The sequence below is a fragment of the Humidesulfovibrio mexicanus genome (genome assembly GCF_900188225.1).
Lineage (GTDB): Bacteria > Desulfobacterota > Desulfovibrionia > Desulfovibrionales > Desulfovibrionaceae > Humidesulfovibrio > Humidesulfovibrio mexicanus.
This window is the reverse complement of sequence record NZ_FZOC01000002.1, coordinates 55,633-112,804: the sequence shown is the minus strand read 5'-3', so window position 1 is coordinate 112,804 and position 57,172 is coordinate 55,633. Positions and strand designations below refer to the sequence as shown.

48 protein-coding genes (2 of these 48 running past the window's edge) are annotated in these 57,172 nt (G+C 66.8%); 33 read left to right on the top strand and 15 right to left on the bottom strand.

Annotated elements, in window-relative coordinates; all coding sequences use genetic code 11:
• The 7 genes from CHB73_RS04275 to CHB73_RS16390 all read right to left on the bottom strand — a co-directional run.
• Positions 1-1,405: the 5' portion of an ATP-binding cassette domain-containing protein gene (locus tag CHB73_RS04275; protein WP_089272470.1), read on the bottom strand. Its footprint begins 416 nt before the window's first position; only the first 1,405 of its 1,821 coding nucleotides appear in the window; its start codon is at positions 1,403-1,405; the stop codon falls past the left edge of the window.
• Positions 1,402-2,586, bottom strand: coding sequence for a secretion protein HlyD (hlyD, locus tag CHB73_RS04270; RefSeq protein ID WP_089272468.1), 1,185 nt, complete (start codon positions 2,584-2,586; stop codon positions 1,402-1,404). The genes CHB73_RS04275 and hlyD overlap by 4 nt, the downstream gene beginning before the upstream one ends.
• A complete protein-coding gene (locus CHB73_RS04265) occupies positions 2,583-3,290 on the bottom strand; it encodes a CerR family C-terminal domain-containing protein (protein WP_089272466.1) in 708 nt (235 codons plus the stop codon). Before CHB73_RS04265 ends, hlyD begins: the two co-directional genes overlap by 4 nt.
• Before the next feature lie 82 nt (positions 3,291-3,372).
• Complete coding sequence (locus tag CHB73_RS04260; RefSeq protein ID WP_089272464.1) at positions 3,373-4,776, bottom strand: HD-GYP domain-containing protein; 1,404 nt, start codon at positions 4,774-4,776, stop codon at positions 3,373-3,375.
• Between the two features lie 4 nt (positions 4,777-4,780).
• Positions 4,781-7,933, bottom strand: coding sequence for an efflux RND transporter permease subunit (locus CHB73_RS04255; protein ID WP_089272462.1), 3,153 nt, complete (start codon positions 7,931-7,933; stop codon positions 4,781-4,783).
• A 99-nt stretch (positions 7,934-8,032) separates the two neighbouring features.
• Positions 8,033-9,268 (bottom strand): efflux RND transporter periplasmic adaptor subunit, encoded by a 1,236-nt coding sequence (locus CHB73_RS04250; RefSeq protein ID WP_089272460.1) that lies wholly within the window; start codon positions 9,266-9,268, stop codon positions 8,033-8,035.
• 185 nt (positions 9,269-9,453) lie between these two features.
• Positions 9,454-9,723, bottom strand: a complete 270-nt coding sequence (locus tag CHB73_RS16390; protein ID WP_143337308.1) for a hypothetical protein — start codon at positions 9,721-9,723, stop codon at positions 9,454-9,456.
• Between the two features lie 61 nt (positions 9,724-9,784).
• On the opposite strand from CHB73_RS16390, the gene CHB73_RS04245 reads away from it, so the two are divergent.
• From CHB73_RS04245 to CHB73_RS04220, 6 genes are all read left to right on the top strand, one after another.
• Positions 9,785-11,800, top strand: coding sequence for a methyl-accepting chemotaxis protein (locus CHB73_RS04245; protein WP_143337307.1), 2,016 nt, complete (start codon positions 9,785-9,787; stop codon positions 11,798-11,800).
• A gap of 328 nt (positions 11,801-12,128) precedes the next feature.
• Positions 12,129-12,323 carry a hypothetical protein gene (locus tag CHB73_RS04240; protein WP_089272458.1) on the top strand — a complete coding sequence of 65 codons (195 nt, stop codon included), beginning with the start codon at positions 12,129-12,131 and terminating at the stop codon, positions 12,321-12,323.
• Positions 12,324-12,457: 134 nt separating this feature from the next.
• Positions 12,458-14,098, top strand: coding sequence for a glutamate synthase-related protein (locus tag CHB73_RS04235; protein ID WP_089272456.1), 1,641 nt, complete (start codon positions 12,458-12,460; stop codon positions 14,096-14,098).
• Between the two features lie 123 nt (positions 14,099-14,221).
• Complete coding sequence (locus CHB73_RS04230) at positions 14,222-15,427, top strand: sensor histidine kinase (protein ID WP_089272454.1); 1,206 nt, start codon at positions 14,222-14,224, stop codon at positions 15,425-15,427.
• Entirely contained in the window at positions 15,396-16,070 is a 675-nt protein-coding gene (locus tag CHB73_RS04225) for a response regulator (protein WP_089272452.1), read from the top strand. The genes CHB73_RS04230 and CHB73_RS04225 overlap by 32 nt, the downstream gene beginning before the upstream one ends.
• 116 nt (positions 16,071-16,186) lie before the next feature.
• Positions 16,187-17,821 carry a PAS domain-containing hybrid sensor histidine kinase/response regulator gene (locus CHB73_RS04220; protein WP_089272450.1) on the top strand — a complete coding sequence of 545 codons (1,635 nt, stop codon included), beginning with the start codon at positions 16,187-16,189 and terminating at the stop codon, positions 17,819-17,821.
• Here the strand turns inward: CHB73_RS04220 and CHB73_RS04215 are convergent.
• Entirely contained in the window at positions 17,818-18,960 is a 1,143-nt protein-coding gene (locus CHB73_RS04215; protein ID WP_089272448.1) for a S1C family serine protease, read from the bottom strand. The two genes, CHB73_RS04220 and CHB73_RS04215, sit on opposite strands and share 4 nt — an antisense overlap.
• Before the next feature lie 153 nt (positions 18,961-19,113).
• Between CHB73_RS04215 and CHB73_RS04210 the strand changes: the two genes are divergently transcribed.
• Together CHB73_RS04210 and CHB73_RS04205 are read left to right on the top strand one after the other, a co-directional pair.
• Positions 19,114-19,572: a MarR family winged helix-turn-helix transcriptional regulator gene (locus CHB73_RS04210; protein WP_089272446.1), complete on the top strand. Its 459-nt coding sequence runs from the start codon at positions 19,114-19,116 to the stop codon at positions 19,570-19,572.
• An 89-nt stretch (positions 19,573-19,661) separates the two neighbouring features.
• Positions 19,662-20,345, top strand: coding sequence for a DUF554 domain-containing protein (locus CHB73_RS04205; protein WP_089272444.1), 684 nt, complete (start codon positions 19,662-19,664; stop codon positions 20,343-20,345).
• Positions 20,346-20,375: 30 nt separating this feature from the next.
• On the opposite strand, the gene CHB73_RS04200 is transcribed toward CHB73_RS04205, so the two are convergent.
• Positions 20,376-21,395, bottom strand: coding sequence for an HD-GYP domain-containing protein (locus tag CHB73_RS04200; RefSeq protein ID WP_089272442.1), 1,020 nt, complete (start codon positions 21,393-21,395; stop codon positions 20,376-20,378).
• A gap of 3 nt (positions 21,396-21,398) precedes the next feature.
• Positions 21,399-22,817 (bottom strand): pyruvate kinase, encoded by a 1,419-nt coding sequence (pyk, locus tag CHB73_RS04195; RefSeq protein WP_089272440.1) that lies wholly within the window; start codon positions 22,815-22,817, stop codon positions 21,399-21,401.
• A 248-nt stretch (positions 22,818-23,065) separates the two neighbouring features.
• Between pyk and CHB73_RS04190 the strand changes: the two genes are divergently transcribed.
• The 16 genes from CHB73_RS04190 (at position 23,066) to CHB73_RS04115 (ending at position 41,794) form a co-directional block, all read left to right on the top strand.
• Positions 23,066-23,515, top strand: a complete 450-nt coding sequence (locus CHB73_RS04190; protein WP_089272438.1) for a division/cell wall cluster transcriptional repressor MraZ — start codon at positions 23,066-23,068, stop codon at positions 23,513-23,515.
• A gap of 13 nt (positions 23,516-23,528) precedes the next feature.
• The gene (gene rsmH / locus CHB73_RS04185; protein ID WP_089272436.1) at positions 23,529-24,503 is read left to right on the top strand and encodes a 16S rRNA (cytosine(1402)-N(4))-methyltransferase RsmH; all 975 of its coding nucleotides are present in this window, start codon (positions 23,529-23,531) and stop codon (positions 24,501-24,503) included.
• On the top strand, positions 24,500-24,808 hold the full coding sequence (locus CHB73_RS04180) for a hypothetical protein (RefSeq protein ID WP_089272434.1): 309 nt from the start codon (positions 24,500-24,502) through the stop codon (positions 24,806-24,808). The genes rsmH and CHB73_RS04180 overlap by 4 nt, the downstream gene beginning before the upstream one ends.
• A gap of 18 nt (positions 24,809-24,826) precedes the next feature.
• The gene (locus tag CHB73_RS04175) at positions 24,827-26,827 is read left to right on the top strand and encodes a penicillin-binding transpeptidase domain-containing protein (protein ID WP_089272432.1); all 2,001 of its coding nucleotides are present in this window, start codon (positions 24,827-24,829) and stop codon (positions 26,825-26,827) included.
• Positions 26,828-26,874: 47 nt separating this feature from the next.
• Positions 26,875-28,278, top strand: coding sequence for a UDP-N-acetylmuramoyl-L-alanyl-D-glutamate--2,6-diaminopimelate ligase (locus tag CHB73_RS04170; RefSeq protein ID WP_089273357.1), 1,404 nt, complete (start codon positions 26,875-26,877; stop codon positions 28,276-28,278).
• Positions 28,275-29,669: a UDP-N-acetylmuramoyl-tripeptide--D-alanyl-D-alanine ligase gene (locus CHB73_RS04165; RefSeq protein WP_089272430.1), complete on the top strand. Its 1,395-nt coding sequence runs from the start codon at positions 28,275-28,277 to the stop codon at positions 29,667-29,669. Before CHB73_RS04170 ends, CHB73_RS04165 begins: the two co-directional genes overlap by 4 nt.
• On the top strand, positions 29,666-30,742 hold the full coding sequence (gene mraY / locus CHB73_RS04160; protein ID WP_089272428.1) for a phospho-N-acetylmuramoyl-pentapeptide-transferase: 1,077 nt from the start codon (positions 29,666-29,668) through the stop codon (positions 30,740-30,742). The genes CHB73_RS04165 and mraY overlap by 4 nt, the downstream gene beginning before the upstream one ends.
• 9 nt (positions 30,743-30,751) lie before the next feature.
• Positions 30,752-32,092, top strand: coding sequence for a UDP-N-acetylmuramoyl-L-alanine--D-glutamate ligase (gene murD, locus CHB73_RS04155; RefSeq protein WP_089273355.1), 1,341 nt, complete (start codon positions 30,752-30,754; stop codon positions 32,090-32,092).
• On the top strand, positions 32,089-33,198 hold the full coding sequence (gene ftsW / locus CHB73_RS04150; protein WP_089272426.1) for a putative lipid II flippase FtsW: 1,110 nt from the start codon (positions 32,089-32,091) through the stop codon (positions 33,196-33,198). The genes murD and ftsW overlap by 4 nt, the downstream gene beginning before the upstream one ends.
• Positions 33,199-33,212: 14 nt before the next feature.
• Complete coding sequence (murG, locus tag CHB73_RS04145; RefSeq protein WP_179216933.1) at positions 33,213-34,283, top strand: undecaprenyldiphospho-muramoylpentapeptide beta-N-acetylglucosaminyltransferase; 1,071 nt, start codon at positions 33,213-33,215, stop codon at positions 34,281-34,283.
• A gap of 90 nt (positions 34,284-34,373) precedes the next feature.
• Positions 34,374-35,747 carry a UDP-N-acetylmuramate--L-alanine ligase gene (gene murC / locus CHB73_RS04140; RefSeq protein WP_089273353.1) on the top strand — a complete coding sequence of 458 codons (1,374 nt, stop codon included), beginning with the start codon at positions 34,374-34,376 and terminating at the stop codon, positions 35,745-35,747.
• Between the two features lie 13 nt (positions 35,748-35,760).
• Positions 35,761-36,642: a UDP-N-acetylmuramate dehydrogenase gene (gene murB, locus CHB73_RS04135; protein WP_089272422.1), complete on the top strand. Its 882-nt coding sequence runs from the start codon at positions 35,761-35,763 to the stop codon at positions 36,640-36,642.
• Positions 36,639-37,490 (top strand): cell division protein FtsQ/DivIB, encoded by an 852-nt coding sequence (locus CHB73_RS04130; RefSeq protein WP_089272420.1) that lies wholly within the window; start codon positions 36,639-36,641, stop codon positions 37,488-37,490. Before murB ends, CHB73_RS04130 begins: the two co-directional genes overlap by 4 nt.
• A 54-nt stretch (positions 37,491-37,544) precedes the next feature.
• Positions 37,545-38,786, top strand: a complete 1,242-nt coding sequence (ftsA, locus tag CHB73_RS04125) for a cell division protein FtsA (protein ID WP_089272418.1) — start codon at positions 37,545-37,547, stop codon at positions 38,784-38,786.
• 65 nt (positions 38,787-38,851) lie between these two features.
• A complete protein-coding gene (ftsZ, locus tag CHB73_RS04120; protein WP_089272416.1) occupies positions 38,852-40,084 on the top strand; it encodes a cell division protein FtsZ in 1,233 nt (410 codons plus the stop codon).
• Positions 40,085-40,198: 114 nt separating this feature from the next.
• Positions 40,199-41,794, top strand: a complete 1,596-nt coding sequence (locus CHB73_RS04115; RefSeq protein ID WP_327438366.1) for a radical SAM protein — start codon at positions 40,199-40,201, stop codon at positions 41,792-41,794.
• A 35-nt stretch (positions 41,795-41,829) separates the two neighbouring features.
• Here CHB73_RS04115 and CHB73_RS04110 read toward each other — a convergent pair whose 3' ends face one another.
• Positions 41,830-42,048 carry an FmdB family zinc ribbon protein gene (locus CHB73_RS04110; protein WP_089272414.1) on the bottom strand — a complete coding sequence of 73 codons (219 nt, stop codon included), beginning with the start codon at positions 42,046-42,048 and terminating at the stop codon, positions 41,830-41,832.
• A gap of 290 nt (positions 42,049-42,338) precedes the next feature.
• Here CHB73_RS04110 and CHB73_RS04105 point away from each other — a divergent pair, with 290 nt between their 5' ends.
• The 4 genes from CHB73_RS04105 to CHB73_RS04090 all read left to right on the top strand — a co-directional run bounded on the left by CHB73_RS04105 (position 42,339) and on the right by CHB73_RS04090 (position 46,853).
• The gene (locus CHB73_RS04105) at positions 42,339-42,833 is read left to right on the top strand and encodes a Spy/CpxP family protein refolding chaperone (protein ID WP_179216887.1); all 495 of its coding nucleotides are present in this window, start codon (positions 42,339-42,341) and stop codon (positions 42,831-42,833) included.
• Positions 42,834-43,012: 179 nt separating this feature from the next.
• Entirely contained in the window at positions 43,013-44,965 is a 1,953-nt protein-coding gene (locus CHB73_RS04100) for a two-component system sensor histidine kinase NtrB (RefSeq protein ID WP_089272410.1), read from the top strand.
• Positions 44,946-46,367 (top strand): sigma-54-dependent transcriptional regulator, encoded by a 1,422-nt coding sequence (locus tag CHB73_RS04095; protein WP_089272408.1) that lies wholly within the window; start codon positions 44,946-44,948, stop codon positions 46,365-46,367. The genes CHB73_RS04100 and CHB73_RS04095 overlap by 20 nt, the downstream gene beginning before the upstream one ends.
• A 75-nt stretch (positions 46,368-46,442) precedes the next feature.
• Positions 46,443-46,853 (top strand): surface-adhesin E family protein, encoded by a 411-nt coding sequence (locus CHB73_RS04090; protein WP_143337306.1) that lies wholly within the window; start codon positions 46,443-46,445, stop codon positions 46,851-46,853.
• Positions 46,854-46,940: 87 nt separating this feature from the next.
• On the opposite strand, the gene CHB73_RS04085 is transcribed toward CHB73_RS04090, so the two are convergent.
• Together CHB73_RS04085 and CHB73_RS04080 are read right to left on the bottom strand one after the other, a co-directional pair.
• Positions 46,941-47,345, bottom strand: a complete 405-nt coding sequence (locus CHB73_RS04085) for a hypothetical protein (RefSeq protein WP_089272404.1) — start codon at positions 47,343-47,345, stop codon at positions 46,941-46,943.
• A 1-nt stretch (position 47,346) separates the two neighbouring features.
• Positions 47,347-49,692, bottom strand: a complete 2,346-nt coding sequence (locus CHB73_RS04080; RefSeq protein WP_089272402.1) for a cysteine synthase — start codon at positions 49,690-49,692, stop codon at positions 47,347-47,349.
• Positions 49,693-49,780: 88 nt separating this feature from the next.
• Here CHB73_RS04080 and CHB73_RS04075 point away from each other — a divergent pair, with 88 nt between their 5' ends.
• The 4 genes from CHB73_RS04075 to CHB73_RS04060 all read left to right on the top strand — a co-directional run bounded on the left by CHB73_RS04075 (position 49,781) and on the right by CHB73_RS04060 (position 54,711).
• Positions 49,781-51,550 carry a motility associated factor glycosyltransferase family protein gene (locus CHB73_RS04075; protein ID WP_089272400.1) on the top strand — a complete coding sequence of 590 codons (1,770 nt, stop codon included), beginning with the start codon at positions 49,781-49,783 and terminating at the stop codon, positions 51,548-51,550.
• Positions 51,551-51,673: 123 nt separating this feature from the next.
• Positions 51,674-52,327, top strand: coding sequence for a phosphatase PAP2 family protein (locus CHB73_RS04070; protein WP_089272398.1), 654 nt, complete (start codon positions 51,674-51,676; stop codon positions 52,325-52,327).
• Positions 52,328-54,007 carry an ArnT family glycosyltransferase gene (locus CHB73_RS04065; protein WP_089272396.1) on the top strand — a complete coding sequence of 560 codons (1,680 nt, stop codon included), beginning with the start codon at positions 52,328-52,330 and terminating at the stop codon, positions 54,005-54,007.
• A gap of 101 nt (positions 54,008-54,108) precedes the next feature.
• Positions 54,109-54,711, top strand: a complete 603-nt coding sequence (locus CHB73_RS04060) for a BON domain-containing protein (protein WP_089272394.1) — start codon at positions 54,109-54,111, stop codon at positions 54,709-54,711.
• Positions 54,712-54,724: 13 nt separating this feature from the next.
• Here CHB73_RS04060 and CHB73_RS04055 read toward each other — a convergent pair whose 3' ends face one another.
• Positions 54,725-55,822 carry a tetratricopeptide repeat protein gene (locus tag CHB73_RS04055; RefSeq protein ID WP_089272392.1) on the bottom strand — a complete coding sequence of 366 codons (1,098 nt, stop codon included), beginning with the start codon at positions 55,820-55,822 and terminating at the stop codon, positions 54,725-54,727.
• Between the two features lie 199 nt (positions 55,823-56,021).
• On the bottom strand, positions 56,022-56,948 hold the full coding sequence (locus CHB73_RS04050; RefSeq protein WP_089272390.1) for a Gfo/Idh/MocA family protein: 927 nt from the start codon (positions 56,946-56,948) through the stop codon (positions 56,022-56,024).
• A 162-nt stretch (positions 56,949-57,110) separates the two neighbouring features.
• Here CHB73_RS04050 and lpxB point away from each other — a divergent pair, with 162 nt between their 5' ends.
• Positions 57,111-57,172 carry the start of a lipid-A-disaccharide synthase gene (gene lpxB, locus CHB73_RS04045; RefSeq protein ID WP_089272389.1) on the top strand. The gene runs 1,114 nt beyond the window's last position, so the window shows 62 of its 1,176 coding nt (coding positions 1-62); the start codon lies at positions 57,111-57,113; its stop codon lies beyond the right edge, outside the window.

Below are 57,172 nucleotides of genomic sequence, written 5' to 3'. Positions count from 1 at the left end.
ACAGGTGCGGCCCCAGGCCGAAAGTCTCGATCATGCCTTCGATGGCCTGTTTGCGCGCCGCGCCGTCCAGCCCGTACACGCCGGAGAAGAAGTCCAGGTTCTGGCGCACGGAAAGCGCGCCGTACAGGGAGAACTTCTGCGCCATGTAGCCGATGCGCTCGCGCGCGGCCCCCTTGCTTTTGCCCAAAAGCAGCCCGTCCACCAGGGCCTGCCCCTCGGAGGGACGCAGGAGCCCGCACATCATCTTGAAGGTGGTGGACTTGCCCGCCCCGTTGGGGCCAAGCAGGCCAAAGATCTCGCCCTGGCGGATGGCGAAAGTGACATCGCTGGCTGCGGTGAAGTCGCCAAAGCGCTTGGTGAGGCCGCGCGCCTCCACCGGGCTTGTCCCGCTGGGCGGCTTCTGGCGCATGGCCTTGGCCAGGGCCGACACCCCGCCAGGACCACCGCCCAGCACGTCCAAAAAGGCGTCCTCGAAGCGCGGCGGCGCGGGCGCGAGCACGGCGCCCTCCCCGGCGCGCATGGCCGCGAGGTCCGGCAGGGCCGCGCCCTGCGCCAGCACCAGCCGCACATGGCGGCCCTGGATCACGCCGTCGATGATGCCCGGCTGGCCCAGCGCCCGGCGCAACACGGCCCGCCGGTTCGCCCCGGCGTTGTCCGGCAGGCCGCGCACCTGGAACACGCGGCCCTGCACCCGACCGGTGAGCTCCGCAGGCCTGCCCGAAAACAACAACCGCCCCTCGGAGAGCAGCAGCACCTCGTCGCAGGCCTCGGCCTCGTCCAGGTACGAGGTGCTCCAGACCACGCCGATGCCGTCGTCGGCCAGTTCGCGCACCATGCGCCACAGCTCGCGCCGGGAAATGGGGTCCACGCCCACGCTGGGCTCGTCCAAAAGCAACAGTTCCGGCCGCCGGATCATGGCGCAGGCCAGGCCGAGCTTCTGCTTCATGCCGCCGGAGAGCCGCCCGGCCAGGCGCGCGGTGAACGGGGCCAGACCGGTGAAGGCAAGCAACCGTTCGAAGACCGCCTTGCGCTCCGCTCCGGGCAGGCCGCGCACTTCCGCATACAGGCGCAGGTTCTCGCCCACGCTGAGGTCCTCATACAGGCCGAACTTCTGCGGCATGTAGCCAATGCGTTCGTGCAGCTCGCGCGCCTGGCGCGCCGGATCAAGCCCCAGCACGGACAGCTCGCCCCCCTGGGCGTGCATAAGCCCGGCCAGCAGCCGCATGAGGCTGGTCTTGCCCGCGCCGTCCGGACCCACCAGCCCGGTGATGCGCCCGGCGGACACGCGCGCGTCCACGCCGTCCAACGCAGGCGGCGCGCCAGCCTGGGCCGTGGCGTAGCGCAGCACAAGCCCGCGCCCCGCAATGAGGGCGGACGCGCCGCCGTCATCCGGGAGCAGGCTCATTTCCCGGCCCCTGGAGCGCTGGCCGAAGGACGTGCGGGGGCGGCCGTTGGCGCGGAGGGCCTGGTGCCTGCGGCCGCGGCGGCGGCCTCGGCGGCGGCGGCATTGAAGGCGGCGGCAGGGTCCGCGGCCTTGCCCGCACCTGCGGCCCCGGCGTTTGCCGGTGCCGCTGCGGCTTCCGTCGCAACCGGCTTGTCCGGCCGCGACGGGTCGGCCGTCACGGTGACCGGCATCCCCTGGCGCAGGCCGCCGTCCGGGGCGTCCACCACGATGCGCAGCCGGTACACCAGGTCCGTGCGCAGGGCCTCGGTCTCCACGTTCTTGGGGGTGAACTCGGCCACGGGGGAGATGAAGCCCACGGTGCCGGGATAGGGCGTGTCCGGACGGCTGTCCGTGCGCACCAACACCGGCATTCCCAGGCGCACCTTGCCCAGCAGGGGCTCCGGGACATAGGCCCGCACCCACACCGGACGCTGGAGCGAGACCACCAGCACCGTGGCCCCGGCCTGGGCCATGGCCCCAGGCTCGCGCACGCGGGAGAGCACGCGCCCGTCGGCCGGGGCGATGATCTCGGTGTCGGCAAGGTCGGTCATGGCGGCGGCAACGGCGGCCTCTGCGGCGCGCAGACCCGCCGCCGCGCCCTGCACCTCCTCGGCGCGGTAGCCCGAGGACTGAAGCTGAAAGCCCTTGCGCGCGCTCTGCAACTGGGCCAGCAGCGCATCGCGCTGGGCCACGGCGTCGTCGCGCTCCTGGGCGGAGATGGCCCCGCTCTTCAAAAGCTCCTCGCGGCGGCGGGCCACGCGCACGGCGTTTTCCACCTGGGCCTCCATCTGCGACACCAGGGCGCGGGCCTGCCCCACTTCCTCGTTGCGGTAGCCCGCCCGGAACTTGGCCATGTTGGCCGCCGCCACGTCGCGGTCGCCCATGGCCTTGGCCAGGGCGTCGCGGTAGCGCTGGGCGTCCAGGGTGGCCAGCACGTCCCCGGCCTTCACGGCGTCCCCCTCGTCCACGCGCACCTCGGCCAGCCGTCCCGGCACGCGAAACGACAGCTCCACCTCGCGAATGTCCACGTTGCCGTAAAGCTTCACCTTTCCGTTGGCATCCGCGCCGTTGCGGAAAATGAACCAAGCCAGCGCGCACAGGGCGGCCGCCCCGGCGATGGCGATCAGACGCTTCCTGTTCATACGCCGTCCTCCGGGCTGGGCGCCGCACCCGGACATACCGGGGAGTAGCCCGCAACCATGGCCTCCACCTGCTGCACGCAGAGTCTGCCGATGCAGTCCAAATGCTCCCGCGACAGCCTTTCCGCGCCCACGACCTTGAGAATGCCGGTCATGCCGACGCGAAAGATGACCATCTGCCCCATGACCGACAAGGCCCGAAGCTTGAGCTCCAGGCTGTCCGGCGGCAGGCCGAAAAGCCGCCCCAGCAGCATGGCCCACATGGAATGCACGCGGGCGAAAAACCCATCGTGGCACACATCGTAGGCGTTGGTGGGGGCTATCTGCTCCTGCATCATGATCTGGCTGAAGCTCTGCGATTCCGAACTGCCGAGCATCACCTCGACCATGGTCCGCACAAGTCCGCGCAGAGCCGCAAGCAGCTCTTCCCGCGTGGAGGCGGGATTCTGGCAGGCGAACAGCACCCGGGCCATGTCGGCCCCGACCTCCTCGTGCTTCACGGCGATGACGTGCTCAAGCACGGCTCGGTACAGCCCTTCCTTGCCGCCAAAGTGGTAGACAATGGCCGAAAGGTTCACCCCGGCCTCCTGGGCCAGGGCGCGCGTGCCCGTGGCCTCGAAACCGTGCAGACCGAACAGCCTGGATCCCGCCTGGACGAGCCGTTGGCGCGTCTCCTTGTCGTTGCTCCGTGGCTCCTTCGCCTTCACCCGCAGCCCTCCCGCACTTTCATTCGTTCGACTGAACTAATACGCGGGAAAGCGTCTGTCAACCAGGCGCCCAAGGGTGGAGTCAGTTCTGGGGGCTCCTGTCGCCGTGAGCGGACGCGCGCCCGGAAACCAACTCCTCCATGCCGGACAGCATCTCCTCGATGTCTCCGATGAAGTAGGTCTCAAAAATCCGCTGCAGGCAGTCCTTGAGCCAGTTCTCGTCGGCCTGGGCCACGGTGTCGTAAAGGCCGCGCGCAATGTGCCGGAAGGCGTCGAGCACGACCGGGTCGAACTGGTTTCCGCGGCCCAGTTCCAGAATGCGCATGGATTCCTCGAAGCTGTAGGGCTCCTTGTACGGGCGGCGCGAGGTGAGGGCGTCGAACACGTCGGCCACGGCGAAGAGCCGCGCCGCCAGCGGAATGTCCACCCCGGCCAGCCCCTTGTCATAGCCGGAGCCGTCGTAGCGCTCATGGTGGCCGCTGATGACGTCCATGGCGTCGGAAAGCCAGCTGGCCTGGGACACGATATCGCGCCCGTGCTGCACGTGGGACTGCATCTCGCGGTACTCGCGATCGCTGAGGGCGCCGGGCTTCAAAAGCACCGCGTCGCGAATGCCGATCTTGCCCACATCGTGCAGCATGGCCCCCTTGACCAGGGAGCGGATGGCCCGGCCGGTGAGGTCCAGCGCCTCGGCCAGACGCACGGAATAGATGGTGACGCGGTAGTTGTGGCGGTCGGTGTCGGAATCGCGCTTGGCGATGGCGCTGCCCAGCACGCGCAGGGTTTCCAGGTTGGCCTCCTGCAGGTGCACGGAAAGGCCGGTCACCCGGCGCAACAGACGAATGATGACCGGATAGAGCAAGAGCGTGGTGGCCAGCGCCACCAGAACCACGGTCAGCACGCTGCGCAGCATCCCGGCGGCGATGTCGTCCTGCACCAGCTGCGACACGGCGTACACGCTCTCGGCGTAGGCCCGCACAACGCCCTTGCTGTTGGACAGCGACACGGCAAGGTGCAGGTGCGGCTTGCCGCCAATGCTGACCATCTCGCGGCTCTGGACCACTTGGCCGGGCTGGAAGCGGTAGCCGTGGCGGTCCAGGTAGCCTTCCACTTCCCCCGCCAACGGATAGCTGGTCACGGCGCGGCGCGCCAGCACGACGGACCGGGAGTCCAGGACGCGCACAGAGGCGGTGAAGCCAAGGGTGGGCCGCCTGGGGCCGCCGGACAGGGAGTCCAGGGCGGCCTGCACCTTGTCCGGATTCAGCGGGCCAGGGGCGTCCAGAAGCGGCAAAACAACGGTCCGGAAGTCCTCGGCCCCGCGCAGGGAATTCTCAATGACCAGATCGTCATACTGCGTGTACATGCGCAGGAACGCGCCGCCGGCCATGAGCGCGCAAATCAGCGCCGTCATGCCCAGCAGCCGCCGGATGAGCAGGCGGTGCAGCGAGGCGGCGAGCCGCCCGGTACGCGCCTTCTGCCCGGTCATGCGCTCATGCGCCCCCCTTGCCGCCCTGCGCGCCTGGCCCGCGCTTGGCGCGCAGGCGCTCCGAAAGGTTCTGGATAACGCTGTACAGCACGGGAATGAGCACCACGCCCATGGCCGCGGCGCACAGCATTCCGCCGAACACCGCCGTGCCCATGGTATTGCGCGCGGCCGCGCCCGCGCCCTTGGCCAGGGCCAGGGGCACCACGCCCAGGATGAAGGCGAAGCTGGTCATGAGGATGGGCCGGAAGCGCGCCAACGCGCCTTCCAGAGCGGCCTCGGCCGTGGGCAGGCCGGACTCGCGCCGCACCTTGGCGAACTCCACGATGAGGATGGCGTTCTTGGCCGCCAGGCCGATGAGCACAACCAGGCCGATTTGCGCGTACACGTTGTTGTCGAAGCCGCGCAGCATCTGGCCCGTCATGGCGCCGAACACGCTGGTGGGAATGGACAGGATGACCGCGAAGGGGATGGACCAGGACTCGTACTGCGCGGCCAGCACCAGGAAAACCATCAAGAGGCCCATGCCGAAGGCCACCACGGCCTGCGAACCGGACTGCTTCTCCTGAAAGGCGATGCCCGTCCACTCCATGCCGTAGCCCTGCGGCAGGTTCTTGGCCGCAGCCCGCTCCACTGCGGCGATGAGTTCACCCGTGCTGTGGCCCGGCGCCGCGCCGGAGGTGAACTCCACCGCGCGGTACAGGTTGTAGCGGCGGATGTATTCCGGCCCCTTGATGCTGGCGCCCGCGCCCAAGGTGTTCAGGGGCACCATGACCCCGGAGGAATTGCGCACAAAGAAGCGGGAGAGATCCGCCTCCGTGGCGCGGTATTGGGACTCGGCCTGGAGCATTACCCTGTATGTGCGCCCAAACTTGTTGAAGTCGTTGACGTACTTTCCGCCAAGCATGATCTGCAGGGTGTTGAACACGTCGCTCAAGGCCACGCCCTGGCTCTTCACCTTCTCCCGGTCCACGTCGAAGAAGTACTGCGGCACGTTCACGCTGAAGTCCGTAAAAGCCCCGCCAACGGCCTTGTTCGCGGCCACGGCCTTCCACAGCTCGCCCGAATTCCGGGCCAGCTCGGCCACGGATTTGCTGCCGCGGTCCTGCATCTCGAACTGGTAGCCGCCGGTACTGCCCATGCCGGGCACGGTTGGCGGCGGAATGCAGACGATGCGGGCCTCCGGCATCTGGCTGAAGGCGGCCTGGGCGCGCTTGAGCGAAGCGCCCAGGGAAAGCTGCGGCGTGGTGCGCTCGTCCCAGGGCTTGAGCACCACGAACAGGCAGGAGGTGTAGGAGCTGTAGCCGCCGGTGAGGATGTTCAGCCCGCCCAGCACGATGGTGTCGGCCACGGCGGGGTCGTTCACCAGCACGGCCTCCATCTTCTTCACCAGCGCGTCGTTGCGCTTGAGGGAGGCCGCCTCGGGCAGGTTCACGGCCACGATGTAGTAGCCCATGTCCTCGCTGGGCACAAAGCCCGTGGGCAGCACCTTGAGCACCCCGCCCGTGCCCAGCACCACGCCGCCCAGGGCCAACAAGACGATGCCCGACATGCGGATGGCCTTCTTCACCAGCTCGCCGTACCCGCGCGTCAAGGATTCGAAGCCGCGGTTGAAGGCCCCGAAGAAGCGGCCCAGCGCACCGGACTTCTCCTGGGCGGGGCGGAGCAGGATGGAGCACAGGGCCGGGGAGAGGGTCAGCGCGTTCAGGGCCGAAATACCCACGGAAACGGCCACCGTCACCGCGAACTGCTGGTACAGGCGTCCGGTGGTGCCGCTCATGAAGGCCGAGGGCAGAAACACGCTCATGAGCACCAGGGAAATGGCCACGATGGGCCCGGCCACCTCGGACATGGCCTTTTTTGTGGCCTCGATGGGCGCAAGCCCGTCGTGATCGATCTTGTGCTGCACGGCCTCCACCACCACGATGGCGTCGTCCACCACGATGCCGATGGCCAGCACCATGGCGAAGAGCGTTATGGTGTTGATGGAGAAGCCCAGAAGCGGGAACGAGGCGAACGTGCCGATGAGCGCCACCGGCACCGTGATCATGGGAATGAGGGTGGCCCGCCAGTCCTGCAGGAAGATGAACACCACCACGAGCACCAGGATCACCGCCTCGAAAAGCGTGTGCAGCACGCTTTCGATGGAGGCGCGCACAAAGCGCGTGGTGTCGAAGGGGATCTTGTACTCCATGCCCTCGGGGAAGCTCTTGGCGCGGTCGGCCATGAGCGCGCGCAGCTTGTTGGACAGGTCGATGGCGTTGGCGCCGGGCAGCTGGTAGATGCAGATGGTGGAGGTGGGCTGGGTGTTGAGCCTGGAGTAGCCGCGGTAGCTCTCGCTGCCCAGTTCCACGCGGCCCACGTCCTTTACGCGGACGATGTTGCCGGCCGTGCCCGCCCGCAGAATGATGTTCTCGAACTCCGAGGGTTCGCTGAGCCGCCCCTTCACCTGCACGGTGATCTGGTTGGCGACGATTTCCGGTGCTGGCTGCTGGCCGAACTGACCCGCCGGAGCCTGCACGTTCTGTTCGGAAATGGCGTTGGCCACATCCACGGCGGTCAGGCCCAGCTCGGTCATCTTGTTCGGATCGAGCCAGACGCGCATTCCATAGGTGAGGTTGGCCGCCAGGGTCACGTTGCCCACGCCGGGAATGCGGCTGATGGCGTCCACGAGATTGATGCGCGCGTAGTTCTCCAGAAACAGCGAGTCGTAGATGCCCTTGGGCGAAGTGAGGTTCACCACCAGCACCATGTCCGGCGACTGCTTCATCACCGAAACGCCCGCGCGGGTCACGTCCGCAGGCAGGCTTGGCGTGGCCAGCTGCACGCGGTTCTGCACGTCCACCGTGGCCAGCTCCAGATCGCGATTGGCGTCAAACGAGACGTTCAGCACCATGCGGCCGTCGTTGGAGCTCACGGAGTTCATGTAGAGCATTCCGTCCGCGCCGTTCACCTGCTGCTCGATGGGCGCGGCCACGGTCTCCTCCACCACCTGGGCGCTGGCGCCGCTGTAGCTGGCCACCACCTGCACGGTGGAGGGCGCGATGCGGCTGGGAAACTGGGAGACGGGCAGAACGGCGATGCACAGGCCGCCGACAATGGTGATGATGATGGAGATGACGGCCGAGAAAATAGGGCGGTGAATGAAGAAATTGACCATCCAGAGGCTCCCTTGTGCTGGCGCGGACGCGCCGAATCGGATGGAGGAAGCGAAAACGCGCTGTTCCGTCCGGGGAGGGCGCGCCCTCCCCGGCATTCGTTACGATCCGGACTGGCCGCCCTGACCTGCCGCGGGCGCGGCCTGCTGCGCCGCAGGCTGCCCTGCGGGGGCGGCTGGCGGGACGGGCGCGGCAACCACGGGAGTGCCGCTGCGCACCTTCTGCCAACCGTCGACGATGATGGTCTCGCCGGGGGCCAGCCCCTTTTCCGCAAGGAAGGCGGCCTCCACCCGGCGGCCGAACGTCACCGGGCGGCTCTGGGCCTTGCCGTCCTTGTCCACCACGAAGACGATCTTGTTGCCCTGCACGTCGCTGATGGCCTGTTCGGGCACGAGCAGAGCGTTCTGGGCCACGCCGCCCTCGATGCGCACCTTGGCGAAGAGGCCGGGCTTGATGATGCCGTCGGGATTGGGGAACACCGCGCGCACGGGAAGCGTTCCGGTGGAGGGGTCGATGGCCCGGTCGGCCATGTCGATGAAGCCTTGGTGGGGATACACCGACCCGTCCGCCAGGACCACCGTGGCGGGCTGCGGCTTGTACTCCGCGCCCTTGGCCTTGGCCTCCACATACTCCTTGGCCACGTAAAGGTAGTCGCGCTCGGTGATGTTGAAGGTGACGGTGAAGTTGTCCGTGGCGGAGATGGTGGCCAGAAGGCTGTTCTCTCCAGGGTTCACCAGATCGCCCACCTTGAAATTGCTCTTGCCGATGCGGCCGTCCTGCGGGGCCAGCACCCGGGTGTAGCCCAAATTCACGCGGGCCTCGCTGGCCGTGGCGGCGGCTGCGGCCACGCTGGCGGCAAGCTGCCGCTCGTTGGTCACCTTGGCGTCGTACTCCTGCTGGCTCACGGCGCCCTGCTTCACCAGGGCCTCGAAGCGCGCGCGCTCTTTGCGCGCGTAGTCCAGCTGGGCCTTGTCGCGGGCCACGTCGGCGCTGGTGCGGGCCAGGGTGTTCTGCTGCTCCACGGGGTCGATGACGAAGAGCAGATCCCCCTTCTTGACCAGGGAGCCCTCAACAAAATTTATCTTTTTAAGAAAACCGCTGATGCGCGCCCGGAGCTCCACCGTGGACTCGGAGTCCGTGCGGCCCGTGAATTCCGACACCAAAGGCACGGTCCTGGGCTGCAGCACAAGAGTGGCGACCGCGACGGGCTGGTCGTCCTTCGCGTCGTCGTCGCCCTTGCCGCAGGCGCACACAAGCAGGCACGACGCCAGGGTCAGCGCCAGAAACACTCGCGGGGCAGGACTCCGGCCAAGGACAATACGCACAGGGTCGATCATCGGCTTCCTCCAGAATGGAATGACGGCGGGTGAGCACACGCCGCAACGTTCCCAAGTATGGATTCGCTTACGCCATATCGCCCGGGCACGGCAAGAAAAAAGCGTTCACGAAAGCATCAGGCCAGCCGCTCCCCAGGCCTGCGCTCGATTGCGGGCAATCAAAACAGGCCTCCAAGGGTGCGCCCTCATCTCGCGTCATACGCCGTGAGCACGATACGTAGTTTTTTTAAAAAAAATACGTCTGTCTTTTCAGCCCCGATACGGGGTAAATGCCTTTCTCCCATGTTGAACACTTTGACTTCAACCAGAAATTCGCGCATAAACATACGCAATAGTGGGCCAGCAGCGTCATCGCTCCCCCTCCCTCGCCCACACGGAGCTGAAATAGCCGCCCCTTTCACTTTTGGAACGGTCGCCCCCCCTCGCGCCCGTTTTTTGCGCAGCAGAACATTCATCGCTCCTCCCTGGACCGTCCAGGGCAGAGCGTGACGATACAACACACCAGGAGTATTACAAATGCAGCAACTCAACATCAAAAAACTGCTCATCCTTCTGACGGCGCTCACCGTCTGCGGCTGCGGCGTGCTGCTCGGCATGTTGTGGCTCTCTTCCCAGAAGGCCGACCACGCCTTCCATATAATCGTCAATGAAGAGGAACCCGTCAGCGCGGCCTTCCGCGACATGTACGCCCAGGGCCTGCAGACCGAGCAGGCCACGCGCAACGTGGTGCTCAACCCGGCGGACGACAAGGCGAAAAAGAACTACGAAGCCGCAAATCAATCCTTCCATGAGGATCTGGACCTGGTGCGCGCCAAGGTGCAGGGGCCCCTCAAGGACGGCCTGCCCAAGCTGGCAGAACTGTGGGACCAGGCCCACAAGCTGAAGCTTGAGGTGATGGCCCTGGCCGGGGAAGGCAAGACCGCCGAGGCGGCGGAACTGCTGCGGAGCAAGGAAACCCCGGTCTGGCGCGATATCAAGGTGGTGTTGGCCGAGCTCACCAAGTTGCAGGACAAGCGTTCCGCCGCCATTCTGGCCGACTACGACAGCGCCTCCAAGACCATGCTCACCCTCGCCCTGTGCGGCGGCGCGCTGGTGATGCTGCTCATGACCCTGGCCTGCGTGTACACAGGCCGACGCATCCACAGGCCCCTCACCGGCTGCGTGGATTTCTCCAAGCGCATCGCCAATGGCGACTTCAGCGCCGAGCTGGACATCCGGCTCAAGGACGAAATCGGCGAGCTCGCCGATGCGATACGGGTCATGGTCGACAAGCTGCGCAAGGAGCTGGCCTTCAGCCAGGGCCTCATGAGCGGCGTGGCCGCGCCCTTCTCCGTGTTCGGGCCGGACGACACCCTGCTCTACTCCAACCAGGCCATGACCGACCTGATGGAAATTCCCGGCAAGCCGGAAGACTACTATGGACGGGGTTCCGGCGAATTCATCTTCGGCGAAAAAAGCCGCGAGACCGTTTCCACCCGCGCCTTGCGGGAAAAGAAGCCCCTTCGCTCCGATGCCGATGTCGAGACCAGGACCGGGAAAAAGCGGCACGTGCGCATCTCGTCCTCGCCCTTCTTCGGCGCAAAGGGCCAGCTTCTTGGCACCATCTCCATATGGCTGGACCAGACCGAGGCCGTGGAGGCCAAGCTGCAGGCCGAGCGGGCCAAGACCGAAGGCATGATCCACGCCGCACAGCAGCTGGAGACCATTGTGGAGGTCATCAGCTCCGCGAGCGAGGAGCTCTCCGCCCAGATCGAGCAGTCCAGCCGCGGCACCGAGATCCAGTCCCAGCGCGTGGCCGAAACCGCCACGGCCATGGAGGAGATGAACGCCACCGTGCTTGAGGTGGCCAAGAACGCCTCCCAGGCGGCGGACTCCTCCGCCGGAGCGAAGGCCAAGGCGGCCGAGGGCGCCCAGGTGGTCAAAAAGGCCGTGGAGAGCATCACCGAGGTCCAGCGGAAGTCCGTCGTCCTCAAGGACGACATGGCCCAACTGGGCAAGCAGGCCGAGGGCATCGGCCAGATCATGAACGTCATCAGCGACATCGCCGACCAGACCAACCTGCTGGCGCTCAACGCCGCCATCGAGGCCGCCCGCGCGGGCGACGCCGGACGCGGCTTCGCCGTGGTGGCCGACGAGGTGCGCAAGCTGGCCGAAAAGACCATGACCGCCACCAAGGAAGTGGGCGACGCGGTCAGCGGCATCCAGCTCGGCGCCAGGAAGAACCTGGAAAACGTGGAGCACTCCGTGGCCACCATCGAGCAGGCCACGGATCTGGCCAACCAGTCCGGCGAGGCCCTCACCCAGATCGTCTCCATGGTGGATGTCTCCACCGACCAGGTGCGCTCCATCGCCGCGGCCAGCGAGGAACAGTCCGCCGCCAGCGAGGAGATCGGCCGCAGCATCGAGGACATCAACCGCATCTCCGGGGAGACCGCCAGCGCCATGAACGAGTCGGCGCAGGCCGTGGGCGAGTTGGCCAACCAGGCGCAAACCCTGCGCACCATCATCGAACGCATGAAGACCGGCGGCTAGTTCCGGCCTTCCAAACACGAAACGCCCCGTCGGAGTTGCGCTCCGGCGGGGCGTTTCGCTCGCGTCCGCCTCCCCTTCGCACCGCCGCTCAAGCCGCCGTGATCCGTCGATCGGCAACGGCGATTCTCTGTTCTCCGCTCACCGCATTCGGGAAAAACTCCCTATAACGGGAGATACTCCCGAACAGACAGCGCCGATATCCCGCCCCAAATGGCGCTTTCACCTATTTCCCGTAGCCACGCGCAGGGATACCACAAGACATCATAGGACTCTTTCCCGGCAGCCTATGCAACTGCATGGGAGCGCCGTTCAGCGGGAGGTGGGAACCATGCCGAGCAATTCCGAATACGCGCACAGGCAGTTCCGGGCCGAGGCGACGGAACGCGCCGAGAAGGAGCTGATGGAACAGGAGCTGCGCACGCTGCGCAAGAAGGTGGAGGCCCTGGAGGAGAAGGTCGCCTTTCTCTCCAATCAGGTGTCCTCGCGCCGGATGGTCGAGGAGTACCCGCGCGGGTTCTCCTGACGCACCGCACGCAGGCGCGCGGACGGCCGTCCCCGCAAATCGCGGGGGGACCGTCCGCTTTTTTTGCGCCGCGCACGCGCCAAGGGCAGGGGCAATTGTGTTTCTCGGGGGAATCATTCCAGCTTGGAGGTAACATGTCTCAGTGGTCCAAAAGCAATGACGTTCTGAACACCATGAACAGGGGCAACCCCTGCGAGTCCGGCCTGTGCACCCTGTGCCGCAGCGACTGCGCCGGCAAGTGCGAGACGTGGCTCTCCAGCCTCAAGGGCCGCAGCCTGCTCTACCCGCGCGACTTCGGCAAGGTCACCGCGGGCAGCGGCAACACCTGCCACGTGGGCGTCAGCTACAACTCCCTGCGCATCCAGGGCTACAACTACGGCGCCGACGGCCTGGCCAAGGGCGTGTCCAACTCGCCGGACAACTGCCTGTTCACCAAGGTCAACCTTGAGACCACCTTCGGCCGCCAGGACCCCGTCAAATGCCGCCTGCCGCTCATGACCGGCGCGCTGGGCTCCACCTTCATCGCCGCCAAGTACTGGGACTCCTTCGCCATCGGCGGTTCGCTGGCGGGCATCCCCGTGGTGGTGGGCGAAAACGTGGTCGGCGTGGATCGCGAAAGCAAGCTCACGGGCAAGAAGATCACCAAGGCCCCGGAACTGGACCGCCGCGTGGAGACCTACCTGCGCTACAACGACGGGTTTGGGGCCATCATTGTGCAGATGAACGTGGAGGACACGCGCAACGGCGTGGCCGAGTACGTCATCAACAAATACGGCGACAAGGTCTGCCTGGAGCTCAAGTGGGGCCAGGGCGCCAAGAACATCGGCGGCGAAATCGAGGTCACCAGCCTGGATTACGCCCTCTTCCTCAAGAAGCGCGGCTACCTGGTGGACCCGGACCCCGAGGACAAGAAGGTCCAGGAGGCGTTCAAGAGCGGCGCCATCCACGGCTTCGCCCGCCACAGCCGCCTCGGCTACACCGACCTCTCCACCGAGGCCCAGGTGCGCGAGAACTTCATGGAGGCCGTGGCCTACCTGCGCAAGCTGGGCTACAAGCGCATCTCCCTCAAGACCGGCTCCTACGGCATGGAAGCGCTGGCCATGAGCATCAAGTACGCCACCGATGCCGGACTTGACCTCCTGACCATCGACGGCTCCGGCGGCGGCACCGGCATGAGCCCCTGGAACATGATGGAGACCTGGGGCGTGCCGTCCATCCTGCTGCACGCCAAGGCGCGCGAATACGCGGCCCTGCTCGCCGCGCGCGGCCAGAAGGTGGTGGACATGTCCTTCGCCGGCGGCTTCGCCCGCGAGGACCACGTGTTCAAGGCCATGGCGCTGGGCGCGCCCTTCGTCAAACTCATCTGCATGGGCCGCGCCATCATGATCCCCGGCTTCCTGGGGGCCAACATCGAGGGCGCGCTCCATCCCGAGCGCCGCGAGAAGGTTCACGGCAACTGGGACGCCCTGCCCAAGACCGTCAGCGACCTGGGCAAGAGCCCGGAACAGATCTTCGCCTGCTTTGAGGATGTCAAAAAGCGCGTGGGCGCCAAGGAGATGAAGAACATCCCCTACGGAGCCATCGCCTTCTGCACCCTGGCCGACAAGCTCTCCGCTGGCCTGCAGCAGTTGCTGGCCGGGGCGCGCCGCTTCACCCTCTCGCAGATCAGCCGCAACGACATCGCCGCCGCCAACCGCGAGACGGCCGTGGAGACCGGCATTCCCTTCATCACCGAAGTGCAGGACGAAACCGCCAGGAAGATCCTGGAAAGCTAGACGGACGTACAGCTCCCCTCCGGCCCCGGCCGGGGGGGAGCCCCACCCCGGACTTGGCGCGGCGCACGCCCCGTGCTAGCGTTCGGGGTTCCGGGGCGAACCCGGTGCGCCAGGCGGACACCCATGCAGGACATGCGCAAGACAAAGGCACAGCTCGCGGAGGAGCTCGCACGACTGCGCGAAGGCGAGGCCCGCGACGCGGCGCTTGCGCTGGAGCACGAACGGGTGCTGCGCGCCCTGCGCGAGCGCGTGAAGGAGCTCAACTGCCTCTATGCCATCTCGCGTCTGGCGCAAAACCGCGAGCTGCCCATGGAGGAGGTTCTCCGGCAGGTGGCGGAACTTGTCTGCGCCTCCTGGCAGTTTCCGGAAAGCGCCTGCGCCCGCATCCGCATGAGCACCCCGCAAGGCGAGCACGACATCCGCACCGGGAACTACCGGCGCACGCGCGGCGCGGCCTGCCAAAAAAGCCCCGTCTCCATCCAAGGCGAGCGCATCGGCGAAATCGAGGTGTGCTATCTGGATCCCCGCCCGCCAAGCGACGAGGGGCCGTTCCTGCGGGAGGAGCGCAACCTGCTGGACGCCGTGGCCGACAAGCTTGGCCGCCTGGCCCAGACCGCCCGCACCGAGGCCCACATGCTCGTGCTCTCGCGTGAGCTCATCAAGGCCCAGGAGACCGAGCGCCTGCGCATCGCCACGGAGCTGCACGACCATCTTGCCCAGGACCTGGCCACCCTCAAAATGGACCTTGGCGGCCTGCTCGATCCGCCCGGACCGGACGCCGAATCGCTTCCGCGCCAGCTGGCCTCCCTGGCGGATAGGCTCTCGGCCGCCATCACCGCCATCCGCGACCTGGCGTACGATCTTTTGCCGCCGGGGCTTGAGGACCTGGGGCTGGTGCGCACCATGTCGCGCTACTGCGCGGACTTCGCCACCCGCACCGGCATCGCCGTGGACTTCTATGCCGACGGCATGGACGGCCTGCGCCTCGGTTTCGAGACGCAAATCCATATTTACAGAATGGTTCAGGAATCCCTCACAAACATCCGCAAGCACGCCCACGCGACCCAGGTCACCGTGCGCATGGTGCACTCCCATCCCAGCGTCATTGTCCGCGTGGAGGACAACGGCCAGGGCGTGGACCTGGAAAAGCGCCAGGAGGAATTCCGCGAAGCGCGACGCATGGGCCTTTGGGGCATGAGGGAACGCGCCCGGCTTTTGGGAGGTCTGATGAGCCTGCGCTCGCGCCCGGGCCGGGGAATGCTCGTACACATCGAAATACCAGTGGAGAACCGTAACAATGTCGGCGAAATACAAGATTCTCATCATTGACGATCACCCAATGTTCCGCGACGGACTGAAAACCATCGTCCGCTCCGGGGCCGCCTACGAAATAGCCGGCGAAGCCGGAAACTGCGCCGAGGGCCTGGCCCAGGCGCGCAGCATCAAGCCCGATCTTGTCATTGTGGACATCTCGCTGCCCGACGGCAACGGCATCGACCTGGCGCGGGACATCCTGGCCCTGGCCCCGCAGACCAAGGTGGTCATGCTCAGTATGCATTCCAAGGTGGACTTCATCGCCACCGCCTTCCAGGCCGGTGTCTCGGGCTATCTGGCCAAGGAATCCAGCCGCGAGCAGCTTCTGCAGGCGCTCGATGCCGTCATGGCCGGACGCCAGTACCTGGACGGCTCCCTCTCCCCGCGCGTGGTGACGGAACTGCTCGCCCGCCCCAACGAGGAAACCCGCACCACCGACGCCGCCTACGGCAAGCTCTCGCGCCGGGAGCAGCAGGTGCTCCGTCTGCTGGCCGAGGGGCACGCCCCGGCCGTCATCGCCGAGCGGCTGTTCATCTCGCGCAAGACGGTAGAGAACCACCGCACGAACATCCTGGCCAAGCTGGGCATCAAAAGCCCGGTGGCCCTGGTGCGCTACGCCGCCCGCCTCGGACTCATCGATCTGGAAACCGAAGAGTAGCGCGCGCCACGCTTTCCCTTGACAGCTCCTCCGGGGGGGGATAGCGGGATAGATGGGTCAATACCCTTTTCCCGGCATCACCATCCCCCCCGACGGGAAGGCAACAGGAAAGCGCCATGTCCAACCAGCCAGATCAAGCGGTCCCAAAGGGGCCTGCCGATGCGCCGGCTCCCAAACGCTCCCGGCAGGACGAGGATCTGCGCGCCCAGCAACGCCTTGAGGCCACCTTCGAGCAGGCTTCCGTTGGCATGGCCCATGTCGCCCTTTCGGGACGCTGGCTGCGCGTCAACGCCAGGCTCCGCGAAATTCTCGGCTACCCTTCGGGAACCCTGCCGGGGAAGGCCGTACAGGACATACTGTCCGCCGAAGACCAGGAGGACGGTCTGGGGCTGCTGCTCCGGCCGCCCGCCCAAGGATCGCGCCCGGTCGCGTGGGAACGCCGCGCCGTCACGCGTTCAGGCGGGCATGTCTGGGTGCGCATCGAAGCGACGCTCATCCGCGATCCGGCGGGAGAGCCGGACTTTCTGCTGCTCATCGTCCAGGACGACACCGCCCGCAAGCAGGCCGAAGCCGACCTCAGGCGCGCCAAGGAGGAAGCCGAGGCGGCCAACGTGTCCAAGGGCGAGTTCCTGGCCAACATGAGCCATGAGATACGCACGCCGCTGAACGGCGTACTGGGAATGCTGCAGGTGCTGCGCGGACCCCTGAACAAGCAGGAACGCGAGACCTACACAGGCATGGCCCACGAGGCCGGGCGCAGGCTTCTGTCCCTGCTGAACAACATCCTGGAGCTTTCGCGCATGGATTCCGGTCAGGCGGAGCCCGCAAGCAAGCCCTTTTCCCTGCGCGAGCTGTTCAAGGCCGTGCTGTGCGTCTTCCTGGTGCCCTGCCGGGAAAAGAAACTCGCCCTCACCGCTTCGGTGGATCCGGGCGTGCCCGAGCAGATTTTGGGCGACGAGGCCCGCCTGCACCAGATCCTCTTCAATCTCGTGGGCAACGCGGTAAAATACACGCCCGGCGGCTCCGTGCGGTTGGAGTGCTGGACCCAGCCTTCAGGCCGCGACCCATCGGTATTGCACCTCTACATCACCGTCAGCGACACGGGCATCGGCATCCCGGACGGCAAGATCGCCCAGGTGTTCCGGCGCTTCACCCAGGTGGACGCCTCCTACCTGCGCAAGTTCGAGGGCGCGGGCCTGGGCCTGGCCATCGTCAAGCGCATGGTGGAGTTCCTGGGAGGCGGCATTCTGGTGGACAGCGAGGAAGGCGCGGGCACAGCCATAACCATAGCCCTGAAAGCCCGCGCGGCAGGCCCCCGCGCCAACGGAAGCCCCAGGGCCACGCCCCCGCGCGACTCCGCCCTTCCCTTGCGCGTCCTTCTGGTCGAGGACGAACCCATCAGCCAATTGGCCACAGCCCTGATGCTGCGCAAGATGGGCCACAGCGTGGAATGCTGCGGCAACGGGCGCGACGCCGTGGCGGCCGTGCGGCGGGACGGCTTCGACTGCGTGCTCATGGACATCCAGATGCCGGAGATGGACGGCCTGGAAGCTACCGAGGCCATTCGCGCCCTATCCGACCCCGAGCGTTCCGGCGTGCCCATCGTGGCGCTCACGGCCTACGCCCTGCCCGGCGACAAGGAGCGTTTCCTCAAGGCGGGCATGGACCACTACGTGGGCAAGCCCGTGCACAACGCCGAGATGGAGAACGTCCTGTCCATGATCCCCCGGCGCACCCGGCCAGCGGCCTAACCCGCCTGGGCGCCCTCCGCCTGCAGCATCACAGCGGCCTCAACCTCTTTTCCATCACGCAGCAGGGTCAACCGCACGGTATCGCCGGGCCGGAAGTCGTCCAGACGCGAAAGCAACGCCTGCACGGACTCCACGGCCTTGCCCTCGACATGGGTAATGACATCGCCCGGAGTGAAGGAGCCGTCCGGGTTCACGCGCGCGGCCACAAGCCCGGCCGCCTGCGCCCCGGACCCCGGGCGCACCCGCAGCACCAGCACGCCCTTCACGTCCATGTGCGCAGCGGCGTACTCGTTCACGCGTTGGTCCACCTCGATGCCAAGCGCCGGGCGCAGGTAGCGGCCCTTGGCGATGAGCTGCGGCACCACGCGGTTCACCGTGTCCACGGGAACGGCGAAGCCCACCCCGGCGCTTGCGCCGGAGGGGCTGTAGATGGCGGTGTTCACCCCGATGAGCCTTCCGGCGGAGTCCAGGAGCGGGCCGCCGGAATTGCCGGGATTGATGGCCGCGTCGGTCTGGATGAGGTGCTCGATGACCGCGCCGTCATCCCCTTTCAGGGAGCGGTCCAGGGCGGAGACGATGCCCGTGGTGAGGGTCCAGTCCAGGCCGAAGGGGTTGCCGATGGCGAAAACCTTCTGCCCCACCTTGAGGTCCGCCGAGGAGCCCACGGGCAGCGGCGCCCGCTCGGACTTGGCGTCGATGCGCAGCACGGCCAGGTCGTGCATGGGGCTGGCCCCCACCAGCGCGGCCACATGCTCCTTGCCGTCGGAAAGGCGCACCCTGGCCTCTGCGGCCCCGGCGATGACGTGGTAGTTGGTCACCACATGGCCCTTCTCGTCCCAAAGAAAACCGGAGCCCGCACCGCGCGGGATGGTGAACGCATTGCGGCTCCAGAACTCCACCACGCGCTGGGTGGTGGTGATGAAGACCACCGCGTCCTTGGAGTGCTCGAAAAGATCTATGGTGCTTTTTTCATCTGCGGCCAGGTCGCCACGCGCGGTGACCGCCCTGGGCTGGGCTTCCTCGCGGCCCAGCAGACGCCCCAGCTCCGGTCGGAACAACCACCCGGCCAGCACGGCCAACGCCGCAACCAGAACAAGCCATCCAATCCGCCTGGCTCCGCCCTTTTCTCCCTTCTGCATCCCGGTTCCTCCTCGCTCCGCATTCGTGTCGCCGCTGGCGCAAGGTCGGCAATGTAATGCCTCCGCTACGCATTTCAAGAGGGAAATTGGCGGCAATTCCCGCCAGGACGGCTGCGGCTTGACCGCCCGAAACAAGTTGCATACAACAACTTCATGCATCCAACGTCATCACGATACCTGCTCAGGGACTCCCTGGGCCATCTGGCAACGCAGTTCTCCAAGGCCGTGCTCCGGCGCATCAACCAGGAATTCGCGGCCGGGGGCCACGCGGTGACCGGCGAGCAATGGACCGCCCTCGTGCATATCTGGGACGCCGAAGGCCTCACCCAGCAGGAGCTGGGACAGCGGCTCATCAAGGACAAAACCACCATCGCACGGCTGGTGGCCGGGCTGGAGCGCCAGGGCTACGTGCGCCGCAAGCCCGGGGCGTCCGATCGGCGGGAGCGGCTCTTGGCCCTCAGCGAGCGGGGCCGCGCGGACATGCCTGTCCTGGCGGCCCTGGTGCAGGGCGTGCTGGACCAGGCCTGCGCGGGCATCGACGCCCATGAACTGAGCCTGTGCAGGCGCGTGCTGGCCCGCGCGCGGCAGAACCTCGTCGGCTCCAAGGCCTGAACACGCCCCCACGCAACCATTCTCCGGCGCCATGAGCGCCCGGAGCCGATATGTCGCGTCCGCCAGAAGGGCGCGCGAAAGGAGTCTCCATGCTGCCGACTGGCGCCATCATGAACGCGGGAGCGATCCTGGCCGGGGGCCTGGCCGGGCTCGGCCTGGGACGTTTTCTGCCCGAGGCCGTGCGCGCATGCATATTCCAGGGCCTGGGGCTTTCGGTGCTGGCGGTGGGCATACGCCTCACCCTGCGCAGCACAAGCCCGGCCATTCTCATCGCCAGCCTAGTGTGCGGCGGCGTGGTGGGCGGGCTGCTGCGCCTAGAGGACCGCATGACCGCCGCCAGCCTGTGGATAAAGGGTCGGCTGCGCTCGAAAAACCCGCGCTTCGCCGATGGGCTGGTGCTCTCGGTCACCGTGTTCTGCTGCGGATCGCTGGCCATTCTTGGGCCGCTGGACGAGGCCGCGCGCGGCGACCTGACCCTGCTCTCCACCAAGAGCTTTCTGGACGGGCTGACCACCATCGCCTTCGCCTCGGTGTACGGCGTGGGAGCAGTGCTCTCGGCCATTCCGGTGCTCTTTTACGAAGGGTCGCTGACCATGCTGGCGGCCAAGCTGGCCAGCCACATCGACGCCAAGACCGTGACGGAACTCTCCGCCGTAGGCGGGGTCATGACCATCGGCACGGGCATCAACCTGCTGGAGCTCAAACGCATTTCCCTGCCCAACATGCTGCCCGCGCTTATCTTTACCGTGGTGCTCATGGAGTGTTTCGGCTAAGGCAGGAGTCTCCCCGCCTGCAAGCCGCGGCTACTTTTTGCCCGCAAGCATCACCAGGGCCTGCAACACGCGGGAAAGCTCCTGGTCGTAGGCGGCGTCCTGGGCGAGCAGGGCCGCGGCCTTGGCCGGCTCCATGGCCGGGGCGAAAGGGCGTTTCACGGTCATGGCGCAGAAGCTGTCCACCAGGGCGCAAAGCCGGGCCGCCTGGCCCAGGGCCGGGGCCTGCTTCTTCTGCGGGTAGCCGGAGCCGTTCAGGCGCTCGTGATGGTCGGTGACGCACTCCTCCACCTCGGGAAAACGCAGGTCCAGCTTGGCCAACATTTCGTAGCCCAGTTGGGTGTGGCGCTGCACCTTGGCCCGCTCGTCCCCGGTGAGGGGCTTGTCCTTTTCCAGCAAAAAGGCCGGAATCTTGGTCATGCCCAGGTCGTGCAGAAACAGCCCTGCCGTCAGGTGATCCAAAAACTTGCGCTTGACCTCCCCGGCCTCGTAGTGCTGGGCGTTGGCCTTGATGTGCACGGCCAGGCCCATGACCCCGCAGTTGAAGGAGTGGTTGCACAGGTTGTGCGTGGGGTGCAGGCGCCGGGAAAGCGCCCGGATGCGGTGGGCGTCGTGGAACAGGTACTCGGTAAGCACCATCATGTCGGTCCACAGCTTGGCGAAAACCATGGGCACGGGCTGGGCGAAGAACTCCCCCAGCCGCCGGGTGAGCGCCTGGGTGAAGATGTCGGCGATTTCGGTCTCGTGCAGGTTCTTGTCCACCAGCACCAGGTCCAGCTGGTAGCTGATGTGCTTGACGTACACCGGGTGGTCGGCGCGCGAGACGAAGACCAGGCCCTCGTCCACCAGCTGGGCCAGCTGCTCCACCTGCTCGTTTGAAAGCCGCTCACCGGCCTTGCAATAGGGCAGCACGCGGGCCACGTCCTCCTTGAACCGGAACAGGTTCAATGGCGGCCGGTACTTGCTGAAGCTCTCCAGGATGTCCAGGTTGATCTGGTAGTACTGCTCATCCAGGGCGTCGGCGATGCTGGCCTTTTTGTCCGATGCGGCCATGGGCTATTTCTCGTAGACCTTGACCACGTTGGTTTGCGTCTGCAACTGTCCTCGCTTGGGCTGCCCCGCGGTAACCACAACCACATCGCCGCCGCTGAACAGGGGCGACTCGCGCACAAAGCGTTCGGCCCGTTCCTGGTGGTTGTCCTCCTCGGAGATGGGCGACACCGGGGTCACCCCCCAGGAGAAGTTGGTGAAGTGGCGCACGCGGCTGTCCGGGGACAGGGCGAAGAGCGGCTGCTTGGGCCGGCACGCCGCCAGAATGCGCGCCGTGGACCCGGAGGTGGAGTGCGTGACCAGCGCCTTGGAGCGGGTCTTCTGGGCCAGCAGGCAGGCGCAATAGGCCAGGAACTTGGCCGGATGCTCCTGGTCGCTGGGCGGCTTGGGGTTGGCGCCCTGGTTCTCGAAGTAGAATTCCTCGGCCCAGGTGGCGATTTTGCGCATAAAGGCCACGGCCTTGTCCGGGTATTTGCCGATGGCCGTCTCCTCCGAGAGCATGATGCAATCGGCCCCGTCCAAGATGGCGTTGGCCACGTCCGTGGTCTCCGCCCGGGTGGGCATGGGGCTTGAAACCATGGACAACAACATCTGCGTGGCCACGATGACCGGCTTGCCCGCGGCGTTGGCCGCGTTAATGATGCGCTTCTGCAGGGCGGGCAGCTGGGCCAGCTCGCACTCAAGCCCCAAATCGCCGCGCGCAACCATCACGCCGTCGCACTCCTCAAGGATGCGGTCCAGCCCCTGGATGGCGCTCTGCCGCTCCAGCTTGGCGATGACGGGCAGCACGCGGCCCATGTTCCGCATCTCGGCCTTCAGGTGGCAAATGTCGTCGGCCTTCTGCACGTAGGACATGGCCACCACATCCACGCCAAGCTCCATGCCGATGGCCAAGTCGTCCTTGTCCTTGGCGGTGAAGGCCGCCAGCGGCGTGGTCTTGCCGGGAAAGGCGATGCCCTTACGCGCCGGGGCGATGCCGGAATTCTCGGCCCGCAGGCGCAGCAGCAGGTCGCCCTCGCGGGCCACCACGTTGAACTGCAACATGCCGTCGGAAAGGGCCACGGTTTCGCCCACGTTGATGCTGCGCAGAAGCGCGGGCTGGTCCAGGCAGATGAAGGGCTCGTCACGGCCTTCCTCTTGCCCGGGGGCGCCAAGCAGCACCTCGGCCCCCTTGGCGATGTCCAGCGTGCCGCGGCCGATGTCGCAGGTGCGGATCTTGGGACCGGAGAGATCCTGCAGAATGGTCAGGGTGAGGCCGGTCTTCTGCTCCAGGGCGCGGATGATGCCCACCAGCTTGACGAAGCCCTCCTTGCCGCCGTGGGAGAAATTGAGCCGGAAGATGCGCGCCCCGGCGTCCACCAGGGCTGTGATGGCCTCTTCGGTCTCCGTTGCGGGGCCAAGGGTGGCGATGATCTTGGTGTGCATAAGGGCTCTCCTTCTATCGGTCGGCTCAAAAAACATCGCTCCGGTCTATGACAGAAGCATGGCATCCAACCACTAGGCATTGCTTGCTCTTCACCACCAGCCCCAAATACAGCGCCGGTGCTGGACCGAGTACTAACCGCATTTCCGGCGGATGAAAACGGTTTTTGTGTTGACTTCCGTTTGAATTTCGTAAAAAGGTGGGGCGAAGTGGTAATTCGTGGGAAACAGTGGAGTGAAGAGGGGAACACGTGAGACTTCTTGGCCACGCACACCGCAGTCTGGATCCCAAGGGTCGGCTCATGCTGACCCCGGAGTTCCGCGACCAGTTCCTGGCGGAATCGCAGGACGGGCGGCTGGTGCTGACCATCTACCAGGGGCAGATCATCGGCATCACCCCGGCCCAGTGGGACGCCTTCGTGGCCGAGCTGGAGAAGCCCGCCACCCCCTCGCCCACCCTGCAGAACATCCGCCGCGTGGCCTTTGCCGGTTACGTGGAGGTGGTGCTCGACAAGCAGGGCCGCATCCAACTGCCCACGCACCTGCGCAAAAGCGGACGCCTTGACCGCGACGTGGTGCTGGTTGGCGGCGGCAAGTGCATGGAAATATGGGACAAGGACCGCTTCGAGGCCCTTCTTGAGCAAACCCCCGAGGACGTCTCCACGGAGATGGCCCAGGCCAATATAAAGCTGCCCTTCTAGGGGGAGAGCGGAAATGTCCGAGGCTGAAAAGGTTCCCCACATCCCGGTGATGCTCGAAGAGGTGGTGGGGCATCTCTCTCCCCGTCCGGGCGGGCGCTACCTGGACGGAACCCTGGGTCTGGCCGGGCACAGCCTGGGCATTCTGCGGGCAAGCGGCGGCGCGGCCGAACTGGTTTGCCTGGACCGCGACGAGCAGGCGCTGGCCCTGGCCCGCAAGCGTCTTGAGGAATTTCCCGGCCGCGCCAAGACCTTCCACCTGCCCTTCAGCAGGTTCGAGGAAGCCTTGGACGAGGCGGGTTGGGACGCGGTGGACGGGGCCATGCTGGACCTGGGCGTCAGTTCGCTGCAGTTGGACGAGGCGGAGCGGGGCTTCAGCTTTCATCAGGACGGGCCGCTGGACATGCGCATGGACGCCACGAGCGGAATGGATTCGGCCAAGGTCATCGTAAACCGGACGCATTACGAGGACCTCAGGAGCATCATCCGCGACCTGGGCGGGGAGCCGCTGGGCGGCAAGATCGCCCGGGCCATCATCCGCGCGCGCGAGCAGGCCGAGATCGCCACCACGTCACGGCTTGCGGAAATCGTCAGCAGGGCGTACCCCCCCGACCGCCGCCGCGAGGCGCGCAATCACCCGGCCACGCGCACCTTCATGGGGCTGCGCATGGCCGTGAATCATGAGCTTGAGGAATTGTCGTATTTTCTTGAACGCATTGTGACCCGCCTGAAGCCGGGCGCCCGGGTGGCCGTCATCTCCTTCCACTCCGCCGAGGACCGCGTGGTGAAGGAGAGTTTCCGCTATTGGGCCAAGGGCTGCCGCTGTCCGCTTGAGCAGGCCGTGTGCACCTGCGACCGCATCCCGGTTCTGAAGGTGCTGACCAAGAAGCCCCAGCAGCCCACCCAGCTTGAAGTGGACCGCAACCCCAGAAGCCGCAGCGCCAAGCTGCGCGTGGCGGAGCGCCTGCCCGGCGCGGAAGGTGCGCGGTGAGCAGGCTCAAGGGCTGGGTCGGGGCCTTTTTCCTGGCCATAGCGGGGGTGCTTGTGCTGGGGCTTTCCAGCGTGTGGCTCAACATTGAGCGCATGGACCTGGCCTACGACCTGAACAAGCTGGAGAAGGAGCTGGGCAACCGCACGGCGCTGGCGACCAAGCTTGAGGTGGAGCGCAACAATCTTCTTTCGCCCTATCGCCTGAAGCGGCTGGCCGCCGTGTACGGGCTGATCCCCGTGGGGCCGGGGCAAATGCGCATCATGACGGACCAGGGCAAGCCCCAGTCCGCCGAAGACGGCAAGTAACGGCAAGGATCATGGAAGATGGCGGTCAAAAGTCGCATCGAGCGCAAGCGGCCCAAGGAGGCCCGAACCAAGACGGACGTGGTCAGGCTCAAGCTGGTCTTCGTCGCGTTCGTGTTCGCGTCCTTGTGGCTGGCCTTGTGGTGCCGCGCGGGATACGTGCAGCTCTTCCTCGGGCCGACGCTCTCCGCCGCGGCGGGCAAGCAGAACCTGGCCACGGAGTTCGAACTGGGCGAGCGCGGGCGCATTTACGCCAGCAACAACGCCCTGTTGGCCACCAGCGTGGAGAGCAAGAGCGTGTACGCCTCGCCCGTTGAGATACAGAGCCCCGCCCGCACCGCGCAGGTGCTGGCGCAAATTCTGGGCGCTCCCAGGAAAAACCTGCAGAAGGATCTCTCCTCGCGCAAGGGCTTCGTCTGGGTCAAGCGGCAAATCGACGATGCCGAGGCCCAGGCCCTGGCGCAGGCCAATCTGCCGGGCATCCACCTCACCAGCGAATTCCGCCGCATGTATCCCAACCGGCACCTGGCCGGGCAGGTGCTCGGCTTCGTGGATGTGGACGGCAAGGGGCTGGAAGGCGTCGAGAACCTCTTTGACGAACGCATGGCCGGTGGACGCGCCAAGTTCGTGGTCCAGCGCGACGCCTCCGGCCGGAGGCTGTACCTGGACGACGAAGGCCGCGAGATGAACATCCGCGGGCAAGACGTGCGGCTGACCATCGACACCGTTGTGCAGGACGCCGCCGAACAGGCCCTTGCGGACGCGGTGACGCGCTTCAACGGTCGTTCGGGCATGGCCATGGTCGTGCGCGTGGAAACGGGCGACATCCTGGCCCTGGCCCACTACCCGTTCTTCAATTCCAACATCCCGCGGCAAACCAAGCCCGCGGTGCGCAGAAACCGCGCCGCCCTGGACATCTACGAGCCGGGCAGCACCATGAAGCCCTTCCTCTTTGCCTCCGCCCTGGAAAACAAGGTGGTGGACCCCAACAAGGTCTTCGACTGCGAAAACGGCAAATGGACCCTGCGCGGCAAGACCATCCGCGACACCCACCCGTATCGCTGGCTTTCGGCCAACCGGGTGCTGCGCTACTCAAGCAACATCGGCACGGCCAAGATCGGCCTGGCCCTGGGCGCGCAGCCCTACTACAACACCCTGCGCGGCCTGGGCTTCGGCGAACGCCCTGGCCTGGGGCTGCCCAGCGAATCGCCGGGCATCCTGCGCCAGGCCAAGGAATGGACGGAATTCGACCTGGCGGCCATGTCCTTTGGACAGGGCATCGGCGTCACCAGCCTACAAATGGCCAAGGCCTACCTCTGCCTGGCCAACAAGGGCGTTGCGCGCCCGCTGCGCCTGGTGCTCGATCCCCCGGCCGAGGAACTGCCCGAGCCCGCGCGCGTGTTCAGCGCGCAGACCGCGGACAGCGTGCTTTCCATGATGCGCGAAGTCGTCGAGGAGGACGGGACCGGCAAGGTGGCGCGCATTCCCGGAGTCAGCATGGCCGGCAAGACCGGAACCGCACAGAAGGTGGGCGGCGCTGGCAAGGGGTATGGCGAAGGCATCGTGGCCAGCTTTGTCGGCATCGTGCCTGCGGAGAAGCCGGAGTTCATCTTCATGGTCGCCGTGGACGAGCCCACCCCGGTGGTCTATGGCGGCGTGGTGGCCGCCCCCGCCGTGCGCGACATCGCCCTCAAGACACTGGCCTATTACGGCCGCCTGCCAGAGGCCAAAGTCCCCAGGCAGGAGGACGTTTCCGAAAGCAGCATGACCGCGCGCGCCCCGCACCCGCCCACTGCGGAAGGCGGCGGCGCCACGGTGCCGAACCTCATGGGGCTGTCCGTGCGCAGGGCGCTGGAAGTCCTCGGCAAACGCGGCATCGTGCCCTCGCTCAAGGGCGGCGGCATGGAAATAACGAACCAGAAGCCCGCACCGGGCGAACCCTGGCCAGATGGCGGAACCACGGCCAAGGACGGAGGGTTCATCCTCTGGCTGGGACAGGGAGATAAGGAGGCCAAGCAGTGAACGGCCCGCGCTTCAACGAACTGCTGGCGCTTGTCGGCAGGGGGCTCATGGTCCGCACAGACTCGCGCAAGGTGCTTCCCGGCGAGGTTTTCGTGCTCATGCCCAGCGCGGTGGACAAGGCCGCGGCATACCTTGCCGACGCCATCGCCCGCGGGGCTTCCTGGATCGTTGTCGACCAGGAGACGGCCGTGCCGGGCGATCTCCAGGTCTCGCTCGTGCGCGTGGAGGATCCGGCTGAAACGTTGGGCGAACTCGCCGACGCCTATTTCAACACCCGCGAGCAGGCCATGCAGGTGGTGGGCATAACCGGCACCAACGGCAAAACCACGGTGAGCTACCTTCTGGAAGGCCTGCTTTCCGCCTGCGGCCGCAGCGTGGGCGTGCTGGGCACAGTGGCCTACCGCTGGCCCGGCCACAGCGTGGACGCCAGCCTGACCACCCCCGGCTGCTGGCGGCTGCACGAGCTCTTCGCCCAGATGTCCGCCTCCGGGGTGGATACGGTCATCATGGAGGCCAGCTCCCATGCCCTGCACCAAAAGCGCGTGGCCGGGCTGGAGTTCGATGCCGCCGCGCTGACCAACCTGACCCAGGACCACCTGGACTACCACCACGATTTCGAAACGTACTACCAGGCCAAACGCCTGCTTTTCGGCGCATACCCGCGTCCGGACAAGCACAAGGCCGCAAATGCCGACGACCCTTACGGCGCGCGGCTGCTGAAGGAATTCCCGGACGCGCTGGGCTTCACACTGGACGACGCGCAAAGCGGCGACGGTCCCATGCTGCGCGGTAGCCTGGTGGAATGCACGGCCACCGGCCTGCATCTGCGCATGGAATGGGAAGGCAAGTGCTGGAGCCTCAAGTCCGGACTGGTGGGAAGGCACAACGCCTCCAATCTGCTGGCGGCGCAAGCCGTGGCCCTGGGCCTGGGCCTGGGCCCGGCGGACATGCAGCCGCTCGCCCCCTTCACCGGGGTCCCCGGCAGGCTGGAACGCGTGTCCAACAGCCATGGGTTGGACATCTTCGTGGACTACGCCCACACGCCGGATGCGCTTGTGAACGTGCAGCGCGCCCTGCGCAACGCCGGTTTCAAGCGGCTGATCACCGTGTTCGGCTGCGGAGGCGATCGCGACCGCACCAAGCGGCCGCTCATGGGCCGCGCCGTGGCCGAACTGGCGGACGTCTGCGTGCTCACCTCGGACAACCCCCGCCACGAAGATCCGCTGGCCATCATGGCCGATGTGCGCCCCGGCCTGGAAAAGGCCAGGAGCGTCATCGAGGACGCCGACCGCTACCAGGCCCTGCTCAAGGCCGTGGCCCTGCTTGAGCCCGGCGACGCTCTGCTTGTGGCGGGCAAGGGCCACGAGGCCTACCAGCAGGTGGGCGATGTCAAACACCCCTTCTCCGATGTCGAAGCGGTGAAGCGGGCGGTGCACGAGGTCAAGGGATGAAGCTCTCCCTGCGCGATGTGGTCCTGTGCCTGAACGGCGAGGCGTATTCCGGTCCCGATGCGGACCGGGAGCTCTTGCGCGTGTGCACGGACAGCCGCGCCGTCGCCCCCGGCGACCTCTTCTTCTGCCTCAGGGGGGAACGGTTCGACGCCCACGACTTCGCCCAGACCGTCGCCCAGGCGGGCGCGGCGTGCATCGTGGCCGCCCGCGAGCTTCCGGGCCTGCCCTGCCCCGTGGTGGTGGTGGACGACACGCAAAAGGCCCTGGGCCGCCTGGCCCGCTGCTGGCGCGACCGCTTCGGCGCGCGCGAAGGGACCAGGGTGGTGGCGGTTACCGGCACGGCGGGCAAGACGACCCTGAAGGAGCTTCTGGCCCAGACCCTGGGCGGCGTGCTGCGCGTGGCCAAGAACCACAAGAATTTCAACAACCAGATCGGCCTGCCCCTGTCCATCCTCTCCGCCGATGGCACGGAGGACGCCTGGGTCATGGAACTGGGCATCAGCCAGCCCGGCGACATGGACGAACTCGGCCCCATCATCGCCCCGGACCTTGCCGTGGTGCTCAACATCGGCCCCGCGCATTTGCAGGGCCTGGGCGACCTCTCCGGCGTGGCCCGCGCCAAGGCGTCGCTTTTGCGGCATCTGGCCCCCGGCGGGCGCGGTTTGTGCTGCATGGACTACCCGGAGCTTTGGACCGAGGCCCAGGCCCTGCTGCCGGACGTGGAAGGCTTTTCCACCAAAAACAGCTTCGCCAAGTATTACGCACGCTTCGAGGAAACGCTGTCAGAGGGCGGCGGGCTCTATGAAGTCATCATGGACGGACAGGCCTTCTGGGCCGAGCTGCCCGCCTGCGGCGCGCACTTCGCCGAGAACGCCGCTGCCGTTGTCGGCGCCTGCCACATGCTGGGACTCGACGCCGAACGCATCGCCTCCGGCCTGGCAGGAGCGAACCTGCCTGACCAGCGCTTCTGCTGCGCCGAGTCCGGGTGCTGGCGTGTGGTGGACGACACCTACAACGCCAACCCGCTGTCCATGCGCCGCAGCATCGAGGCCGCGCGCCTGCTGGCGGGAAAGGAACGACTGGTGCTGGTGCTGGGCGACATGAAGGAGCTTGGCCCCGGCGCAATGGAAGCGCACAGGGAGCTTGGCGCGGCCATCGCCGCAGCCGCGCCCGATTCCGTATTTTTTCAGGGCGAATACGCCCAGGCAGTGGCCCAGGGCGCTCCCGGCGTCGCCGTGACGCGCGTGGACGCACCTGGCCAGGTGCTTGAGGCCCTTGCCGGGCTTTCCGGCGGGGGCACCATCCTGGTGAAGGGCTCGCGTTCCTGCCGCATGGAAGAACACGCCAAGGCGCTTCTGGCGGGCCTTGCACACACGGGGGGGCGCGCATGATCTATCATCTGCTTGTCCCCCTGGCGGCACAGTTCACGCTGTTCAACGTCTTCCGCTACATCACCTTCCGCAGCGTGTACGCGTTGCTCACCGCGCTGGTGATCTCCGTTCTGTTCGGCCCCAGGCTCATCGAATGGCTCAAGGCCCTGCGCTGCCGCCAGCACATCCTGCAGGAAGTCACCTGCCACCAGGCCAAGGAAGGCACTCCCACCATGGGCGGCCTGATCATCGCCGCCGCCCTCGTGCCCAGCGTGCTGCTCTGGGCCGACCTGACGAACGTCTACATCTGGCTCACCCTGCTGGTTTTCCTGGGCTTTGGCGCTGTAGGCTTCTGGGACGACTACACCAAGGTGGTCAAGAAGCAGAACAAGGGCATTTCGCCCCGCGCCAAGCTGGCCGGCCAGCTTTTGGTGGCGGGCGCGGCCATCACCCTGCTGCTGTTCCAGCCCGCCTACTCCACCATGCTTTCGGTGCCCTTTTTCAAACACATCCACCCCAACCTGGGGCTCTTCTACGTGCCCTTCGCCGTGCTGGTGCTGGTGGCCGCCTCCAACGCCGTGAACCTCACCGACGGCCTGGACGGTCTGGCCATCGGCCCCGTGGTGGTGAGCGCGGCCTGCTTCGCCCTGTTCATCTACGCCGCAGGCAACGCGGTCATCGCCCAGTACCTGAACATCACCCCCGTGCCCGGCGTGGGCGAGGTGACGGTGTTCTGCGGGGCGCTGGTGGGCGCGGGCCTGGGCTTCCTGTGGTTCAACGCCTACCCGGCCCAGGTGTTCATGGGCGACGTGGGCTCCCTTTCGCTCGGCGGCACGCTGGGCTTCATCGCCGTGCTGGCCAAGCAGGAACTCATCCTGGCGCTGGTTGGCGGCGTGTTCGTCTTTGAAACCCTCTCGGTCATCCTCCAGGTGGGCTACTTCAAGATGACCGGCGGCAAACGCTTCTTCCGCATGGCCCCCCTGCACCACCACTTCGAACTCAAGGGCATTCCGGAATCCAAGATCATCATCCGGTTCTGGATCCTTTCCATCCTCATGGCCTTGATGGCCCTGAGCACGCTCAAGCTGCGCTAGGTGATCGGCATGGACAGGACAGTCGGCATCTTTCAAAGTCTAAAGATTTTCGAGAATCGTCAGGCCGTTGTGGTCGGGGCGGGGGTCTCCGGATTGGCCGCGTGCCGCTTCCTGCTTTCGCTCGGCGCGCGCGTGCGGCTGGTGGACGCCAAGCCCGATCTCTCGCCAGGCGTGCTCCAGAAGGTCCATGCCGACCCCGCTTCCGTTGGCCTGACGCTTGAGGCGGGGCCGCACACTCCGGCCCAGTTCGCGGATGCGCACCTTGTGGTGCTCTCCCCCGGCGTGCCTGTGAAGAAGCTTGCCCCTGTGCTGGCGGACGTGGACCCGGCCCGCGTGGTGGCGGAGATGGAATTCGCCTCCTGGTTCCTTACCGAACCGGTCATCGCCATCACCGGCACCAACGGCAAGACCACCACGACAACCCTTGTGGGCCGCATTCTGGAAAGCGCCGGACTGTCGGTGTTTGTCGGCGGCAACATCGGCACACCGCTGTGCGACTACCTCATGGCCGAACGCGCGGCCGATGTGCTGGTCATCGAGATCTCCAGCTTCCAGTTGCAGAACTGCCGGAGCTTCGCGCCGCGCGTGGCGGCCCTGCTGAACTTCTCGGCCAACCACCTGGACTACCACGCCGACATGGAGGAGTACCTCCAGGCCAAGCTGCAGCTCTTTGCCCGGCAGGACCACGGCTGCACCGCCGTGGTGCCCGAGTCCATGCGCGCGGAGCTTGTGGCTCGCGGCTTCACCAAGGCGCGGGTGGAAGGCTTTGCCGCCGAGGACACGGACTTCGACTGCCCCGGCCTGCCCGGCGCGCACAACCGCGAGAACATCGCCGCCGCGTGGCGCATGGTGCGCCCCTTCGGCGTCACCGAGGCCCAGGCGCGCAAGGCCGTGGCCGAGTTCCACGCCCTGGCCCACCGCATCGAACCCGTTGGCGAGACCAACGGCGTGCTGTTCGTCAACGATTCCAAAGCGACCACTTTGGATTCGGTGTGCGCGGCGGTGAAGAGCTTCGGCAGGCCGGTGCGGCTGCTTCTGGGCGGTGTGTTCAAGGGGGGCGATGTCGCCTCCATGCTGCCCACGCTCACCGGCAGGGTGGCGTCCATCGGGCTCTTCGGCGCCGCGCGCGAGGTGTTCGAGCCCGTGCTCGCCCCGCATTTCCCTGTGAGCTGGGACCAGACCCTTGAAGCAGCGGTGCGCCGCCAGTTCGGCCAGGCCAAACCGGGCGACGTGATCCTGCTTTCTCCCGCCACGGCGAGTTTCGACGCCTATTCCAGCTACACCGAACGCGGCCGCGACTTCGTCCGCGTGGCCCAGGCCATCGCCAGCGAACATGGGGGTGGGCGATGAACCAGCGCCGCAACGTGCAATACTATCCCATGGATTTCTGGCTGCTGTTCTCGGCCCTGCTGCTGGCCGGGTTCGGGCTCATCATGGTCTTTTCCAGCTCCGGCATCATGGCCGAACGCTTCTTCGGCGACAAGTACCTGTTTTTCAAGAAGCAAGCGCTGTTCGCACTTGTGGGCACCGGGGTCATGATCTTCTGCGCGAGGGTGAAACGCGGCTTCTTCTTCAACCACACGTATCTGTGGGTGTTCCTGGCCGTGGCGCTCCTGGTGCTCTGCCAGGTGGTGGGCGCGGTCATCGGCGGCAGCCGCCGCTGGATACCGCTGGGCCCCTTTTCGCTGCAGCCTCTGGAGTTCGCCAAGATCGCCCTGGCCTTGTACCTGGCCTTCTTCTTCGCCAAAAAGCAGGAGCTGGTGCAGGCCAAGTCCTTCAGCGTGGGCGTCATTCCACCCTTCGCCGTCACCGGCGTGCTGTGCGGACTGCTGATGATGCAGCCCGACTTCGGCGGCGCGGCGTTCATGTGCTTCATTCTGTTCTTCATGTGCTTCGTTGGCGGCACCCGCATCATCTACTTGCTCCTTTCCGCCGCCATCAGCGCCTGGGCGGGATGGATGCTCATCGCCTCCGCCCCGTACAGGCTGAAGCGCTGGACCGCCTTCCTGGACCCCTTCGCCGTGGCCAAGGACGAAGGCTACCAACTGGTGCAGTCGCTCTACGCCTTCGGCTCCGGCAAGTTCTTCGGCGCGGGGCTTGGCGCAGGCAAGCAAAAACTCTTCTTCCTGCCAGAGGCCCACAACGACTTCATCATGGCCGTTGTGGGCGAAGAGCTGGGATTCTTCGGCATCTCGCTCATTTTCCTCCTGGTGGGCTTCATGCTCATCCGCGCCTTCCGGGTGGCCTTCCTGCAGGAGGACCTCATGGAGCGCTTCGCGGCCTTCGGCATGAGCGTCATCCTGGCCCTGGGCTTCTGCCTCAACCTGGCTGTGGTGCTGGGCACCGTGCCGCCCAAGGGCGTGCCCATGCCCTTCATCAGCTACGGCGGCAGTTCGCTGCTCGCCTCCTTCATCTGCGTCGGCATCCTGCTCAACCTGTCCAGGAGCCGCACATGAGCGCCCGCAAAAACATCACGCGGCTGGTGGTCACCACCGGCGGCACCGGGGGGCACATCTTCCCGGCCCTGTGCGTGGCCGCGGAGGTGAAGCGCCGCGCTCCCAAGGCCGCCGTGCTCTTCCTGGGCGCGTCGGGTCCGGAGGGGCGGCTTGCGGCCAAGGCCGGACTGGATTTCGCCGCCCTGCCCGCCAGCGGCGTGCTGGGTCGGGGCGTCAAGGGCGTGCTGTCGCTCTTCGGCGTTGCGCGCGGGATTGCGCTGGCCGCGCGCCAACTCAGGCGCTTCCGGCCGGAGACGGTCATCGGCTTCGGCGGATACGCGGGCTTCTGCCCGGTGCTGGCCGCAGCCCTGCTGCGCATTCCCTGCGCCGTGCACGAGCAGAACTCCGTGCCGGGCGTCACCAACCGCGTTTTGGCCAAGGTTGCCGGACGGGTGTTCGTGTCCTTCGACGACAAACGCGGCCTGTTCCCGGCGCTCAAGGTGACGCGCACCGGCAACCCCGTGCGCGCCGACATCGCCGAGGCGAAGCGCCCGGAGGCCACGAATCGCCGCAACCTGCTGGTGCTGGGCGGCAGCCAAGGGGCCAAACCGCTGAACGATGCCGTTCTGGAAGCCCTGCCCCTGCTCCAGGCCGCAGGGGTGAACCTCCTGCACCAGACGGGCGCGGCCGACGAGGCGCGCATCCGCGAGGCCTACGCCAAGGCCGGAGCAGACCCGTCCTGCGCGCACGGTTTCATCGAGGGCATGGCGCAAGCCTACGCCTGGGCCGACCTGGTCCTGTGCCGGGCCGGGGCGTCCACGATTTTCGAGCTGGCGGCCACGGGCGCGCCGTCCATTCTGGTGCCCTTCCCCCAGGCGGCCCACGACCACCAACGTGTGAACGCCGAACACTTGGCCGACCTGGGTGCGGCAGTGCTGCTGGATCAGAAGAAGCTTTCCGCCCGCACCCTGGCCGACATGGCGGCCGGGCTGCTGGACGACGCGGCGCGCCTGGCCTCCATGGGCCGCGCGGCCAGAACCTTTGCCAGGCCAGATGCCGCCAGCCGCATCGTGGACGGCCTGGAGGAGCTGTGCGCCGAGGCGTGATGCCCGGGCGCGCGGTGATGAGGAACCGTTGATATGGACGCGACGAACGAAAAACGCATCCCCGTGCCGGGACGCAGCGCCAGCCCGGCCATGTACAGCAGGGTGTCCACCGTGCACATGGTGGGCATCGGCGGGGCCGGCATGAGCGGCATTGCAGAAGTGTTGCTGAACATGGGCTTCACCGTCACCGGCTCGGACATGGCCGCGGGCGCCGCCGTGCACCGGCTCAAGAAACTCGGCGCACAGGTGTTCATCGGCCACGGGGCCGACAACGTGGGCCAGGCCGACGTCGTGGTCAAATCCACGGCCATCCAGGACGGCAATCCAGAGCTTGTGCGTGCGCGCGAGCTGTCCGTCCCCATCATCCCCCGTGCGGAGATGCTGGCCGAGCTCATGCGGATGCGCACCGGCATCGCCGTGGCCGGAACCCACGGCAAGACCACCACAACCTCGCTTTTGGCCACCATCTTCACCGAGGCCGGGCTGGACCCCACGGTCATCATCGGCGGTCGGCTCAACACCTACGGCTCCAACGCGCGCCTGGGCGAAGGCGAGTTTCTCATCGCCGAGGCCGACGAATCCGACGGCAGCTTCCTCTGCCTCTCGCCCATCATGACCGTTGTGACCAACGTGGACCGCGACCACCTGGACTACTACAAGGACCAGGCGGACATCGACCGCTCCTTCACCACCTTCATGAACGCCATCCCCTTCTACGGAGTCAACGTAGTCTGCGGCGACGACCCTGGCGTGGCCAGGCTGCTGCCGCACATCAAGCGCCCCTGCCTCACTTACGGACTGGGGCCGAAGAACCGCCTGCGCGGCGAGGTCACGGCCAGCAGCCTGCGCAGCATCTTCAGCGTGACCCTGGACGGCGAGCCCTGGGGCCAGGCGACCCTCGCCCACCCCGGCCTGCACAACGTGCTCAACTCCCTGGGCGCCATCGGCGTGGCCCTGGAAGCCGGGCTGCCCAAAGAGGCCATTCTGCAGGGGCTGGCCAACTTCGGCGGCGTGGGCAGGCGCTTCGAGCGCAAGGGCGAACGCGCAGGCGTGCTCGTGGTGGACGATTACGGGCACCATCCGGCCGAAATCAAGGCCACGCTGGACACGGCCAAGGCCTGCTACCCGGACCGCAGGCTTGTGGTGGCCTTCCAGCCGCACCGCTTCAGCCGCACGCAGGCGCTCTTCGGCGATTTCTGCACCGCCTTCTCCCAGACGGACCTGCTGCTGCTGACCGAGATCTACCCGGCCAGCGAAGCGCCCATCCCCGGCGTCAACGGCATGAGCCTGGCCCAGGGCATCAAGCAGGTGAGCAAGACCAAGGTGCGCTTCTTCCCGGACTTTGCGGGCATGGAGCGGCAGTTGAAGGAAATCCTGAAGCCCGGCGACCTGTTTTTGACCCTTGGCGCGGGCAGCATTTGGAAAATTGGCGAGAACTGGCTCAACGCGACGGAAGAAGCCTAGCAAAAGGAACCACATGGCACTTGAGCTGATCCACACCCCGCGCCTTTCCGAGCGCACCACCCTGCGCCTGGGCGGCCCCGCCCTGGCCGAGGCCGTGGCGCGCACCGAGGCCGATCTGGACCAGCTGGCGGCAGAGCTTCCGCGCCTGGGCGGCCGCCCGTTGGCCTTAGGCTCGGGCAGCAACATGCTGGCCACAGAGGGACCGCTGGACCTGACGCTGGTGCGCCCGGCCAATGTGCAGGGGCCTGTGGCCGAGCACACGGCCGTGGGCGCCCTGGTGCGGGTGGGCGCGGGCTATGGCCTGCCCCGGTTTCTTGGCTTGTGCCAGCGCATGGGGCTTTCGGGCATGGAGGGGCTTACGGGCATTCCCGGCCGCATTGGCGGAGCCGTGGCCATGAACGCGGGGTCGTACGGCGTGGAGACCGGCGCCCGCTTGACCCGCGTGCGCATGTGGACCCCGGAAGGCGGACTTGTGTGGCGGCAGGCCTCGCAATGCACATTCGGCTACCGCCGCTTCGACGCCGGTGTCGGCAAGGGTTTCAGCCTCATCTGGGAGGCGGAGTTCGCCCTCACCAACGACGACCCCGTCGCCGTGCGCGAGCGCATGGAGCAGGCCTACGCGAAAAAGCGCGCCTCCCAGCCTGTAACGGCCAAAAGCGCGGGGTGTGTGTTCAAGAATCCTGAATGCGACAGCGCGGGCAGACTGCTGGAGCAGGCCGGAATGCGGGGCAAGCGCCTGGGCGGGATGGCGTTTTCTGAAAAACACGCGAATTTCCTGGTAAACCTTGGCGAAGGCACCCCGGCCCAGGCTTTGGAGCTTCTCGACATGGGCCAGCGCGCCGTTCGGCTGCGCTCCGGCGTCACGCTTGAAATGGAAGTGGTGGTGCTCAAATGAACCTGCGGCCAAGCGGAATGCTGCGGCGCACCCAGCCCGCGCGCAAGGCGCCCGTGCGCGTCAACCGAACCCGTCGGGACGACAGGCCAAGGCTGCCCATCAACCCTGGCGGAGCGGTGAAGGGCATCATGTTCTTCCTGGTCTCGGCCCTGATTCTCGGCGTGCTCGGCACCGGCCTTATCTACGTCTACCGGGTGACCACCACCACCCCGGCCCTGGGGCTTACGGAAATCGGCGTTTCCGGAAACCTTCGGCTCACCTACGGCCAGGTGCTGGAGATCGCCGGACTGCGCCTGGGACAGAACAGCCTGGGCGTCAACGTTTCCAGGGTGGAGGCGGCACTGTCGCAAAACCCCTGGGTGGAATTCGTCACCGTGCGCCGCGAGCTGCCGGACAAGCTTTTCATCACCCTGGTGGAGCGCCACCCCTCCTTCTGGGTGCGGCAGGACGGCCAGCTCTACTTCGCCGACGCCAAGGGCGAGATCATCACCCAGCTCTCTCCGGGCGATTCGGCTTCGCTTCCCCTGCTGGAAGTGGCCCCCGGCCTGGGGGACAGGCGCGAGGAAGTCTCGGCCATGGTGGCGCGCATGAACCGCCAGGCCCTGCCCTTCGCCCTGGGGCAAATGGCCTGGGTCAAGTTCAGCGAGGCCGGACAGGTGGAGCTGTACCTCGACGCGCTGCGCATCCGTGTGCGCGCGGAGCTGACCGACTGGCAGACCCATTTTGACCGCATTGAAACCGTGTGGCGCGACCTGAAGCTGCGCGGCGAAACCGGGCGCGTGGCGGCCATAGAGGCCAGCGGCGGCAAAATTTCCGTTGAAATGAGGCAGAAGCCCGGAGCTTCCTGACGGGGAAGAATAGGGAAGCGCCGGATATCGGCGAGTCAACCAAGGGAGGAAAACATGGCCAAGAGCGACATCATCGTCGGCCTGGACATCGGCACCACGAAGATTTGCGCCGTGGTGGGCGAGGCCAAGGAAGACGGACTGGTGGACATCATCGGCGTCGGCACAAGCCCGTCCACAGGGCTTCGGCGCGGCGTGGTGGTGAACATCGAGCAGACAGTGCAATCCATCAAGAAGGCCTTGGAGGAGGCCGAGCTGATGGCCGGTTGCGAGATCCACTCGGTCTACGCCGGCATCGCCGGCAGCCACATCAAGGGCTTCAACAGCCACGGGGTCATCGCCGTCAAGGGCGGCGAGGTCACCCAGAAGGACGTGGACCGCGTCATCGAAGCGGCCAAGGCCGTGGCCATTCCGCTGGACCGCGAGGTCATCCACACCCTGCCGCAGGAGTTCATCGTGGACGACCAGCGCGGCATCGCCGACCCGCTGGGCATGGCGGGCGTGCGGCTGGAGGTCAAGGTCCACATCGTCACCGGCGCGGTCACCAGCGCGCAGAACATCGTGCGCTCCTGCCACCGCAGCGGGCTCGATGTGGCCGACATCGTGCTCGAGTCCCTGGCCTCCAGCAAGTCCGTGCTCTCCGACGAGGAGCGCGAGATCGGCGTGTGCCTTGTGGACCTGGGCGGCGGCACCACGGACATCGCCATCTTCTCCAAGGACTCCATCAAGCACACGGCGGTGCTGGCCCTTGGCGGCAACAACCTGACCAACGACATCGCCTTCGGCCTGCGCACGCCCATGACCAGCGCGGAAAAGATCAAGATCGAGCACGGCTGCGCCCTGGCCGAGATGGTCAAGGTGGACGAGGGCATCGAGGTGCCCAGCGTGGGCGGCCGCGACTCCCGCGCCATGAGCAAACGCGTGCTGGCGGAGATTTGCGAGCCCCGGTGCGAGGAGATTCTGGCCCTGGTGGACCAGGAACTCATCAAGAGCGGCTTCAAGAATCAGATCGCCGCGGGCGTGGTCTTGACCGGCGGCACCTCGCTCATCGCGGGGATGCAGGACCTGGCCGAGCAAGTCTTCGATCTGCCGGTGCGCATCGGCTACCCCGAGTACGTGGGCGGCCTCTACGACATGGTGAACAACCCCAAGTACGCCACGGCGGTGGGCCTTCTGCTCTACGGAGCCGAGAAGCGCCAGGTGCCGAACTCCGGCGGGGGGGACTTCCGGATCCGCGAGGACAACGTCTTCAACCGGATCCTGGGACGCATGAAGAAGTGGTTCGTCGACATCGCCTAAGAGGCGTTTCGATCAAGGGGAAGTTTCACGTACTGTAGCCAAAGAGCTTTTGGGAGGAGGAACCCATGGCACATTTCGAGATCGAGAACGACATGAGCGCAAAAATCAAAGTCATCGGCTGCGGCGGCGGCGGCGGCAACGCCATCAACAACATGATCCAGTCGCGCCTGTCCGGCGTCAGCTTCATCGCGGCCAACACCGATGCCCAGGATATCGAGAAGTCCCTGGCCGACCACACCATCCAGCTGGGCGGCAAGCTCACCAAGGGCCTTGGCGCCGGGGCGAATCCCGAGGTCGGCCGCAACGCCGCCCTTGAGAGCATCGACCAGGTGCGCGAGCTGGTGCAGAACACCGACATGGTGTTCATCACCGCGGGCATGGGCGGCGGCACCGGCACCGGCGCGGCGCCGGTCATCGCCCAGGCCGCCAAGGAGGCCGGGGCCCTCACCGTGGCCGTGGTCACCAAGCCCTTCTACTTCGAGGGCCGCCGCCGTATGCAGCAGGCCGACAAGGGCATCGCCGAGTTGCGGCAGGTGGTGGACTCCATCATCACCATCCCCAACGACCGCCTGCTGCAGATGGCCGCCAAAAAGGCCGGCTTCGGCACCATGCTGAAAAAGGCCGACGAAGTGCTGTATTACGCGGTCAAAGGCATCGCGGACCTCATCACCGTGCACGGCCTCATCAACCTGGACTTCGCGGACGTGAAGGCCATCATGACCAACTCCGGCCTGGCCCTCATGGGCACGGGCATCGCCTCCGGCGAAAACCGCGCCCGCGAGGCCGCGCTCAAGGCCATCACCAGCCCGCTTCTGGAGGATGTCTCCATCGCCGGGGCGCGCGGGGTGCTGTTCAACATCACCGCCAGCGAGGACATGAGCACCGACGAAATCCAGGAGGTCTCCGACCTCATCGCCAAGGAAGCCCACGAGGACGCCAACATCGTCTTCGGCGTGGTGGCCGACCCCGACGCCGGCGACGAACTCTGCGTCACCGTCATCGCCACCAGCATCGACCAGCGCGAGGCCGCGCCCAAGCCGGAGAAGGAGACCAAGCCGCTCTTGAACCCGGTTCCCGTCGCCCCCAAGCAGGGCCTGCGCCGCACCGGCACCATCGCCTCGGTCATCGCCAACTCCAACCGCGATCTGCCCGCCTTCGTGCGCGCCAACGCGGTCAAGACGGGCGACGGACGGCAAGCTTACGCCTCCATGCGCGCCATGGGCGCGGGCGAAGAGGAATTCCTCTTCGAGGATGAGGCCCTGGACACCCCGGCCTTCATCCGCCGCAACGCGGATTAGACCGTGGGCAGGCGCCCTTCCGGGGCGGAGCGGCGGCGCGAGCAGTCACGCGGTCGCCCACCCCGGCCCGGACAGGCCCCGGCCCAAACGCCGGACCTCGGCGGCCGCCTTCCCGTGGCGCTTCTGGTCCCCGGCGACGAGGGCATGGGTCTCTCGGCCCTGGGATGGCAGGTGGTGCATCGCCTGCTGTCCCAGGAGCCCGGGCTGGCCGTGGAACGCTTCTTCCTCGGCAAGGGCTTTAACGCGCCTGCCGCGCATGACAGCGGCAGGGATCTGACACTCTTCCCCTTGATGGCGGCGAGCGTCAGTTTCGAGGAGGACTTCCTCCCCCTCCTCAGGACGCTCGCCGCAGCGGGCGTTCCGCCTTCACGGGCGGAACGCCCGGACTACCCCCTGGTTCTGGTGGGAGGACCGGTGGCCTTTCTGAACCCCGCTCCGCTGGCCCCGCTGGCGGACGCCTTCTGGGTCGGCGAGGCCGAGGCCGGGCTGACGGAATTCTGCCTGGCCATGAAGCGCGCGGCCTTCGACGGTGTGCCCAAGCAGGAGTTTCTGGCCTCCGTGAAGGACATGCCGGGGCTGTACGTGCCGGGGATGAGCACGCTCCCGGTGCGGCGCGTTCTGGCGCTGGAACGGGACCGGCCGGGCCTCTTGGCCTGCCCGGCGGCATCGGGCTTCACAGGGCCGAAGGCGGCTTTTGCGGACGCCATGCTGCTGGAGATCAACCGGGGCTGTCCCCACGCCTGCCGCTTTTGCGCGGCGGGCTACATCTACCGTCCCCCGCGCCACGCCCGCATGGACGACCTGGTGCGGCTTGTGGAAGAGGCCGCCCCGCCCAAGGTCGGGCTTGTGGGCACGGCCCTTACCGACTGGCCGGACCTGCTGCCCTTTCTCCGCTGGCTGGCCGACCGCAAGACCAAATTCTCCCTGTCTTCCCTGCGGGCCGATGGCCTGGGCGAAGAATTGTTGGAATTCCTTCGCCAGTGCGGCATACGCACCATCACCCTGGCCCTGGAGGGCGCGAGCGAACGCTTGCGGCGCGCGGCCAACAAAAAGCTGGATGCCGAGGTGTTCCTTGACGCGGTGGAGCGCTGCGCCCGGCTGGGCGTGAACCACCTGCGCCTGTACCTCATCATCGGCTGGCCCTGGGAAACGGCTGAAGACTACGACGAGCTCGAAGCGTTTTTGGGGCAGGTCATGGCCGCGCGCGACCGCGGACACGGAGCCAGGACACGAGAGTTCATGCGCATCACGCTCGGGGCCAGCTGCCTGGTGCCCAAGCCCTTCACCCCCATGCAGTGGGCGCCCATGATGTCCGAGGCTGGGCTGCTGGCCGGGCAGAAGCGCCTGACTGAAATGACCCGCAAATTGCGGGGCTTGGCCTTGCACGTGGACGCGCCGTTTCAGGCGCGGCTGCAGGGCGTGCTCTCGCGTGGCGGGGAAGAGACGTTCCGGCTAGTGGAACTGGCGGCCGAGGGGGGCTGGAAAAAGGCCATGCGCCGCTTCGAAACCGAAACGGCGGACATCCTGGACCGCCAGCGCGGCGAAACCGAAGCCTTCCCCTGGGAGGTCGTGGACATCGGCGTCTCGCGCCAGCTTTTGTGGCGGGAGTATGGCCGCGCAGACCGCGCGGTGCACAGTCCCGGCTGCCCGGCGTTGGGCTGCGCGGGCTGCGGGGCGTGCGGCATGGACCGCTGGCTGGAGCAAATCTGAAATGGACTCCGCACGGGAGCCCGGACTTAGGCCCCTCAGGTAAAGCCGCCTCCGCCGCCGCACCCTCCGGTCGGTCCCATCGGCGGGGCCGAAGCGACCCCGCCGCCCACACGCACGGCGCAGGCGGACAGGCGGCGATCCGGCTTGTCCGCCCCGCACGCAGGGCAGCGCAGTTCAGCCTCGTCCTCTTGGCCGAACACCAGTTCCTCGAAAACATGGCCGCAAGCACGGCATTCATATTCAAACATGGGCATGGCGCTCACCTCCGCTTCATCTCGTCGGCCAGGAAATGGGGTCGCCAGGAGCGTCCGTCAAGCCCTGCGCGAGCAGCAATTGTGCAACATCCGCCCCTGACCGAACACAAATCGTTGTGCACGAAAGTGCACACATCTGCACAACAACCCAGACTATACCACGGTCAATCTTTGGAATAATTAACAAAATACACTTGGCACGCCCGATGCTTAAAACGAGGCAAGCACATCGCCTGCCCCGGCATTCGGACAGGTGTCACCCAAAGACCACAACCCGGAGGATTGTTCAAATGAAGAAGCGCATCATCATGCTCGTGGCCGTGGCCTCCCTGCTGGCCCTTTCCGCAGTGGCCTTCGCCGGACCGCGCGGCGGTCGCGGAGCTGGTCCGGCCCAGCCGGCCCTCAACGCGGAACAGCGCGCAACCGTGCAGAAGGTTATCGAGGACCACCAGGAAAAGCTCTACGAACTGCGCGAGAAGATCTGGGCCAAGCACGCCGAACTGCAGGCCCTGTCCAACTCCGGCAAGGCCGAGCGCAGCGACATCCAGTCCCTTGTGGCCGACATCGCCAAGCTGCGCGAGGCCATGCACAAGGAACGCCTGGCCATCAGCACCGACATTGAGAAGAAGACCGGACTCAAGGGCTATGGCTACGGCTACGGCTACCACGGCGGCTACCATCGCGGCGGCATGAGCGGCGGCATGAACGGCGGCATGGGATACGGCTGCGGCGACGACTGCGGCCCCGGCTACGGCGGCAAGGGCTACGGCCGCGGCGGCTACTAGACCTTCTTCACAACGGGGCCCGTCCCCGCGCTTTGGGCCCGCTGGGCGGTTCGGACCGGACATTCTCCGGCCGGGCCGCCCCGCCCTGCGTATGCGCGGCACGTTGACACCCGCCCCGCAAACGGCCTAGCTAGGATAACGGCCACGTCGCCCCCAGCCGCCACAAGGACCTGAAGCCCATGGAACTGCGCACCTTCAATAGGGACAAGGGGCCCATCATTCTGGCGGTGTTCGCGCTCTTGGCCGTGGGCCTGGGCAGCATGTTCCTGACCCTGCAGAGCATCCGCCGCCAGCGCGACCTTGTGGACCAGCACATGCAGCTTGCTGGCGGCGCCGTGGTGCACGGGGTGGAGGCCAACCTCATGCGGGTCATGAGTTCGCTCCGCCGCTCCCCCGACGCCGCCTCCAAATTCTTCCCCACCATCCACGAGCTCTTCCGCGAGATGACCTCCTCCGGCGATGTGGTGTTCATCGGCATCTTCGACGAGGACGGCCATCTGGTCGCCTCCTCGTCCGAAAGCGAGGCCCCGCACGACCTCATCCTGCCCGAGGAGATCATCGCCGCCCTGGAGGTGCAGGGCCGCTGGTCCGGGGCGCTGGTGTACCGCGACAAGCCCGCCATCTTTTCGGCCATTCGCGCCCGGGCCAGCCTTTCGGTGCTGTGCGAGGGCGCGCGGTTGGGTTTCCCCTGCCCACCGGAGCAGCTTTTCCCCCTGCGGGACGATGCACAGGGCGGCCCCCGCCAAGGCAAGGGGACGACAACCGAGCAGCGGCAACCCCCGCCCCTGGACCCGGAGGACGACCCCGAGGACATGCCCGGCTCGCCCTCGGTTCCAGGCATCCACCGCTCTCCGGAGGTGCCGTCCATGTTCCTTGTGGCGGGGCTCAACCCCCAGCGCCACCTGGACCAGTTCCAGGCCTACCGCCGCGCGGCCCTGCTGCAGGCAGGATACGTGTTCGGCGCGGCGAGCCTCTTGTGGGTGCTGGCCTTCGCCTACCTGCGCCGCCGCGAGCAGGCCCTGAAGGCGGCCCGGCTGGAGCGTTTCCAGTCCAAGCTTTTGGACAACATGCCCGACGGCCTGGTGACCCTCGGTCCGGACGGCTCCATCCTTTCGGCAAACGGCTCCGCCGCGCGGCTGCTGCTGGCAGACTCCGCCGCCGATTCCGCGCCTCCTCGACTCATCGGCCGCAACTGGGCGGAATTCCCCTTCGCCGGGCTCGCCGCGGGAGCGGAAGGCGCGCGCCCCTACCAGTGGCGCCAGTTCGAGCACGCCGGGCGCGTCTTGGAAATCCTCTGCCTGCCGTTGCAGGCCGATGCCTCCAGCGCGGGCGCGGGCGGGGAGCGCATGGTGCTCCTGCGCGACCGCACACGCATCAAAACCCTGGAGGACGACCTGGCCGAGGCCAAGCGCCTGGCCACCATAGGCTCCCTGGCCGCGGGCGTGGCCCACGAAATCCGCAACCCGCTGTCCTCCCTGCGCGGCTTCGCCCAGCTCTTCGCCACCAAGCTCAAGGGCCAGGAGCCGCTGGCCTCCTACGCGGCGACCATGGTGCAGGAGGCCGACCGCCTGAACCGCGTGGTGACGGACCTGCTCTTCTTGGCGCGCCCGCGCGACCTGGCCCCCGCCGAAGTGGACCTGCGCAGGTTGGCCGAGAGCTTGCGGGGCCTGCTGCGCTTCGACCTGGAGCACAGAGGCGTGACCCCGGAGCTCGACCTCCAGGTCGACACCGTCTACGCGGACGAGGACGCCCTCAAGCAGTGCCTGCTGAACCTGCTCGTCAACGCCCTGGACGCCTTGTCCCAGACCGAGGGGACAGAGCGGCGGATCACCATCTCCTCGCGCCGCAGCGACCCCGGCCAAGAGCCTTCCGGAGTCTGGATCACCGTGGCCGACACCGGCGCGGGCATGGACGAGACCGTACGCGAAAAGGCCTTCGAGCCGTTCTTCACCGACAAGAAGCAGGGCACGGGCCTGGGGCTGGCCATTGTCCAGGGCATCATGCGCGGGCACAGGGGCCGCGCCGTCATAGACTCCGAACCCGGCCAGGGGACCGCCCTGCGCCTGTTCTTCCCCGATCCCGAAGGCCGACACGGCCATGGAGACGAGAGCAATGAGCAAACCGAACAGTGAACAGCGCTCCGCCCTGGTGGTGGACGACGAGCCCGGACACCGGATGCTGGTGCGCGCCGTGCTGGAGGACGCGGGCTGGCGCGTCACCGACGCCCCCTCCGGCGAGGCGGCCCTCGCCCTGCTTGACCGCGCCCAGCCCCACGTGGCCCTGGTGGACATGAAGATGCCCGGCATGGACGGGGTGACCCTGATGCGCGAACTGCACGCCCGCATCCCGGTGCTGCCGGTGGTGCTGCTCACAGCCTTCGGCAGCGTGGGCGCGGCGGTGGAGGCCATGAAGCAAGGGGCCTTCGACTACCTGACCAAGCCGGCGGACAATGACGAACTGGCCGCCGTGCTGGAGAAAAGCTACGAGTACCGCCGCCTGGTGGACGAAAACGCCCGCCTGCGCACGGCCCTCAAGGGTGGCGTGGCCGAGTCCCTGGTGGGCGCCAGCCCAAGCATCGTGCGCGTGCGCGAGCTCATCGAGCAGGCCGGGCCGAGCGAAGCCACGGTGCTCATCCTGGGCGAATCCGGCACGGGCAAGGAACTGGTGGCCGAGGGCCTGCATCTGGCCAGCCAGCGTGCCCGCAAGCCCCTCATCAAGGTCAACTGCGCGGCCCTGCCCGCGGACTTGCTGGAGAGCGAGCTCTTCGGCTACGTCAAGGGCGCGTTCACCGGCGCGGTGAAGGACAAGCCCGGCCGCTTCCAGCTGGCCAGCGGGGGCACGCTCTTTCTGGACGAGATCGGCGACATGCCGCTGACCTTGCAGGCCAAGCTCTTGCGCGCCCTGCAGGAAAAAATCGTGGAGCCGTTGGGCGCGGTGAAACCCGTGGAGACCGACGTGCGCATCCTGGCGGCCACCAACCGCGATCTGCGCGCCGACGTGGCCAGCGGCCGCTTCCGCGAGGACTTGTACTACCGCCTGGCGGTGCTGGAGATCCAGATTCCCCCCCTGCGCGAACGCACCGGCGACCTGCCGCTCTTGGCCGGGCACCTGCTGCGCAAGCTGGGGACGAAAAACCGCAAGGAGATACGCGCCATCGCCCCGGCCTTCGTGGAGGCGCTCTCGCGCTATTCCTGGCCCGGCAACGTGCGCGAGTTGGAGAACGTGCTGGAGCGCGCGCTCATCCTCTCGCGCTCCGACACCCTGGGTCCGGAGCTGCTGCCCCCGCAAATGGCGGGACTGGCCGGGGCTGGCGCCGATGGCGCGGGCGGGGCCGGAATCGGCGTAGCGGGCGGAGGCCAGGGCGTGGCCCTCTCCCCCGGACTGCCCGCCGCCCTGGAGGACGCCGAGCGCGAGGCCCTGCGCCAGGCGCTGGACGCCTCCGGCGGGCACCGCGAAAAAACCGCCGATGCGCTGGGCATCAGCCGCCGCACGCTCCAGTACAAGCTCAAGAAGTACGGGCTGACACGGAGATAGGAGACCACAGGAGCCGTGAGCATATGCGCATATCAGTTCTTGACAGTAAAATGTTGGACTGATATCAGCTTTTATATGAAAAAAATTATCCTCTCCTCCTTTGTCGTCCTGGGGTTCGCCGCCAGCGCCTATGCTGCGGATTGGGTTCACATCGGAACAACACAAGAAGGCTCCAAGGTCTTGGTCGATAAAGAAACCATCGTCCGAAACGGTGAGTTAGTCACCTTTTTTGAGCGGACAGACTATTCTCTCAAAGCCTCGGAACGAATCAAAAAAAACAACAAACTTGATGAACTTCCCATAATCAGCAAGAGCGAAATGGCGTTAAACTGTAAGACCAAGAGCATCCAGCAACAACGTAGCCTTTTCTACAACGCCGATGGCGTTGTCATCCGTACGGAGCCCGGCGTTACCATGCAGACCGTGGTCCCTGGGACCATCGGTGAGGATGAATACAAGCATCTTTGTGTCCCAAAAATCAAATAGCGGCGACCCGCCGAATGAAAAGCCCCCCGGCAGAAGGCAGTGCCTTCCGACCGGGGGCTTTTCATTCGGGCAACGGGCGAAGCTTGGCTAGCTTCTGAGCATCCCCCACCACACCGGCCCCCAGAAGGTGGTGACCAGCACCAGCAGCCACAGGCGGCCCTTGAAGAAGTTGTAGTCGGCAAACAGCTCGTCCAGGCGCTTTTTCAACACCAGCAGGCCGAAGGCGGACTCGAAGCCAATGGTGAGCAGCGTCCAGAAGGCGCCGATGCGCATCAGCGGCCAGGTGTCCGTAAAGCCGGTGGTCACGACAAAGGGCTGCATGGCCGCGAACAGCAGCACGCACACGGCCAGCGTGCCCACCACATGCGCCCTGGCCTCGCCCAGGCGGGGCTCCAGCAGGCGCACCCGCAGCCCCCCGCAAATGACCGCGATTCCCGCGAAGCTGAGCCAGGCGCAGGCGGCGAGAACCCACACGAGCGAGGCGCGGTCCATGCTAAGCGTCCTGCCTTGCGGCGTCGCGCCGGTACACGCGCGGGCCTTGCGCCGTGTCCTCCACGCGATAGCCCAGGGCGGCCAGTTCCCCGCGCAGTTCGTCGGAGGCGGCGAAATCCTTGGCCTTGCGGGCGGCCTCGCGCCGGTCCACCAGGGTGCGCACGGCGTCCGGCAGGCAACCGCAGGCCACGGGCATCCGGCTGGCGTCCAGAATGCCCAGCACCGCATCCGCGGCCTCCAACTGCTTCAGGCAGGCGGCGGCCCCGGCCCGGTTCAGCCTGCCCGCCGTAATCCAGGCGTTGACGCGCCTGACGAAGGTGAACAGCCCCGGCCAGTAGCGGTGCAGGGAAAGGTCGTCCTCGCAGGCGGCGGTAAGGGCGGCCTTGAGGTCGAAAACGGCCTGCTCCACCTCTTCCGCTGGCCCGGCTTCGCGGTCCTGACCGGACGCGGCCTCGTCGCCAAGGGCCAGGCGCAGGGCGCAGGCGGCCTCCTGCACCTTGTGCCAGTTGCGCGCCCACATGGAGAGGCTCTGCTCTCCGGCGGCAAGGCTCTTGCGGTAGGAGGAGGACAAAAGCCACAACCGAAGCGCCGCCGCTCCGCCGGCCAGCTCCATGAGCCGTTCCAGGGACACGGGTTCCCCGCCCTCGGGCCGCGATATCTTGCGGTCCGCCAGCCAGGCCTTCACCTCCACCCCGGCCGCGCTCCAGATGGCGCGCAGGTTCTCCAGGTGCGGGAACTGGTGCTCCTCGCCGCCCACCAGCACGTCCACGCGGCCCAGGGCGGCAAGCCCGGCCACGGCCACCTGCATGAACCAGCTGGGCCGCACGTTGCCCCACTCGGTCTCGATGATGTCGCCGAGCTTGAGGTCTTGCAGGGTAGCGCGCTTGAGCAGCGTGAAGTCCAGGGGATTGTCCTTCACGTAGTCGCCCAGGTCCACGGTCTTGCCCACGGAAAGCCCGTCCATGTCCATAAGCTTCATGGCCCCGTAGCGGGGATCGCGGCGCACGTCGAAATACACGCTGCGGAGCTTCTCGTAGGCCAGGCCCTTGCCCAAGAGCTTACGGCAGATCTCCAGCGCCCTGGGCACCGAGGCCGAGGCCGACTCGAAGACCGTGTCCGGCAGCGCGCCCAGCTCGGCCGCGCGGGCAGTGATGCGCGCCACCGCACCCTCTGCGTACTGCGCGCGCGAGAGACCGGCCGCGCGGGCCGCGGCAAGGGTGCGGTCGTCCAGGTCGGCCAGACCGACGGCCAGCCGGGCCTCCAGGCCGCGCGCGCGCAAATGCCGCACCAGCACGTCGGAAAGCACGAACCTGCGCCAGGCGTCAGGCTCGTCGGGCTCGTCCAGGCTGGGGCCGATGCAGTAGACGTGGAGCGCACCCGAGGCGTCGAGGTGGGTCTTGCCGCCGGTGGCCAGGTTCATCAGGCGCAGGCCGTCCTTGCTCTTGGGGGCGAACAGCGGGGTGGACAGGTAGCGTTCCCCGCCGTCCGGAAAAATCACCACGATGTAGCCGCCCCTGCCCTCGGCCGCCAGCTCCGCCGCCAGCTTAAGCGCCCCGGCAAGGGCCGCGCCGGAGCTCATGCCCATGAACAGCCCTTCCTCGCGCGCCAGTCGGCGGCAGCATTCGAAGGCCTCCTCGTCCTCCACGCGCAGGATGCGGTCCAGGGCCTTCTTGTTGTAGATGCCCGGAGGATAGGACTCGTGCATGTTCTTGAGGCCCTGGATCTTGTGCCCGGCAAAAGGCTCTATGGCGCAGACCGCCACGCCCGGATGCTCGTGCATGCTCTTGGCCAGGCCCATGGCCGTGCCCGAGGTGCCCAGCGCGGCCACCACATGGGTCACGCTCCCGCCGGTCTGTTCCCATATTTCCGGGCCGGTGCCGTTGTAGTGGGCGGCGATGCTGTTGGGGTTGTTGAACTGGTCCATGAGCACGTAGGTGTCCGGCTCGGTGCGGGCCAGGCGGTAGGCCAGCTCGATGGCGCCATCCGTGCCCAGCCGTCCGGGAGTGAGGCGGATCTCCGCGCCGTAGGCGCGCATGATGCGCTTGCGCTCCTCGCTGGCGGAATCGGGCATGATGAGGCACATCTTGTAGCCCTTCACCGCGGCCACCATGGCCAGGCCAATGCCCGTGTTGCCGCTGGTGGCCTCGATGATGGTCTTGCCGGGGACAAGCTCGCCGCTGTGCTCCGCCGCCTCGATCATGGCCGCGGCCACGCGGTCCTTGATGGAGCCGCCGGGGTTCATGCACTCCAGCTTCGCCATGATTTTGACGCCAGAATGGGGATTCAGGCGGCGAATCTCCACCAGCGGGGTGCCGCCCACAAGCCGCAAAATGTCCGTGCGTTCCATCTATGCGCCCCTGCGCCAGGGCCCGCCGTGCAGCGGAGCCTCTGGCCCGTGATTTGCATTGTCGGGCCCAAACAAGAGAGGTCGGCCCATGACCATGTTCCCGTTCCTGAAAGACAACATCACCGCGCTTGAGAAGGCCAGCCCGGCGCTGTATGATTGGCTGTCCCACAGCCAGTTCGATGAACAGTCCCTGAAAACCGCCGTCTTTGTCAACCGATGGGGCAACATCGACTGGCGCATTCCGGGTGGGCCCGGTCTGTTCGAGGCCATGCCTCCGGGGCTGCTCTACCGCGACTGGCCGAACATGGACAAGCCCGACCTCTCCGCCAGCATCATCATTGGCTGCAATGTGGGCTACGGGCTCAACCACTTGCTCGTCAAGAGCCCGGACTCGCACAAGATCCTTGTTATCGAGCCCAACGCGGAACTGCTGCTGGCCTGCCTGGGCCAAACCGACTACAGGCCGTTCTTCGCCAACAAGAAGCTGCACTTCCTCGCCCCCAACGAGGAACACCTGAACGAGTACATTCGCCACCTGGACCTGCAGTACGTGTACGGCAAAATTTACCTGCGCGGCGACATCCCCAGCCGCCAGCTGGGCCCGGAGTACGCCCGCTGGACCGAGACGGTGAAAAACCGCCTGGAGAACTTCAGCGTGGAGATGGTCACCCTGCGCTGCCGCCAGGACGTGATGGTGGGCAACGAGCTCAAGAACTTCCGCCGCGCCCAGGCCGATGGCAGCCTGCTGCCCCTGAAGGACGCCGCGCGCGGCGTCGGGGCCGTTGTGCTGGGCGCCGGCCCCTCGCTGGAGCGCTTCGCCCCGGAACTGGCGGCAAACCCCGGCTACGCCCTGTACGCCTCGGCCCTGCAGACCCTGCCAGCCCTGCGCCGCCTGGACCTTAAGCCGCACTTCTGCCTGGCGCTGGACTATGACGGCTCCATGCTCTCGGTGTACAACCGCCTGGACGAGGAATGGGCCTCGGACATCCCGCTCATCTACTCCACCAAGGTCAACCCCGAGGTGGTGCGCCGCTACCCCGGCCCCACCCTGCCCCTGTGGACCCAGGGAGGCCTGGGCACCTTCGCCATGCAGGACCACGAGTTCGTGCTGGACGCTGGCGGCAACGTGAGCCTGACCCTGGTGCGCCTGCTGCGCTGGATGGGCGCGTCGAGCATTCTGCTGGCCGGACAGGACTTCGCCTGGAAGGGCGGCAGTACCCACGCCATGGGGCACCACGCCGCCGGGCGCGAAGTGGCCTTCGATCCGGCCATGCACCAGCGTTTGAAGAACCTTTGGGGCGAGGAGATCATCTCCAGCGTCCAGTACCTGACCAGCAAGCGCGACCTGGAGAACGACATAAAGAAGGCTCCCTTCCGCATCGCCAACCTGTACGGCGGCGGCGTGGTCATCGAGGGGGCTCCCGCTGTGGATCTGGGCCAGGCGCGGAGCGAAGGCCTGCTCGCGTGCGCTCCGGGCAGCCGCGAGCGCTTCCTGAACGCCCTGGGCCAGGCGCGGGGCACGGCCAAGGCCATGCGCTTCGAGCCGCGCAGCCACATCTGGACAAGCTCCTTCCGCGGGCTGGAGAAGCGGATGCAGAAGCTCTTCCGCCAGTGCGGCCAGAGCCAGGACGAAATCCACACCCTGCTTGAGCAGGCGCTCTTCTTCGTGCGCCAGGATCCGCTCTACCTGCCGTACCTGTTCAACGAGACCATCGACCTGGCCGGACTGGCCAAGACCCGGCGCTCCTACCACCCGGCCGACCTCTCGGAGTTCAAGCGCATCGGCAAGAACATTCTGGCCAAGGTGCGCGAGGTGGACCGCTGCGTGGGCGGCCTGGACGACACGAACGCGGCCTAGGAACCGCAACACCATGAACGCGCCCGCCCGCCTGTCACGATTCCGCCGGGCGGGCGCTCGTCCATCGTCCGGGTCCCGCGCGCACCGTGTTGCGCCAGGGCGGCAATCGGCCTATAAGGCCGCATGTCGCGCCAAGCCCCCCATCCCCTCGCCGTCTGGACGGCCCTGTGCCTGCCTCTTGTCCTGGTGGTCGCCGCCTGCTTCGCCTGCATCGGCGGGGAGGACGCCGTGGCCGCGTTCTTCGCCCAGTGGCGCGCGGAGCACCCCGACGCCCTCACAATCGCCACGTTCTACACGGACTGGGGCAACCCGGCCCTGTACCTGGCGTTCGCGGGCATCCTGGCCGTGGGCGTCAAAAACCGCCGGGCCGAGCTCGTGGCCCAGGCCCTGGCCTATCTGGCCGCGCAGCTGCTCTTCTCCCTGGCCATCGAGCGCGTGCTCAAGGTCGGCATCGGCAGGCCCCGCCCCGGCGTGGGCGGCCCCCTCGTGCCCTTTTCGCTGGACGCCGCGCACAACGCCATGCCCTCCGGGCACACCGCGGAGATGAGCGTGCAGACCGCCTGCCTCGCCCTGTTCGCCAGATCGCTGGCCGTGCCCCTGCTCATGGGGCTGCTGCTGGCCCTCATGGGCGCAAGCAGGCTTGCCGTGGGCGCGCACCATCCCACGGACCTGCTGGCGGGCATGGCCCTGGGCTGCCTGGGCGGAGTGTTTGCCAGCCGCCTGGCTCCGCGCCTCGTGCCGCGCATCGAACGGGCGTTTTCCAAGGGGGGCAAGTAGATGCAGCGCATGTGGGAGCTGATGCGGCGCTGGCCCCTGGCCGCCCTGGCGGTGCTTACCGCCTTGCAGACCGCGGGCGCGCTTTCCGCCCGGGCCCTGTGGTTCTCCGACGAGGTGCGCTACGCCGACGCCTACGCTGAACTGCTGCGCGGGCACTGGCTGGTGCTGAACCTGAACGGCGTGGCCTACCCGGACAAGCCGCCCCTGTACTTCTGGCTGTTGCGCGCCCTGGACGCCGTGACCGGCGTGGGCGACCCGGCGGTGTTCTTCCTGGGCGCGGCGGTAAGCGGCTTTCTTGTGCTCTGGGCCGTGCTTTTGTGGGCCAAGGCCTTGCGCCTGCAGGACGACGCGGGCCTGATGGCCGGGATGGTGCTGCTCTGCACGCTCTTCTTCGCCGGGTTGCTGCACTACTCGCGCATGGACATGCTCTTCGCGGCGCTGATCACCGCCTCCCAGGCGGCCTTCTGCGCGGCCTTCCGGACCGGAAACGAGGCGCAGCGCGGCCGCGCGGCCGCCCTGGCCATGCTGCTCGCCGCGCTGGCCACCCTCACCAAGGGGCCGCTGGGTCTGCTGTTCCCCATTGTGACCACGCTGCTCTTTTTGTCCTGGCGCGGCCGCGCGCGGGAGTTCTTCCGCAAGGACATGCTGCCGGGCCTGGCCGTGCTGCTGGCCGTGGTCTTTTCCTGGGTCGCGGCGGCCTACGTCGTGGAGGGGCCGGGCTTTCTGCGCAAGATCTTCTATGAGCAGATTTTCCAGCGCGCCACCAAGACCTTCCACCACGCCGAGCCCTGGTATTTCTATCTGGTGGCCTTTCCGCCCTGCTGGCTGCCCTGGATGCTTGCGCCCGTGGCCCTGCCGCTGCGGCGGCTTGTTTCCGCCGCGTTCTGGCGCGGCCTGGCCCAGGGGCGCAAGAACGCCTCCCCAGAGGCCGACGCCCGCGCCTGGCTGTGGATTTCCGCGGCAAGCGGCCTGGTGCTGCTGTCCCTGCTGAGCGGCAAGGTGGTGGTGTACATACTGCCGCAACTGCCGCCGCTGGCCCTGCTGCTGGCGCTGGCCCTGCGCGACGGCTCCCTGCCCTGGCGCAGGCTGTGGCTGGCCACGGCCGCGCTGTTCCTGGTCCTGGCGGCCGCGGCCAGCCAGGGGGCGCGCTTCCTGCCCGCACCCGTGGCCCCGGACGGCGGCCTGCCCGGCGCGTACGCCGTGGCCGGAGGCTTCGCGGCCTGCGCGGCCGGGGTGTTCCTTCTGCGCAGGCAGGAGCCCCGCCACGTGCTGCTGGCCCTGGCCCTGCTCATGCCCGCGTGGGTGCAGCCCGCCGCCCGCACCCTGTCCCCGGCCCTGGACGCCATCATGAGCCCGAAGCCGCAGGCGCTCGTCCTGCAGCAGTATGCCAAGCTGGGCTACACGCCCCTGTCGCACGACATCTACCAGGGCATCTATTCCTACTATCTGGGCGGCGTCATCCGCGAGACCTGGGCCTTCGACATGCTGGACAAGGCCGTGGCCGAGGAGGACGTGGTGCTGGTGATCAAGAAGAAAAGATGGGACGCCTGGACTGAACGCCCGGCCCAGGTGACCAAAGTGTTCGAGCAATGGATGGCCGGGCAGACGTATTATGTGGCCGTGAGCCGCAGGGACGGCACCCCGCCGCCCCCGCCCGACGCCTGCGGCCCGGCAGAGTGACGGCAACGTCTGGCAAGGAAACTGCATCGATGCTGGCGGATTGACACAGGCAACCAGCGGCGCTGACCCCGCGCCGCGCAAACGGCATCAGGAGACTCCCCGTGCGATCGCTCAGGCTTGCGCTCCTCATCTGCCTCGCCGCGCTCTGCGCCGGAGGCTGCGCCTCGCTGCCCATGCTGGCCGCACTGGACGTGATGAACGCCGCCGAGTTGGGCAAGACCGGGTATGACATGGCCGCAGGGCTCAATTCCCGCAAGACGCTGAACATGGACCACAGCCCGGACGCCCAGGCAGAGGCCCGGCTGCGCGCCGCGCTGGACAGGCAGGGCGGCACCCTGCGCTGGGCCACCGCGCAGGTGTCGCAGGGCCAGGCCTATGTCGTGGGCTCCTACGCCGACAGGCAGGAGCTGGAGCGCGCCCGCCGGGCCACCGCGAAGATCAAGGGCGTGGACCAGGTGACCCTGTGCCTGTTCCCGGTTGGCAGCGGCCAGGGGCGGGCCGTCAGCGACGGCGAGATGCGCGACAACATCCTCAGGCTCTCCGGGGTGCGCACGCCGGACGTTCGCGTGCATGTTGTGGAAGGCAACGCCGTGCTCATCGGCCGGGTGCGGACCAGAGACGAAGAAGAGCAGCTCCTCGAAAGCGCGCGCATCGCCGGGGCATCCAGCGTGCAGAACCACGTGCGGCTCTTCGCCGCGCGGTAAGCCCCCTCAGCCCTCACTCCGAAACGGCAAGCGGCCTGCCCCCGTACAAGGCTTCCTCAATGCGCCCGGCCTTGGCGGTCTCGCCCAGTTGCGAATACAGCTCCAGGGCCTGCTCATACGCCAGGCGAGAGGACGCCGCATCGTCCATCTTCTGATGGGCAATGCCCATAAGGACAAGAGCCTGAGCCCGCAACAGCCTGTTCTCCTCCCCTGTCGCCAATTGCACCGCTTGGGTAAAGCTCTCCACGGACGCCTTTGCGGCATCGGCCTCCAGTTGCAGCTTGCCGAGCAAGGCATATGCAGCCGGGGTTCTGAAGCGCGAATCGGATGCATATTCCGTCCACATGGACCGCTGCATGAGCGCAAGCGCGAGGCCGTGATTGCCTTTTGCGCTCTGGCACTGCGCCATCTGGCGGAGCGCGAGCACCTCCTCACGCCTGAATTTGCCGGTGTCGTTCATGGAACGCAGCCGCACCCGCTCAAGGTTCTCCAAAGCCGCATCAAGCTGGCCGAACTTGCGTTGCGCGGTGCCCAGCCAAAGCAAGGCCTCAAGCTCTGCGGCCTTTTTTGAAATGACGGAGGCGTAGCCGAGACTTTCGCTGAATTGCAGTGCGGCGCCGACGTAGTCGCCCTGCCCGTACAGCCGCCGGCCTTCACTGTAATGCCGCGCGGTACATTCGGTACAGTATTCGGCGGCCCCGAAGAAAACCCCGGACAGGACCAGCAGCGCAACGCCAAAAGCCGCCGCACACTGTTTCCTGTTCAAGAGGGATTCCACGTTGTCATATGTCGAAAAGTCCTCGTCCAGCTTGAAGCGTTTTATGAGGAGCACGGACGTGAAGAGATTCAGGCAGACATATGTCCCGACGAGAAGATAATTGCTATTCCAGAAGTATTTCCTGGCCGCGATGAGCAGCGGCACGGAGAGAAGGGCCACAAAAATGAAGGCCGCAAGGGAGAAGGCGAACTCCCGCTTCCTTCCCTTGCGCCACAAAACCAGGAGCACAAGAAGAAAAAACGTATGCGCCGTTGATCGCCAGATCAACCGGTTCGTCCGGTCCATGCCCTTCAGCACGGACTCCTGGGAGCCGACCTTGTCCATGAAGGCCATCAGCGCTTTCCCCTTCCCCGGCTTGCAGGCGCAATGCGCCAGGTCCACATGCAATGCCCGCCATTGCCGCGCACCTTCCCCGGATACGGGACACCATGGCGCAATGCAACAGCAAGCCTGCACCTGCGCCATGCTCAAGAAAAAAAAGGCGGCCCCGCAGGACCGCCCGTGATTTCGTGCCCGTGCGCACGGCGGACGCCTAGACCGTCCCGCCCCCGGCGAAGATCTTCTCGATGGCCGCAAGCACGCACAGGCCGTCCTCGCCGCTTATGGGCAGGGGCCGTTCGCCGCGCACAGCGGCAAGAAACGCGGTAAGCTCCTCGCGCATCTGCTCGCGCGGCATCACCGGATGCTCCTTCACCGTGTAGGTCTTGGCCACGGGGTCGAAGGGGCCGTACTCGCGCACCTGCTGGGCGATGAGGTCGGCCACGAAATAGCGGTCCTTGCAGGCCACGCGGATGCTGCGGGAGCGCGCCGGGGTGAGCCAGTTGGTGGTGATGTGTCCGAGCACGCCGTTTTTCATGCGCGCGCCGATAAAGGCGCTGTCCTCGTGCGGGGCCAAGGTGGTGGAGAACACCGCGTCCACGCTCTCGAAGTCCGCGCCGGAGAGGAAGCGCAGCAGGTCCAAGTCGTGGGAGCCCAGGTCGCGGATGACGCCCACGTCCTGGATGCGCGCCGGGAACGGGCCCACACGCTCGATGTCCACCGAGACAAGCCCCTCGCCCGCCAGTTCCTTGAGCTTGAGGATGGCGGGGTTGAAGCGCTCTATGTGGCCCACCATGAGGGGCACGCCCTTGGCGCGGGCCGCGGCCACCAGTTGACTGCCCTGAGCCGCGGTTGCCGCCAACGGCTTCTCCAGCAGCAGGGCCACGCCCCGCTCGATGACCTTCATGCCCACCTCGAAATGCAGCACCGTGGGCACGCTTATGCTCACCGCGTCCAGGTCGAGCTTCAAGAACTCGTCCAGGTCGGCGAACCCGGCCACGCCAAAACGGCTCTTGGCCTCGTCAAGGTTGGCCTGCGCCACGTCCATGACGCCCAGCACCTGGACATCCGGCATTTCGCAGTAGTTGCGCAGGTGGATCTTGCCCATTGAGCCAAGGCCGATGACGCCGACTTTCCGCATGGAGCGCTCCGCGTTGGGGGTTGTGCGCCCCTGGACGGCACGGCCGCCGCCAGAGGCTGCCCTTCCCTACATCCTCCGGCCCGGCAATGCAACGCCGCGCCGCGCCCGGCCCCGGCAGGGCCGCGCCTTGCGCCGTGGCCCGATTCGCGCTATCTGCCGGGCATGAGCAGTCCCCCCTCCATCTCCTTCCGCGACCCCTCCGGCCCCCTGTGGATCAGCGCGGG

What these genes read in the sequence shown, in the direction of transcription:
- CHB73_RS04230 (WP_089272454.1), top strand. Translation starts at nt 14,222, where the DNA reads ATGCAGGACATGCGCAAGACAAAGGCACAGCTCGCGGAGGAGCTCGCA.
- CHB73_RS04110 (WP_089272414.1), bottom strand. Translation starts at nt 42,048, where the DNA reads ATGCCCATGTTTGAATATGAATGCCGTGCTTGCGGCCATGTTTTCGAG.
- CHB73_RS04130 (WP_089272420.1), top strand. Translation starts at nt 36,639, where the DNA reads ATGAACCTGCGGCCAAGCGGAATGCTGCGGCGCACCCAGCCCGCGCGC.
- CHB73_RS04255 (WP_089272462.1), bottom strand. Translation starts at nt 7,933, where the DNA reads ATGGTCAATTTCTTCATTCACCGCCCTATTTTCTCGGCCGTCATCTCC.
- CHB73_RS16390 (WP_143337308.1), bottom strand. Translation starts at nt 9,723, where the DNA reads ATGAATGTTCTGCTGCGCAAAAAACGGGCGCGAGGGGGGGCGACCGTT.
- CHB73_RS04080 (WP_089272402.1), bottom strand. Translation starts at nt 49,692, where the DNA reads ATGGAACGCACGGACATTTTGCGGCTTGTGGGCGGCACCCCGCTGGTG.
- CHB73_RS04200 (WP_089272442.1), bottom strand. Translation starts at nt 21,395, where the DNA reads ATGGCCGCATCGGACAAAAAGGCCAGCATCGCCGACGCCCTGGATGAG.
- CHB73_RS04085 (WP_089272404.1), bottom strand. Translation starts at nt 47,345, where the DNA reads ATGGACCGCGCCTCGCTCGTGTGGGTTCTCGCCGCCTGCGCCTGGCTC.
- rsmH (WP_089272436.1), top strand. Translation starts at nt 23,529, where the DNA reads ATGTCCGAGGCTGAAAAGGTTCCCCACATCCCGGTGATGCTCGAAGAG.
- CHB73_RS04260 (WP_089272464.1), bottom strand. Translation starts at nt 4,776, where the DNA reads ATGACCGGGCAGAAGGCGCGTACCGGGCGGCTCGCCGCCTCGCTGCAC.
- hlyD (WP_089272468.1), bottom strand. Translation starts at nt 2,586, where the DNA reads ATGAACAGGAAGCGTCTGATCGCCATCGCCGGGGCGGCCGCCCTGTGC.
- CHB73_RS04215 (WP_089272448.1), bottom strand. Translation starts at nt 18,960, where the DNA reads ATGCAGAAGGGAGAAAAGGGCGGAGCCAGGCGGATTGGATGGCTTGTT.
- CHB73_RS04070 (WP_089272398.1), top strand. Translation starts at nt 51,674, where the DNA reads ATGTCGCGCCAAGCCCCCCATCCCCTCGCCGTCTGGACGGCCCTGTGC.
- CHB73_RS04105 (WP_179216887.1), top strand. Translation starts at nt 42,339, where the DNA reads ATGAAGAAGCGCATCATCATGCTCGTGGCCGTGGCCTCCCTGCTGGCC.
- CHB73_RS04210 (WP_089272446.1), top strand. Translation starts at nt 19,114, where the DNA reads ATGCATCCAACGTCATCACGATACCTGCTCAGGGACTCCCTGGGCCAT.
- CHB73_RS04220 (WP_089272450.1), top strand. Translation starts at nt 16,187, where the DNA reads ATGTCCAACCAGCCAGATCAAGCGGTCCCAAAGGGGCCTGCCGATGCG.
- mraY (WP_089272428.1), top strand. Translation starts at nt 29,666, where the DNA reads ATGATCTATCATCTGCTTGTCCCCCTGGCGGCACAGTTCACGCTGTTC.
- CHB73_RS04065 (WP_089272396.1), top strand. Translation starts at nt 52,328, where the DNA reads ATGCAGCGCATGTGGGAGCTGATGCGGCGCTGGCCCCTGGCCGCCCTG.
- CHB73_RS04170 (WP_089273357.1), top strand. Translation starts at nt 26,875, where the DNA reads ATGGTCCGCACAGACTCGCGCAAGGTGCTTCCCGGCGAGGTTTTCGTG.
- CHB73_RS04055 (WP_089272392.1), bottom strand. Translation starts at nt 55,822, where the DNA reads ATGGCCTTCATGGACAAGGTCGGCTCCCAGGAGTCCGTGCTGAAGGGC.
- CHB73_RS04205 (WP_089272444.1), top strand. Translation starts at nt 19,662, where the DNA reads ATGCTGCCGACTGGCGCCATCATGAACGCGGGAGCGATCCTGGCCGGG.
- CHB73_RS04050 (WP_089272390.1), bottom strand. Translation starts at nt 56,948, where the DNA reads ATGCGGAAAGTCGGCGTCATCGGCCTTGGCTCAATGGGCAAGATCCAC.
- CHB73_RS04250 (WP_089272460.1), bottom strand. Translation starts at nt 9,268, where the DNA reads ATGATCGACCCTGTGCGTATTGTCCTTGGCCGGAGTCCTGCCCCGCGA.
- murD (WP_089273355.1), top strand. Translation starts at nt 30,752, where the DNA reads ATGGACAGGACAGTCGGCATCTTTCAAAGTCTAAAGATTTTCGAGAAT.
- CHB73_RS04090 (WP_143337306.1), top strand. Translation starts at nt 46,443, where the DNA reads ATGAAAAAAATTATCCTCTCCTCCTTTGTCGTCCTGGGGTTCGCCGCC.
- murC (WP_089273353.1), top strand. Translation starts at nt 34,374, where the DNA reads ATGTACAGCAGGGTGTCCACCGTGCACATGGTGGGCATCGGCGGGGCC.
- CHB73_RS04075 (WP_089272400.1), top strand. Translation starts at nt 49,781, where the DNA reads ATGACCATGTTCCCGTTCCTGAAAGACAACATCACCGCGCTTGAGAAG.
- CHB73_RS04095 (WP_089272408.1), top strand. Translation starts at nt 44,946, where the DNA reads ATGAGCAAACCGAACAGTGAACAGCGCTCCGCCCTGGTGGTGGACGAC.
- CHB73_RS04240 (WP_089272458.1), top strand. Translation starts at nt 12,129, where the DNA reads ATGCCGAGCAATTCCGAATACGCGCACAGGCAGTTCCGGGCCGAGGCG.
- CHB73_RS04225 (WP_089272452.1), top strand. Translation starts at nt 15,396, where the DNA reads ATGTCGGCGAAATACAAGATTCTCATCATTGACGATCACCCAATGTTC.
- pyk (WP_089272440.1), bottom strand. Translation starts at nt 22,817, where the DNA reads ATGCACACCAAGATCATCGCCACCCTTGGCCCCGCAACGGAGACCGAA.
- CHB73_RS04100 (WP_089272410.1), top strand. Translation starts at nt 43,013, where the DNA reads ATGGAACTGCGCACCTTCAATAGGGACAAGGGGCCCATCATTCTGGCG.
- CHB73_RS04165 (WP_089272430.1), top strand. Translation starts at nt 28,275, where the DNA reads ATGAAGCTCTCCCTGCGCGATGTGGTCCTGTGCCTGAACGGCGAGGCG.
- ftsA (WP_089272418.1), top strand. Translation starts at nt 37,545, where the DNA reads ATGGCCAAGAGCGACATCATCGTCGGCCTGGACATCGGCACCACGAAG.
- CHB73_RS04235 (WP_089272456.1), top strand. Translation starts at nt 12,458, where the DNA reads ATGTCTCAGTGGTCCAAAAGCAATGACGTTCTGAACACCATGAACAGG.
- CHB73_RS04245 (WP_143337307.1), top strand. Translation starts at nt 9,785, where the DNA reads ATGCAGCAACTCAACATCAAAAAACTGCTCATCCTTCTGACGGCGCTC.
- murB (WP_089272422.1), top strand. Translation starts at nt 35,761, where the DNA reads ATGGCACTTGAGCTGATCCACACCCCGCGCCTTTCCGAGCGCACCACC.
- ftsW (WP_089272426.1), top strand. Translation starts at nt 32,089, where the DNA reads ATGAACCAGCGCCGCAACGTGCAATACTATCCCATGGATTTCTGGCTG.
- CHB73_RS04175 (WP_089272432.1), top strand. Translation starts at nt 24,827, where the DNA reads ATGGCGGTCAAAAGTCGCATCGAGCGCAAGCGGCCCAAGGAGGCCCGA.
- ftsZ (WP_089272416.1), top strand. Translation starts at nt 38,852, where the DNA reads ATGGCACATTTCGAGATCGAGAACGACATGAGCGCAAAAATCAAAGTC.